The organism is Pseudobutyrivibrio ruminis AD2017 (assembly GCF_000424305.1).
Lineage (GTDB): Bacteria > Bacillota > Clostridia > Lachnospirales > Lachnospiraceae > Pseudobutyrivibrio > Pseudobutyrivibrio ruminis_B.
Genome location: NZ_AUJQ01000008.1, coordinates 115,343 through 173,013 on the forward strand (window position 1 = coordinate 115,343; position 57,671 = coordinate 173,013).

Consider the following 57,671-nt stretch of genomic DNA (forward strand, 5'->3'; position numbering starts at 1 on the left):
GTCCTTGTGTTTTCTGTACTATCATAAATGGATCATAAAACGGAATATCCAATTCATCTAAAATCAACTTCATCTTATCTCTTGTTCTTGGAAAACAACGACTTTCAAGAAACTCAAGATAATCCAAATAAGTAGGCTCATCATTGATGCCAAAAGCCCTATACATAAGATCATCTACATAGTTTTTTACAAATATCTTTTGTTTAGAATCGTCAACGTCTATAAGAGTGCATCGCATATTTTTATACATATACCACATCCTAACCGGCATACTTTTATATGGAACAGTGAGATATCTATCCACAAGTGTAGGCCTGTTCTCCAGTATACGTACAAGAGGTACTATTGGACCTGTTATTTTAGCATTTTTATCACGTTCCCAGCGTTCAATAGTAGACTTTGAAATGTTTACAAGACTGGCAAACTCCACCTGTGTCAGTGATAATTTAGTTCTTAAGCGCTTTAATTCTTCTGATGTAATATAATTGTCCATAATCCAAACCTTCATTTTGAATGTTATTTGTTATTATATTACCATCAAAATGAGTGTTTTGCAATATAATAGGACTTCCCGCCTGGAAGCCCTAGCTGGAAGCCCTATTTCACGTCTAACTATTCTCATCTAATACTGCTTGCATAATATCCATTAACTGAACAACTTTACTGAGTGGTACAGGTGTGTTAACATCTCCATTTGAAATAAATAACTGATTGCCACTAACAGATAGCTCTGTAGCAGCGTCTGATGGTGATATTGTTATCTTAACACCTTCATATTCTTCTAATGTTTTATGACGAAATCTGAATCCAGATTCCATCAGGCTTTTGATTTGGGCATCTCCTAAATTATCCAACATACTTATGTCTAATAACTTAGCATCTGCTGCGGCATTAGCATATGCAACCAAAGCCTTAGAACGTCCTACCTTGCCTTCAGCTAAATCTCCATAAAACTGCCATGGCTCAATATTAAAGTATTGCCCAAGCTTTTCTAAAGAGCTATAGCTTGGGGTTGTGTTCCCATTGACCCAATCGCAAAAGGTAGTATATTTATATCCTAAATCAGTTGCTACCCGTTTACGGGTCTTCTTTTTAACTTCTAGCAAATATTTTATATTCTTTGAAACTCTACTTTTTTCGTCTACTGCTGATATCATAATTATTTAACCGTATTAGCATACTCATCATATAGCTTCTTGCGAAGACTGCTATTTTCCTTTATCATAATGTCCCTTGCCTCTGTGTCGCGGCCATTCTCTATAAGCCAAGAATACAGATTTAGAATGTTTTCTTCACCTTGCTCTATTCCTTGCTCTATTCCTTGCTCTATTCCTATTTCTATTCCTTCTTCTCTTCCCTCTTGTTTCAAATCCATGACAGCTTTACACATATTGTACTCACCTTTCTTACTCCTACGCGGTAGTTTTATAGATGCAAACTCGCTCATTAATTCTGCAGTATCCTTTTTCACATGCATAAATGCAGAGTCCGATTCTACAAGATTCTGCATCTTGGATTTATCGTTCCTTGTGTTAAGTAAAAGAAATAATTCCCTTAACTCTGTTCTGAAAACTGGAAAATCGTCTCTATCAATAATTGAGAACAAATTAATATTGTAGTCATTAATAAAAGGCTTAATTGAATCATCCACATCTACTAGCATTCCCCTCAATGATGTAGGTGCATCCCAAGGACGTGCGCCCCAATACAATGTAATTGTGACTACAGGAATCAACTTATCCTCTCTAGTAAATCCTGATAAATAATCTTCAGCAGAACAATAACCTTCCGATCTGTTATAATCTGATATTTCCTCAACCTGCCTTAAATATGCTAACGCATCATACAGCATATCCCTAACTGGCATTGCATAGTGAATATCTGACTGATTCTCTATGCCAAGTATAGCATAAAAAAGCTTGTCATTCTTCATTATAATAGATTTTTTTATAATATCCCTAAACTTCTGAATTGATTTTGATTTACGATTACCAGCGGGAATGATAGATAACATGGATGTATCTATTTCTTCAAGTGTGGTCCAATCTATTACCTGCTTACCCCCATAGATTATTCCATTAAAAAAATCCGCAAAAATAACGGGATTCCTCATATATTTCTTAGTAGCTATATCCTTACTCGACATTATTAAATCTCTTTCTAATACCTATAATACGTATTTATATTACGGTAAGGCCGTATTTATGTCAAGTGAAAAATTTTTCACAAAGAAAATGGACCTCCAAGTGGAGGTCCAAATCAATTACATCCTTGTAAGTTACTCTTTGAAGTCCCTTTCCAAGAGAGTGCCAAAGGCACTATTTTGAAAATTTAGGGGCCTGCTAGGGGATAGCAAGCCCCCTGATTTCACTAGTATTTAACTAGTCTGCGCGAAACGAATAAATAGTAATTTCAAAAGATTAGTTATCCCTTGAATGATTAACCTAAGATTGAAAGTACACCCTGTGTAGACTGGTTAGCCTGTGCAAGCATTGCCTGACCTGCCTGCTGAAGAATATTATTCTTGCTGTAGTTAACCATTTCGTCAGCCATATCTGTATCACGGATACGAGATTCAGCAGCGTTAGTATTCTCAACTACGTTGTCTACGTTAGCGATTGTATGCTCTAATCTGTTCTGAATAGCACCAAGAGAACCTCTTTGTGCTGATACAGTTGAAATAGCATCTGATATAGCATCGATAGCATATGTAGCAGCCTTACCTGTAGCATCAGCTACGTTAAGTCCCTGGATACCAAGTGAAGCAGAGCTCATATCAGCAATTGTTACACCAATCTTGTTTGTCATATCAGCATCAGAACCAACATGAAGATTAAAATTCAAATCATTCTGAACTTCTGCTGTCTTCTTTGCAAAAGTAAATGTAACCTTTGTATCATTTGCATTTGATGTAAGAGCATTCACATCATTCTTCTGCAATGCATTATTATCATACTTCTGAGTAATAGTACCTACTACTTCATCAGCACCGATTGAAGATGCAGCTCTAAGTTCATTAGCCATCAACTCATAAGCCTTTGCCTGTGTAATAACAGTCTTATTCTTAGAGTCGATACCTTCAACTGTTTTCTTTGCGGCATCTGTCTCTGGTCCATGCTCACCCAAATCATTGAACAATGTAACTGATTTACCATTGTATTCAATTGTAGAACCATTACTTGCGAATTTGTCTAAGTCAGACATTGCTAACTCAGAAGTATCAACATTTGTTGTGCCAGCAATTGTAAATGACTTTCCATCAATCTTAAACACTTCACCATTACCAGGATCAATTGCTTGTCCATTTCCTAATACAATTTTTGCATTAGTCAACATATTTGTTGTTGTATCACCTGATACACCAATTGTGTACTGTGTACCACCAATTGTTACCTGATCGCCCATTGAAAGAGCCTTTACTGTAAATGTAGCTTTTGTTGTGTTCTGAGTTAATGTTCCATCAAGACCTGCATCATGAGCTTTTATGTTGATAGTCTTTTTACCATAATCGCCCTTAAGAAGATATGTCTCGTTGAACTTTGTTGTCTCAGCAACACGATCAATTTCTGTTGTAAGCTGGTTAATTTCGTCCTGGATAGAAGCACGGTCTGACTCACTGTTTGTTCCGTTTGAAGCCTGAACTGCAAGTTCATTCATTCTCTGAAGCATTGAGTGAACTTCTGTTAAAGCACCTTCAGCTGTCTGCACTGCAGATACACCATCCTGTGCGTTTGTAGAAGCCTGATCAAGACCTCTGATCTGCTTACGCATCTTCTCTGAAATTGAAAGTCCTGCTGCATCATCTGCTGCTCTGTTGATTCTGTAACCTGAAGAAAGTTTCTCAGTTGACTTTGCCTGAGCGCCTGATGTGATGTTGAGCATTCTAGAAGCATTGCTTGCTTGCATGTTGTGTTGTACTACCATAAATTCTACCTCCTTGTAGATACTCCCTAGATTCCTTTCCCGGGAGAAGTGCTTTCGCACTCAATTGTTAATAATTACATTTATATCCAACAGCATTCGCGCATATGCTGTAAAGATATCCAATTGATAAAGGTATGCATGAAAAAAGCCTATTGTGAGTACAATAGATAAATAAAAAAGATATAACGAATATTTCGACCCTTAACATCCTTGTCCTGGTAACGAAACCTTTATGAGGTTGTGATGTAACTAAAATCGAGATATAGAAATCCTTTTCATTTATCTCTAAATACTTTATCGGATGATGGTGGGAAAACTTAACCCCTAAATTGAAAAAATTTAAAAAATATTTCTGTAGGTAGTTTTACACCCTCATCAGTCACCTACGGTGACAGCTTCCCCCTCAAGGTGGAAGCCTTTTTCTTTGGCTTTTTTTGCCTTGCAATAGTTATATCGGACGTACCGTTATAAACTTAACCCCTTTTTGAAAATTTTTTCAAAAAATTATTTTAGCTATAAAAAAGGTGCTACAATCAAGCCTTAGCTTAACTGTAACACCTATTATAACATCTAAAATGCATTAAAACCGTTTTTCACAAAAAGGTCATAAACTATTCCTGAAGTGTTTCCATGATAGGTGGGATGAGCTGCTTCTTACGAGAAACAACGCCCTCTAACATGTAGCTATCTGTAGCAACTGGCATGCGGAATGCATCTGCAATAATCTTGCCAGCATCGTTACCTACGAATAATAGCTCTGTGTTTTCGTTTAAGATATCTGTGAGCATTACAAATACAGCATCTAAGCTAGCTGACTCAAGTACTGTATCCATGTATGCCTTAATATCTGCCTTAATTGTATTTAACTGGCTTCTTGAAACTGAGCTAACCTGAGCAACACCAAATTTAATTTCACCACTTGTGAAAATCTTGTAATCCTGGTGGAAAATCTGCTCTGCTGTACGATCCTTGAAATCACTAGCTGCTTCAAACATAGATGTTGCAAGCTCTGTAACATCTACTCCAGCGATACCTGCAAGCTCCTTAGCCAAAGCTTCGTCTGTAGGTGTGCATGTAGGTGATCTAAACATTAATGTATCAGAAAGGATAGCTGAGCAAAGAATACCTGCGATATCCTTAGGGATTTCTACACCGCGCTCCTTGAACATTAATGTAACGATTGTAGCTGTTGAACCTAAAGGCTGGTTTCTGAATAAGATTGGAGAAACTGTCTCTAGTGAACCTAATCTGTGGTGATCGATAATCTCTAATACTTCTGCCTGGTCAATACCATTAACAGCCTGTGACTTTTCGTTGTGGTCAACAAGGATAATTCTCTTCTTTTCCATATTTAAAAGAAGACGTCTTGAAACCATACCAATGTAATGTCTGTTCTCATCTAAGATAGGGAAATCTCTATGTCTAACAGATTTCATTACTTCTCTTACTTCATCAACATAATCGTCAAGCTCGAAGCTGATAAGGTCATCCTTCTGCATGAACTGACGAATAGGCATAGCCTGATGAATAAGTCTAGCAACTGTAAATGTATCGAATTCAGTAGTAATAAGAACTACCTGATTCTTCTCAGCAAGCTCTGCAACTTCCTTTTCAACCTTGCTTGTACCACAAACTACTAAGCAGCTACATCCTGCTTCAATACAGATGAGCTGACGAGCTGTAATGTTACCAACAATAGCAAGGTCATCTCTTTTAATATCATCAATAAGCTCTTCACGGCTGCTTGATGCAATAACTACAGAACCCTTAACAAAATATGCGTGTGGGTTACCTGTAACAAGTCTACCATTAAGTGTTCCAATGATGTTTGAATACTGAGTACGTGAACGAGATAAAATGCTGTTATCATAGATATCCATATATGAATATGCAATATCTCCGTTAACGATAACACCCTCAAGCTTACCAGTCTGTCCTACAACAGGAAGGGTTGCTACGTTCTTATCAAGCATAGTCTCCCATGCCTTCTTAAGTGAGATGTGTCCACTGACACCCTCTAACTGTCTGTATTCAATATCACTAAGCTGAGCACCTACGTCTGTAACTGTCTCTGGCTCTGGAACATTGAAACGATTTAAAACATAACGAGTCTCTTCATTTAATGAACCCGCTTTTTTAGGGACATAATTCTCCCCTGTACTAAGTGCGTTCTTAAGATAAGAATACGCGATTGCTGCACAAATACTATCAGTATCTGGATTTTTGTGACCGATTATATAAACTGACTTCGGCATATTTCCTCCATTTAAAACTTAAAAAATACCTAGAGAAAGAATAAATGAGGCAGCTGACAATCCAACTGATATGACTACAAGTACAATCAGTACTACTGAAAGCTTCTTAAGTGAGCTGTAATGTTCAACAGCCTTAAGAGCCTGCTCTTCGCTGTTGTCATGCTCCTTAAGTAAATCCTGAATCAAACGGTATAAATGAACAGATTCTGAATGAGTCTTCTCTGAGAGCTCGTTCTGAATAGAATCAAGTCCCGCAGAAACATTCTTTAATGTATCCTGAAGGCTTCTGCTATGCTTTTCGTATGATTCCTGATTGCCATTAACCTGGCCCTTGATGTCTACTTCCAGCTGATCCATGTTGTTCTTTACAACCTGCATCATTCTGTCAACCTGAGTCTCTACATCAGCAACAAGAGTGTCTGCCTCTTCCTGCTTCTTAGAAAGTTCCTCCTGCAATTTGACATTGATTGCTTCTTTCTCTTTAACTAATGCTTCAAGTTCAGCTGCCTTATGTTCCTTTTGAACAATGAGCTGCTGCAGCTGAGTTGCCTTCTCACGAAAGGCGTCGATTTGCTCTAAAAGTAAATCCTCCCCCAATTCAGAAGGCTTAGTGTCCTCAAGCTCGCGAAAGTCTGTGGTCTTACCCTCTACATTAGTGTTTTCCATAGCATTATCCTCCAATTTTTCTAAATGATAATTAGAATGTGAATTTATCTGCAAAGTATGCATCCAAATCCGCAATAGCGATACGCTCCTGCTCCATAGAATCACGGTGACGAATTGTTACCATGTGGTCTTCTTCAGAATCGAAGTCGTATGTGATACAGAATGGTGTACCGATTTCGTCCTGACGACGATAACGCTTTCCGATGTTTCCTCTGTCATCGAATTCACAATTGTACTTCTTTGAAAGCTCTGCAAAAATCTTTTCTGCACCCTCATTGAGCTTCTTAGAAAGTGGAAGCACACCAATCTTAACTGGTGCAAGTGCTGGATGGAAGTGAAGAACTGTACGAACATCACTTCTGTTCTCATCACCAATTTCCTCTTCGTCATATGCTGCGCAAAGGAATGCGAGAACTACACGGTCTGCACCAAGTGATGGCTCAATAACATATGGTAAATATTTTTCATTAAGCTCATCATCAAAGTATGTAAGATCCTGACCTGATACATTCTGATGCTGTGTAAGGTCATAATCTGTACGGCTAGCGATACCCCAAAGCTCGCCCCAACCAAATGGGAATAAGAACTCGATATCTGTAGTACCTGTTGAGTAGAATGAAAGCTCCTCTGGATCATGGTCGCGAAGACGCATCTCATCTTCCTTCATGCCAAGGCTAATAAGCCAGTCACGACAGAAGCTTCTCCAGTACTGGAACCACTCATCCTGTGTACCAGGCTTGCAGAAGAACTCAAGCTCCATCTGCTCGAACTCACGAGTACGGAAAGTAAAGTTACCAGGTGTGATTTCGTTACGGAATGACTTACCAATCTGGCCAATACCAAATGGAACCTTCTTACGAGATGTACGCTGTACATTCTTGAAGTTAACGAAAATACCCTGTGCTGTTTCTGGACGAAGATAAACAGTGTTCTTAGCATCCTCTGTAACACCCTGGAATGTTTTGAACATAAGGTTGAACTCACGGATGTCTGTAAAGTTATGCTTGCCGCATGTAGGACATGGAACATTGTTGCTTTCAATGAATTCCTTCATCTCGTCCTTGCTCCAGCCATCAACTGATGACTTAAGCTCGATATTATTCTCAGCTGCAAAATCTTCAATAATCTTATCAGCTCTAAATCTTTCATGGCATTCCTTACAATCCATAAGAGGATCTGAGAATGAACCAAGGTGACCACTGGCAATCCATGTCTGTGGGTTCATAAGGATAGCACAATCAACACCTACGTTGTATGGATTCTCCTGTACGAACTTCTGCCACCAAGCTTTCTTAACGTTGTTCTTAAGCTCTACACCAAGGTTACCGTAGTCCCATGTGTTTGCAAGACCACCATAGATTTCTGAACCAGCATATACAAAACCTCTGGCTTTGGCAAGAGCTATGATTTTGTCCATAGTTTTTTCCATGATATATATTCCCTTCTATTTATTACTATATATTATATAAACCATATCTGTGGCATCAGCATTTCCATCTGCCTGTGAAATGGTAATTGTATCTGAATCAACAAGCTCTACATTAGCATTTGATACATAAGTAATGGTACCAGGTACAGTGACTGTAACATTTTCATTAACTACTGCAACATTAGAATCTGTAAATACTGAATCAGCATTTACTACATCCGCCGCAAGAAGCTGACCATCCGCAACCTCAGAAAACAATGCTGCGAAATCATATCCTGCATCTACTGCTTCTGTATAGGAAGCGTTATATGTTCCATAGGATGTAAAAGCACTGTAGCAATCCGCATCTTTATATGTAGTTTTTACATATGCTTTGCCTGAAGAAACCTTAAGCTTATCAAGTGTAATAGCCTTTTCTCCATAGGTTTCATTGAAGCTTGATATCAAATCATTAGTGTATTTTTTGAATTCTGACTTTGAATATGTGTCTGATTCAAAATCTGTGACCTCTTCAAAGACAACTTTGCCTGTATCTGTAAATGTAAGCTTTGATGTATCGGATGCCTTACCTGAATTTAGAGCTAATCCTATAAGCTTAACAATAATAAATATAAGCAACAATAAAAATGCAAGCACGCAAGCGCCAAAGATAATACGATTGCGCATTACTTCTCTTTGTCTCTTTCTTCTTCTGGCTTCCTGCAATTCTCTGGAAGCTACTCCCTGTCTAGGACGTGCTCCGCCTGCTCTTGAGCGCATACCTGGTGTCCTTGACCTATTGTTTGTCATAAAAATTCCTCGCTCTTATATTTGTGCGACCTATAGTTTAATCTATAAGCGTCCAAAATTCTAGTCAATTCTTCCTCAGTTTTTCCATTCAACACAAAAGTATACAACTTTTCAATGCTCGAGGAAACAATAAATTGCATTGTATAAAGAGTTGATGTGGAAATATCCACTCCAGCTTCCATTTCGGCGCAAGTTTTGCACAGTGTTCCATGAAGCTTAGTGGAGAATGCTGTAAGGCCTTCCTTTTTTCCACAACACATACAACTAAAAACATTTGGGTACTCTCCATCTATAACCCATGTTTTTAAATCGTATATATTTTTAAGAAGTCTATGAGAAAACTTTCCTGATTCCAATGCTTTTAAGCTTTGATATAAAAGAGCAAGCCTAAGCTTTTCATCTCCACCTTCTACTGATAGAAAGCTTGCCACCTCTAAAAAATAAGAACCAAGCACTACCTTATCATAATCCATAACCAAATCTCTAAAATAATTAGAAATATTAGCTTTACTAAGATGATAAGAGTTTCTTCCTTCAAAGGCATCAAATACACCAAAGCAAAATGGTGAACAGGCAGCAACAAGTGGATTGTTAGGACGTCTTGCTCCCTTTGCAAAGGCTGTAACTTTCCCTGCTTCCTTTGTAAGAATAACTAATCTTCTATCAAATTCACCTACATCTGAGGCTGAAAGCACAAGCCCTGTCAAGGTAACTAGTCCCATCTAGCTTAAATCCTCTTTCTTATAACCAAAATTCTTTAGTTCGAAATCGCTGTCTCTCCAATCCTTCTTAACCTTAACAAACAGCTTAAGGTTAACTTTTGCCTCTAAAAGCTTTTCTATTTCATAACGGGAGTTAGTGCCGATTTTCTTAATCATGGCACCACCCTTTCCTATAATAATACCCTTGTGAGAATTCTTTTCACAGATGATTGTTGCTTCGATATCCCACATTGGCTTCTTACCTGGACGTTCCTTCATGCTATCAATAAGGATTGCAATGCCATGTGGTACTTCATCATTAAGAGCATGTAAAGACTTCTCACGGATGATTTCTGCTGTTATCTCTCTAAGAGTCTGATTTGTAACAGTTTCCTCATCATAGAAAGCTGGGCCCTCTGGAAGATAATTGAAAATAGTATCAAGCAAATCATCACAGCCTTCACCATGAAGCGCAGATACTGGAACAACCTCAGCAAAATCACAAAGATCCTTAAAGGCTGAAATAGTTTCTCCTACCTTGGCCCCATCTGCCATATCTATCTTGTTGATAACTAAGATAACAGGAGCATCAACTGTGCCAAGTAATTCAGCTATCTTCTTATCGCCAGCTCCAACCTTTGTGTCTGGTTCGATAAGCCAAAGGATTAAATCCACATCATTGATAGTACCCTTGGCGGCTGTCATCATGTATTCTCCAAGCTTATTCTTGGCCTGATGCATACCAGGTGTATCAAGGAAAACGATTTGGCCCTTGTCGCTATCTGTGTATACAGTCTGTATTCTGTTTCTTGTTGTTTGTGGCTTGTTACTGGTAATAGCAATCTTCTGACCAATGATGTGGTTCATGAGGGTGCTCTTACCTACGTTTGGGCGACCAACTATAGTAACGAAACCTGATTTAAAATTATCACTCATTCCTCTAATTCCTCTACTCCGCCTGTTACGATAACAAGCATTATATTTCTACGCTCGACTATATGTCTCGCTTTAGAAATATAATAGCTTGTTATCTACAGGCTCATATAAACATTACATTAATATAAACTCTCTATATTATTAAATATTTCCTTATTCGCCTCAATTACAGATTCATTACCTACGACGCATACATATCCCTGCTCCATAGCAGCATCCACAGACGCAGCTAGTGCACGTATATCCTCTACTGTAGCATCTAACACTTCGTCTCTGGTGCGCTGTAAATCTTCGTAGGTTATTCCGCTAAGGTAACTGCTAAGGCCTCTCAATCCTCGCTGGGATGGAGTAAGCGGTGTGTCCATGCCACTGATAGTTCCTATGATGTATTTTGTCATATCCCTGTCATCTACATCAAAGTTTCTAAGGTAATCTCCTGTGTGCTCAAATACTTTTAATGTTTCAACAAGATTAGGGTCACGATAAGATACAAATACCATATCACCCTGTCGGCTGGAATTCATGTTACAACCATAGGCACCACCCTGAACTCTAACCTTAATCCAGAAGTAATCGTAGCCTAATATAGTATTTAATAATTTGTATGCGCCATTATATTTAAATCCAGCTTTAACAAAATCTCCAGCCATGGCAACATATTGTATCTGTGATGCATCCTTTAAAGCTTCCTTAACAGGATGAACTTCGAAGCTATCCTCTCCTTCGAACGAAAGCTTCTCCTGTGTAAGAAGTGGCTTGATTTCTTTAACAAGACTTCTTGACTGTTCAAGGACATCAGCCTTTCCAGTGGATGAAATAAGAAGTCTATCCTTGGCAAAAATAATCTTGCACGTATTATTAAGTTTAGATATAACTTCTTCTTTTCTATTATCGAAGTTTTCTTCTAAATCTACTAAGAAGCGATAGAACCTAACTCCGTTAGCACAATCAGATATATTGGCCTTCTTAGAGAAGCCACATCTTGCTCTTGTGGCTGCCACCTGATTGCCTTTTGTATTAAGAACATATTCCATATGAGACTTTTCAGCTGTGATTAATTCTTTAAGTCTCTTGGTATCTGAAAACTTGGTGTTGCAAATCATTTCCATGACCAAATCCTTAGCCTGTTCAGCCTCGTCGTAAATGAACTTAGAACGGACCTCAAAGGTAATCTTGTATTTGTCATGGTCTCCAAATACTTCATGAATTGCAGTATTTGTGCTGATTCCACCAGTGTGAAGATACATTTCGTTAGTAAAGTCAGTGTATGTATATTTTTCTGTATCAAGCAATCCGATGAATCGTTCTAGCAGTGATACATATGGTATTTCTGAAAGTGGTAAATCAGAAATATCAAATACCATATTGAAATAATGTATTCCGTTAGTACGAACCTTATGATGAAGGATTGTTGTTCCGTCCTCCTCATAAACTGCTAAATCTAACGGTCTGGCCTCTCTTGTAAGGTCGAATCTGCTGAGCATAGGAATCTTTGCCAAATCCTCCTTTGAGCTAGGAGTCTGCTGGTATTCCTTTAAGAATGCTGTATGCTCGACAATAGCATTTATCTCCTCTTCAGAAAGAGACGCCTTCTTAGCTGCAAGCTTTTCTTTTAATGCTGCATCATCTGCGGCTGTAAGTCCCTGCTTAGGTCTAAGAGTAACTATTGATTTGTGTTTGTTAGAAATTAGATATTTATCTGCGATTTCATCAAACAAGCCATTATTAACTTTTGATTTAATTACGTCTAATACTTCTACACTGTGTAAATGTAGGAATGGTTGATTTCTATCGTATAACCAGCTGTCAAGAAGCTGAAGACCTATAATCAATCCCTTTGGTGCGCTACCAAAATCCAGCTCTCTTGCTCTAAACTGCTCACCGTTAATAGCTGCAAATAATGTCTTTTTATCGATTCCCTTAGCAACTACATCTTTAAGGGTGTTCTCAATAGTGTTAACGAATTTGTCCTTATCCTCTTCGTTAGCGCCCCTTGCTACAATTGAAAAATACATCTGTCTTTGAGACGATTCGAAAGAACAATCAACATCTTCTGCAATATTAGCATCTATGAGTGCTTTGTAAAGTGGTGCACCTGGTGCAGATACCAATGCGTAATTTAAAATATCAAATGCCCTGTACATGTTAGGATCCAGTACATCGCCTATACATACGTTATAAGAAAGATATGCATTGTTGGCTGTGTCCTGATCTGCGCCGATTGGGTAATCGATTGTTATCTCTACTGGCTTATCGAAGGCTTTCTGCATGTTAATCTCAGAATCTACCTCAAGATAATCGTAGTGGCGAAGATATTTGCTATCTAAATACTCTAAAATCTCATCTATATCCACATCTCCGTATACGTAGATGTAGGAGTTGCTAGGATGATAGTATTTGCTGTGGAATGCAAGGAAATCCTCGTATGTAAGTGTTGGGATTACCTTTGGATCTCCACCTGATTCGATAGCATATGTTGTGTCAGGGAACAACGAATTAAGTATCTGACGGTTAAGCACATCATCAGGAGATGAATATGCCCCCTTCATTTCGTTGTAAACAACACCATTTATAGTTAAATCAGAATCTGGGGTTTCCATTTCATAATGCCAACCCTCCTGCTCAAAAATCTCACGATATTTGTAAATGTTTGGATGGAAAACGGCATCCATATAAACATCGATAAGATTCATGTAATCTGCATCATTAGTGCTTGCAATTGGATATACTGTTTTGTCAGAATATGTTATTGCATTCAAAAATGTGTTAAGGCTGCCCTTTACAAGCTCTACAAAAGGGTCCTTAACAGGATATTTATCAGAGCCGCAAAGAACTGTGTGTTCAACAATATGAGCCACACCAGTGGAATCCTTTGGTGGTGTTCTAAAGCCTATGTAAAACACCTTGTTGTTATCATCATTTGAAATGAAGCAAATACGTGCTTTTGTTTTCTTATGTTCGAATATAAAACCTAGAGAATCAAGTCCTTCAAGCTTCTCTTCTTTAAGTAATTCGTATGACTTATTCAATGTATTGCCTTTCTAGTGTTATTTTTCTTTTATATGTACATCTAGCTGATTAAAGCATATTTCAATGCCTGATTTATCAAATCTAGTCTTTATCTCTTCTAATGTGTTCCATTTTTCCTGCCAGAAATATTCAATGTCGATTGGGAATCTGAGGCCAATCATAACCGCACTGTCTGCAAGCTCTGAAACAAATACCTGTACAGGTGTATCGTTCACTCTGTGGGGACAGTTTTCTGCTATATATTTTAAAATCTCTTTAGCTTTTTTAATGTCGCTGTCATAACTGATACCAACTGTCTCGTTAAACACACGATATTTCTGTGCTGTACAGTTAGTAAGGGATGTTGCTGAAAGTGTACCGTTTGGAATCTGGACCAATCGACCATCTACCATTTTAAGAGTGGTGTAGATGATGTTGATTTTATCAACTGTACCCTCCTGACCTGTGGCATGCTCTATGATGTAATCTCCTACCCTGAATGGGTGCATTAAAAGGATTAATACTCCACCTGCGAAGTTAGATAACGCGCCCTGTAAAGCAAGACCAATAGTAACACCAAGACCTGCAACTGCTGCTGATATAGATGCTGTAGTAACACCAAACAAGCCTAAAATTATAGTTATAAGAATAATATAGCAAAACCATCTGATAACAGATTCAAGGAAGGTTTCAACGCCTGTATCGAAATCATGCCTGTCCATAGCTTTGTGGAACAGCTTAATAATTCCTTTTATTATCTTAGAACCTACGAAAAAAACTATTAATGCCAGAACTACGCTCCAGCCAAAACTCCAAAACTTTGGGATTAGTTTTTCAAGCTGTTGTTGGAAAACACCCTTTTGAATATCATCGACTAATTCTTCTGCTGTAACTGTTTCCATGGTTTCCATACCGACAGTCCTCCCATTTTTACAATCTTAACCATTATAGCACATAATTAATTATGAAAAAAGACGGTGGATTCCCACCGTCTTTAAGGCTTTTTATGCTATTTTACAACTCTGATTTTGATTACTCCGTCAACCTGCTCAATCTCTGAAATAACCTGGTCAGAAAGCTTGCTTCCTAAATCAAGAAGTGTGTATGCGAAATCACCACGGCTCTTGTTGGTCATGTCATCTACGTTTACATTTTCCTTGCTAAGGATAGATGTAAATGCAGCAATCATACCTGCTTTATTTTTGTGAAGGATGGCTACACGGCTTTCAGCTTTGCAAATACCCATATCACAATCTGGGTAATTAACTGAATGAGTAATATTTCCGTTTTCCATGTAATCCATGATTTCCTTAACGGCCATTACTGCACAGTTATCTTCTGCCTCCTCAGTAGATGCACCAAGATGTGGTGTGCAGATAACACCTGGCTTACCTGCAACTGTAGGATTTGCAAAATCTGTAACATAACGACGAATCTTGCCGGAATCAATACCATTTAATACAGCCTGTTCATCTACAAGAAGGTCTCTTGCAAAATTAAGAATTACAACATCCTTCTTCATCATCTGAACAGCTTCTTTATTTATCATTCCCTTTGTTGTATCTGTAAGTGGAACGTGAACTGTAATGAAATCACATTCCTTATAAATATCTTCCACATTTGTAACATGCTTTACATTACGTGAAAGATTCCATGCTGCATTAACTGAGATGTATGGATCGAAGCCAAGTACCTCCATGCCAAGACGTGTAGCATCATTTGCCACCTTAACACCAATTGCACCAAGGCCGATTACGCCCAGTTTTTTGCCCGCAATTTCTGTTCCAGCAAAAGCTTTCTTAGCCTTCTCTGCTGTCTTTCCGATGTTCTCATCATCCTTGTTTTGATTAACCCATTCAATACCACCTACGATGTCACGGCTTGCAAGAAGCATTCCAGCAAAAACTAATTCCTTAACACCGTTTGCGTTGGCACCTGGTGTATTGAATACAACAATTCCCTCCTCTGCACATTTTACAAGAGGAATATTGTTAACGCCTGCGCCTGCTCGGGCAATACACTTAAGATTGCTACCAAACTCCAAATCATGCATTGCTGCTGAACGAACTAGGCATGCATCTGCGTCGCTAATATTTTCAACCTTTTTATAGTCTGTAGAAAAATTTATAAGGCCCTTATCTGAAATCGGATTCAAACAATTGTATGTATACATTAGGCATTCTCCTCCTCAAACTTACGCATAAACTCAACTAACTTTTCTACGCCCTCGATTGGCATTGCATTGTAGATAGATGCACGCATACCACCTACAGTTCTATGGCCTTTAAGATTTACAAAGCCTGCTGCTGTAGCTTCCTTTACAAACTTAGCATCTAGCTCTTCGTTACCTGTAACAAATGGAACGTTCATTAAAGAACGATCTTCCTTTCTAACAGTACCCTTGAAAAGCTTTGATGAATCAAGATAATCATAAAGAATCTTAGCCTTCTTTTCGTTAAGCTCCTTCATTGCTGTAAGGCCGCCATTCTTAAGCAACCATTTAAATACCTTGCCGCAGATGTAAATATCGTAGCATGGTGGTGTGTTATATAAGCTGTCATTATCAGCCTGAGTCTTATACTTAAGCATTGTAGGTGTTCCTGGAAGAACATCATCACGGATTAAATCCTCGCGGATGATTACGATAACCATACCTGCTGGTCCTACGTTCTTCTGTACGCCGCCATAGATGATTCCATATTTTGTAACATCAACTGGTTCTGACAAGAAGCATGAACTAACGTCAGCTACCAAATCTTTGCCCTTTGTATTTGGGAGAGTTTTAAATTTAGTTCCGTAGATTGTGTTATTCTCACAGATATACACATAATCCATATCATCAGTAATTGGTAGGTCGGAACAATCAGGAATGTAGCTGAATGTTTTATCAGCTGAGGATGCAAGCTCTACAGCCTCGCCATACATCTTTGCTTCTGCAAATGCTTTCTTTGCCCACTGTCCAGTGATGATATAACCAGCCTTCTTATTTTTCATAAGATTCATAGGGATTGCAGCAAACTGCTGGCTTGCGCCACCCTGAAGGAATAATACCTTGTAGTTATCAGGGATGTTCATAAGCTTTCTGATATCAGCCTCTGCCTCTTTGATGATTTCATCGAATACCTTGCTTCGGTGACTCATTTCCATTACAGACATTCCACATCCTCTGTAATCAAGCATTTCCTCTGCTGCTTCCTTTAATACCTCTTCAGGTAAAACTGCTGGTCCTGCACTAAAATTGTAAACTCTGCTCATTACTCTTTTCTCCTTTGTCTAAGGTTATTTTTCTTTGAAAAATTCGTTAATAGGTGCTCCCGGTGCTACCATTGGCAATACCATGTCATCTGAATCGATGATACAGTCAATGAGCACTGGGCTCTCGGAGGACAGCGCCTCCTTAAGTGCCGATTTGAATTCTTCCTGAGTTGAAACTCTAATTCCCTTAGCCCCCATAGCCTCTGCAAGCTTAACGTAATCTACGCCATCATTCAAAACTGTTGCAGAATAGCGTTTTTCATAAAAGATGGTCTGCCACTGACGAACCATTCCAAGAACGTGGTTATTGATAACAATTTCCACGATTGGAAGATTTTCTCTAACGGCTGTTGCCACCTCATTCATATTCATTCTAAAGCAACCATCACCAGCAAAATTGATAACCTTCTTTCCTGGGTTACCTGTTGCAGCACCAATAGCAGCACCAAGTCCATAACCCATAGTTCCAAGGCCACCAGATGTAAGAAGCTGATGTGGCTTTTTGAATTTATAATACTGTGCTGCCCACATCTGATTTTGTCCAACCTCTGTGGCAACGATAGCATCTCCCTTAGTCTGACGATATGTTTCCTCTACAACGAACTGACCTGAAAGTCCATTTTCTGGAACTGTAAGTGGATTATCCTTTGAAAGCTTTTTAACATGCTCAACCCACTTATCATGCTTTTGCTGATCAAGCTCCTTGTTGATTCGAGATAAGATCTCTTTAATATCGCCAATAACAGCGTGTTCAGCCAAAATATTCTTGTTAATTTCAGCTGGATCAACATCAAACTGAAGTATCTTTGCATTGCTGGCAAACTTATCTGGATTGCCAAGAACTCTGTCCGAAAATCTTGTTCCGATGGCAATCAACAAATCGCATTCTGAAACGCTAAGATTTGAAGCCTTGCAGCCGTGCATTCCAAGCATTCCTGTGTATCTTTCATCTGTACCATTGAATGCGCCTTTACCCATAAGGGTATCGCAAACAGGTGCATCCACAAGCTCAACGAACTTCTTTAATTCCTTTGAAGCGTTTGCAAGCACTGCACCACCACCAACAAATATCACTGGCTTCTTAGCCTTCTTGATCATATCCTTTGCAGTAGCAAGTGCCTCTGCTGTAATGCTCTTTTTAACTCTGCCAACAGGGATTGGCTTCATTGGCATATATTCGTATTTGTTAGAAGGTGCTGTCACATCCTTTGGCACATCAATAAGAACTGGCCCAGGACGTCCTGACTGGGCAATAGTAAATGCTCTGCGGATTGTCTCAGCCAAATCCTTAATATCCTTTACGATGAAGTTGTGCTTTGTGATAGGCATAGTGATTCCAGTGATATCGATTTCCTGGAATGAATCCTTTCCTAACAAAGGCACTGCAACGTTACAAGTGATTGCAACGATTGGAACAGAATCCATGTGTGCAGTAGCAATACCTGTTACCAGGTTTGTTGCTCCAGGGCCGCTAGTTGCAAGGCAAACGCCTACCTTACCTGTTGAACGTGCATAACCATCTGCAGCATGGGCTGCGCCCTGCTCGTGGCTGGTAAGCACATGATGAATCTCCTGATGTTTATATAGCTCATCATACAGATTAAGGATTGCACCTCCTGGGTAGCCAAAGACTGTATCTACGCCCTGCTCCTTTAAACATTCTATAATTATTTCTGAACCGTTTAATAACATATATAATCTCCTAGTCCTCTATAATTCTGGTGTGCGAAGGATTGCTCCGCGGTTGCCGCTAGTAACCTGTGCCGCGTATCTTCTTAGGTAGCCTGTTGTAACCTTAGGCTCGCGTGGTTGCCATTTTGCTTTGCGGGCAGCTAGCTCTTCGTCACTTACCTTTAGTGTCATGGTGTAGTTAGGAATGTCGATGGCGATAATATCGCCTTCTTCTACAAGGGCGATTGGTCCGCCTACGGCTGCTTCTGGGGAAACATGTCCGATGGAAGCTCCACGGCTGGCTCCTGAGAATCGTCCATCTGTAATAAGGGCAACTGATGAGCCAAGTCCCATACCAGCGATTGCTGATGTAGGGTTAAGCATCTCTCTCATACCAGGGCCACCCTTTGGGCCTTCGTAGCGGATGACTACAACATCTCCTTCTACTATCTTGCCACCCTTGATGGCTGCGATAGCATCTTCCTCTGAGTCAAATACTCTGGCTGGACCTTCGTGTACAAGCATCTCCGGCACTACTGCGCTTCGTTTTACAACGGAGCCGTCTGGTGCAAGATTTCCCTTTAGGACTGCAAGTCCACCAGTCTTTGTATATGGATTGTCCACAGGTCTGATAACCTCTGGATTTCTATTTACTGCATTTTTTATATTTTCTCCAACAGTCTTTCCTGTAACCGTCATACAGTCTGTGTTAAGTAATCCGATGTCTGCAAGCTCCTTCATAACAGCCCATACACCGCCTGCCTCGTTAAGGTCTTCCATGTATGTAGGACCTGCTGGTGCAAGGTGACAAAGGTTTGGAGTCTTTTCAGAAATAGGATTTGCAAATTCGATATCGAAATCAAATCCGATTTCATGAGCGATAGCTGGCAAATGAAGCATTGAGTTTGTGGAGCATCCAAGTGCCATATCTACTGTAAGGGCGTTAAGGATTGCATCCTTTGTCATAATCTGACGTGCTGTGATGCCCTTGTTATACATATCCATAACAGCGTAACCAGCGTGCTTCGCAAGACGGATTCTTTCTGAGTAAACTGCTGGGATTGTACCATTTCCTCTAAGCCCCATTCCAAGTGCCTCTGTAAGGCAGTTCATGGAATTGGCTGTGTACATACCCGAGCAGCTTCCGCAGGTAGGGCAAACATTTTCAACATAATTTTCAACATCCTCTTCTGTCATTGTGCCAGCGGCGTAAGCACCAACTGCCTCAAACATAGAAGAAAGCGAACGCTTCTGACCACCTACATGGCCTGCAAGCATTGGGCCGCCTGATACAAAAACTGTAGGAAGATCCAAGCGAGCTGCTGCCATCAAAAGTCCTGGCACATTTTTATCACAGTTTGGAACCATAACAAGTGCATCAAACTGATGTGCAAGTGCCATACACTCTGTTGAATCTGCAATTAAATCTCTAGTTACAAGGGAATATTTCATTCCGATGTGTCCCATTGCAATACCGTCACATACGGCGATTGCTGGGAAAACTACTGGAACACCGCCTGCTTCGGCTACGCCTAGCTTTACGGCATCCACAATCTTATCAATATTCATATGGCCTGGTACGATTTCGTTGTACGAAGATACGATACCAACCATTGGCTTTTTCATTTCTTCTGGAGTAAATCCCAGTGCATTAAACAAACTTCTCGCTGGCGCCTGCTGCATGCCAGCTCTAGCATTGTCACTTCTCATTTGTTGACTCCTTTCTCTAAGGCTCCCCCTCATCAGTCACCTGCGGTGACAGCTTCCCCCAGAGGGGGAAGCCTTTTTATAATCTTTCTGCAATCAATGTTCCCATATCCACAGTTCCAACTTGCTTCACGTTTGAACCGTCGCGGGGCATGATGTCGATGGTGCGGTAGCCATCCTTAAGCACCTGCTTTACTGCGGCTTCGATGGCATCGGCTTCAGCGTCAAGGTCGAAGCTGTAGCGAAGCATCATGGCTGCGGATAGGATTGTGGCTATCGGATTGGCGATGCCCTTTCCTGCAATGTCAGGAGCGCTGCCGCCTGATGGCTCGTAAAGTCCAAACTTTGTATCATTCAGTGACGCAGATGATAGCATTCCGATGGAACCGGTAACCATGGATGCTTCATCGCTTAAAATATCTCCGAACATGTTCTCTGTAAGGATTACATCGAACTGTCCTGGGTCTTTAACTAACTGCATTGCACAGTTATCTACAAGCATGTGTTCATAGGTAACTTCTGGATAATCTGCTGCTACCTCCTCAACAATCTTTCTCCAAAGACGTGAGCTATCAAGAACATTGGCCTTGTCAACAGATGTAACCTTCTTGCGTCGCTTCATTGCAATATCAAATCCACGCTTTGCAATTCGTCTGATTTCTGTTTCCGAATATGTAAGGGAATCTCTGGCAACAAGCTGACCATTTTCTTCCTTAGTGGAACGCTCTCCAAAATATAGACCACCAGTGAGCTCTCGCATGATCATCATGTCGAAGCCCTCTCCAATAATATCGTCCCTAAGTGGGCACGCTTCTTTTAATTCTTCATATAAATATGCTGGTCTAAGGTTTGCGAAAAGATTGAGGCTCTTTCTAAGCTTAAGTAAGCCTGCCTCTGGGCGCTTATCTGCTGGTAGCTTGTACCAAGGACTGGTAGATGTGTTGCCACCAATGGAACCCATTAAAACTGCGTCGCTTGCTTTGGCCGCAGCGATTGCCTCATCAGTAAGAGGCTCACCTGTTGCGTCAATTGAGCAGCCACCCATAAGAATCTGTGTATAGTTAAACTGATGACCGAACTTAGCGCCGATGGCATCAAGTACCTTAACTGCCTCGGTAACTATCTCTGGTCCGATTCCGTCTCCTTTGATTACGCCAATGTTATAAGTCATGATTATTCCTTCCCTTATATAAAAACCATTTTAAATAGTTTATCGCACTAAAGTGTGAAATTCAAGAAATACCACATCTTTTTAATAACTTTGACAAAATAGCATAAATACTTCTAATATATACATGGAGAGTTTAGTGAACTTTACCACTTTAAAGTGTGACATTTCCCACTATTTTCACAAATCAGGAGACATCAATGAGTTCAAAGGATAAAGTCTTAGAATTATTAGAGAATAACAAAACAGCTTATATCTCAGGGGAAGCTATTGCCTCCCAGCTTGGCCTTTCAAGAAATGCCATTTGGAAAGCCATAAATGAGCTTCGCAAAGCTGGATATAAAATAGAGGCAGTTAACAATAAAGGCTACATGCTTGGAGAAGATAACGATATTATTTCTGCCCAGGGCATTGCTTCTTATTTTTCATCTTCTAGCGATGGAAATGAATTAATACATAAATTTCGTATATACGATACAGTTGATTCAACCAACAAGCTTGCAAAGGAAATGGCTATCGCCGGGGCTGAGCATGGCACTCTTATTGTAGCCAATACTCAAGGCACTGGCAGGGGACGCAAGGATCATAGCTTTTTCTCTCCTAAAGGAGGCATCTATATGAGCATCATATTATCCCCTGAAAAGCTTGATAGTCTTAATCCAGACGATATTACCTTACAGGTTGGAAGCGCTGTTTGCCAATCTATCGAAAAGCTTTGTAGCGTCAAGCCTGTTATCAAGCCTATCAACGACCTATTCGTAGACGGCAAAAAAATCTGCGGTATTCTTACTGAAGCTGGCACGGAATTTGATTCTGGTCTGGTTCAATGGATTGTTGTAGGTATCGGAATTAACTTTGATTCTGATTTGTCTGCATTTCCTAAAGAGCTTCAAGATATTGTAGGCTCCCTGTTTAAGCCAGGGATGGCAAGCGTTTCAAAGAATCAGCTGATTGCTGAAATATATAATAGAATAGTTAAATAAAATCAGGCCACAGCTTCCGCTGCGGCCCTTTTAATTTTTCTGCCAAAATCTTTTATTTAATCAATGTATTTAATAATCCTCTGAGTAGCTGGGCGCCTGTGTTGCCGCCTAGTGTCTGACCAAACTTGCCACCTAGCTGCTTGCCCACCTTCTTGCCTACCTCTCGGCCAACAGTTCCTGCAACGGTAGTTCCTACAGATTTTGCTGCTCGTCTTCTGCGATTGGCTTCCCTTTCTGCTTCCTTTGCAGCTGCTTTTTCAGCGGCGGCCTGTTCCTTTGCGGCAGCCTTTGCAGCTTCAGCATCAGCCTTGGCTTTAGCCTCTGCTTCTGCCTTTTCGACTCCCATTCTAGCTAACAATTCAAAGGCGGATTCAGCATCATAGCCATTAGCATATTTAGAATATAGAAGGCTTGCTTTGATTGCGGCATCTCTTTCTGAATCTGAGATTCCACCCATCTGTGACTGTGGTGGCAAAATATCTACCTGCTCCACCACAGCTGGTGTGCCATCCTCCTGAAGAAAGGATACCACTGCCTCGCCTGTTCCAAGTGCTTCTATTACATCAGCTGTTTTGAAGGCAGGATTCTCACGGAAGGAATCTGCTGCTGCCTTAACAGCCTTCTGGTCTGATGGTGTGTACGCATGAAGGGCATGCTGCACCTTATTTCCAAGCTGTGCCAAAACTCCATCAGGAATATCCCTAGGATTTTGTGTTACAAAATATACACCGATTCCCTTCGAGCGAATCAGCTTAACTACCTGCTCTATCTTTTCCAAAAGTGGCTTTGGAGTATCCTTGAAAAGCAGATGGGCCTCGTCAAAGAAGAATACCATCTTTGGCTTGTCCAAATCTCCCACCTCTGGCATAGTTTCGAAAAGTTCTGAAAGCATCCAAAGCAGGAAGGTGGAATAAAGTGTGCCATTGTTGATAAGGCTTTGGCTGTCTAGTATGTGAATCATGCCTCGCCCCTGTTCGCCTACTGTGAACCAGTCGCGGATATCTATTGCAGGCTCACCAAAGAACTGGTCTCCACCTGCCATTTCAAGTGCCACTACTGCACGCTGGATAACGCCGATGCTTTGCTTGTTAAGAGTGCCGTAGTCAGCCTCGAATTCTTTATTGTTATCAGCCACGTAATTTAGCATGGCCTTTAAATCCTTCGTGTCTATCAGGGCAAGATTGCTTTCGTCGGCAATCTTAAAAATAATTGAAAGGATGCTGCTTTGATTTTCGTTCAAATCAAGTATTCTTGAAAGCAGCAATGGCCCCATTTCTGTGATGGTAGTGCGGATTTGGATACCATTTTTTCCAAAAACATCCCACAGGGTAACTGGATATTTGTGATATTCAAAGCCCTGTGTGGCCAAACCGAATTTTGCGATGCGCTTTTGCATATCCTCGCTGTCCTTGCCAGGATTAATCATACCGGCAATATCGCCCTTAACATCAGCCAGGAAAACTGGTACCCCCATATCTGAAAAGCTCTCTGCCATAACCTTAAGCGTGATGGTCTTTCCTGTTCCTGTGGCGCCAGCAATAAGCCCGTGTCTGTTGGCCATCTTAGGCAAAACATAAACTGGCTCCCCTGTTTTTGTATTCGCTATCCAAAGCTTACCATCTCTAATCATAATCACCCTCCAAAAAATAATCCCCTACTATATTTCTTCAACATAACTAACAAAATCCAGATTGTTCAGCTCATTCATCAGAGACTGATGTGAATGGTTTTCACCATAATCCAGTTCCAACATAAGAGCTGTGTCGCTTCCCGAAAGAGTCTTATCCTTTGTCTTGTTCATGCTGTAGATTGAATAACCAAGTTCGGAAAGCTTTTTCCTCAGCTTCTTTACACCGTTGTTCTCCTCAACTTCTATGTAAAGGCTAACGTATCTGCTGTTTTCTTCAACCTGCTGACTTACGTGAACAAGAACGATATTTGCAATCAATACAAGAGCAAAGCATACTAATCCCACTGACAAATAGCCTGCCCCAAAAGCCATTCCCATGCAGGACGCAACCCAAAGAGATGCGGCTGTTGTAAGACCTTTAATCTGATTTCTTCCAGTTAAAATAATGGTGCCCGCCCCAAGGAAACCAATACCACTTACAACTCCGGCTGGAATGCGGCTAACATCTGCTTCCATGTTAGGAAGTATGGCAAGATATAGGTTAAGAACCGTGGCTACAGCGGAACCAAGACTAACCAACGCAAAGGTACGAATACCAGCACTATGGCGCCTTAATACACGCTCCCATCCTATCAAGCTACCGCACAAGGTAGCCAAAACAAGACGTATTGCCACTGCCCCATCGTTCATTCCCTGCAAATAATCTATTACCGTATTTACCATAAACACCCCCGTAGCATTATGACAATCTTATCTTTTTAGCGAAATCCAATCCGTCCTCTGTTCTTTGAGCTATCAGAAGAGGTCTGTTGCCTTTTATCTGCATAATGTAATCCAGGCATTTTGCTCTGAGCTCTTCATCCATTCCTTCAAATGGCTCGTCCAAAACTATGAAATCAGCAGGAACAAAGAATGCTCTGGTAAGCTCCACCAAACGTCTTTCAACAGATGTCAGCTCACCAACAGGAATCTCCAATCTGTCCTCTGGAAGGAATCGTGAAAGCTCCTCTGCTGCTCTTCCCTTGCTGGCCCATCTGTGTGCCTTTTTAACATTCCAGGTAGCGCTTTTCTTAAGATTAAGCTGACCATCCTGGGAAACGTAGGCGCTGTGAAGTGTAGGATATTTGTAATCTCCCATTCGTGCCACGCTTCCTTCGTCAGGATTTTCTAATCCCATGAAAATCTTTAGAGCGGTGGTTTTGCCTGAACCTTCGTCCCCAACGAAGGCGTAGCATCTGCCATCTTCTATTTCCACCTTTAAGTTATCAAGAACCTTTTTGCCGTTGTATGATTTAGTTATGTCATCTAGTATGATTGTCATTTTGTAAAAACCTTCTATTTCTAATAATTATCTAGCCTCAATATTTTCTACAATAAAATCTGTGCATCGATTAAGCTTTAGATTATCGCTTCCACATTTTGGACAACTTCCTTTAAATTCATGTCTGGTAAATGTAGCACCACAATCCTTGCAAAGCACTGTGGATTCCTTTACCTTAGCATCTACCTTTACCCCGTCAAGTGGTGTCCCCTCGCTCATTACCTGTAAATATTCCTCGATAATCTCTGGTACATAATCACACTGGTCACCAATAAGTAAATGAATCTTCTCCACCTTCTCTACATCATTGGCCTCAGCCTGCTTTTTTACCAAGTTAAAAACATATTCTGTTACTGCTAATTCGTGCATATCTTCCTCGTTGCTAGTTATTTAATATCGCATTTGCGATATCATGTCTCATATATTTATTTTCAAAATCAATCCATTCGGTAGCTTCATAAGCCTTTGCACGGGCCTCTACTAATGTATCGCCAAGTGCTGTAATGCCAAGCACACGTCCTCCGTTTGTGACAATCTCGCCCTTATCGTTAAAGGCAGTGCCAGCATGGAAGCAGAAATAATCCTTGTTGTTGAACTTGTCAAAGCCTGTAATAGGAAATCCCTTCTTGTAAGAAACTGGATAACCATCTGAAGCAAGTACTACGCAAACTGCTGCTTCATCAGAAAACTGAAGGTCGATTTCATCGAGCTTACCATCAATGCAAGCTTCCATTACATCGATTATATCATTTTTTAGTCTAGGTAACACTACCTGAGCTTCCGGATCTCCAAATCTTGCATTATACTCAAGAACCTTTGGGCCATCCTCTGTAAGCATCAGACCAAAGAAGATAACGCCCTTGAACTCTCTTCCCTCAGCCTTCATAGCATCTACTGTAGGCTGGAAAATATTCTTCTGGCAGAATTCCTCTACCTCTTTTGTGAAGAATGGAGATGGCGAGAAGTTGCCCATACCACCTGTGTTAAGGCCAGTATCCCCATCGCCTGCGCGCTTATGATCCTGAGCAGATGACATAATCTTTACTGTGTTTCCATCTACAAATGAAAGTACAGAAACCTCACGGCCTGTCATGAACTCTTCGATAACCATTGTGTTGCCGGCATTTCCAAACTTCTTATCCTGCATGATTTCTGCAACACCTGCTACTGCTTCTTCATGGTTCTCACAGATAAGCACGCCCTTGCCAAGTGCAAGTCCATCAGCCTTCAATACGATTGGATATTTTGCTGTCTCAAGATACTTTAAGGCAGCCTCTGGGTCTGTGAAATTCTCATAGCTCGCTGTTGGGATATTGTATTTCTTCATTAAATCCTTTGAGAATGCTTTTGAACCCTCAAGGATAGCTGCATTCTTTCTAGGGCCAAAGCATCTAAGGCCAGCCTTTTCAAATTCATCAACCACGCCCCCTACAAGTGGGTCATCCATGCCGATGATTGTAAGGTCAATCTCCTTTTCCTTGGCAAAGCTTACCAGCTTATCAAATTCCATTGCCTTAATATCTACGCATTCCGCAAGCTCCGCAATACCTGCATTTCCTGGTGCGCAGTAAATCTTGTCTACTCTCTGGCTTCTTGAAACCGCAAGCGCAATTGCATGCTCACGTCCGCCGCTACCTACTATTAAAACTTTCATGTATTCTCCTCCAATATTTGCTCCTTTACCACTAGATTTCGCTTTTGCTGGTTTCCAGTGGTAATTTGATTAGTTTTCTGAGATGTGGGCTATGCCGTCGACCACGGATACTTTGCCAGAGGCGATGAGGTCGATGGCTTTAGGCATGATAATCCACTCGGCCTGCTCCATTACGCGGCGTTGGAGGATTTCAGGGGTATCGCCTTCTAAAACCTCGACGGCCTTCTGCAAGATGATTGGGCCAGTGTCGGTGCCTTCATCCACGAAGTGGCATGTGGCGCCGGTGACTTTTACACCACGTTCCAGCACTCCCTCATGAACCTTAAGTCCATAGTAGCCTGTGCCACAGAAGCTTGGAATAAGGGATGGATGGATATTGATGATTTTGTTTCTATATTTACGAATCATCTCTGGTGGGATAACCACTAAAAATCCTGCCAGTACAACCAAGTCCACATTATAGGAATCAAGCTTCTCCAAAAATGCCTTGTTGAATTCATCGCGGGATGCATAATCCTTTGGGCTGATGCACACGCCTTCGATTCCGGCTTTTGCTGCACGCTCTAGGGCGTAGGCATTTTTATTATTTGAGATTACAACTGCAATCTCAGTATTGTGAATCTCACCTGATTCAATTTTATCAATAATTGCCTGGAGGTTTGTGCCACCACCAGACACGCAAACTGCAATCTTCATCTATTCTCCTAACTACGGTGCCTTCTTACGCTCACAATCATTATATTTCTCCGGTCATCTAACATGATTCCCTTGAGAAATATAATAGATTGTTAGCTAGAAGTCACCTCACTTATGATTAAACGTTATACGAGGTCTACGCCCTTTTCACCGTCGACGATTTTACCAACTACGTATGGTGTGTCGCCTGCAGAACGCATAGCTTCCATTGTCTTATCAACATCTGCTGGGTCAACTGCAACAATCATGCCAAGACCCATGTTGTAGGTGTTGTACATCATCTGCTCTGATACGTTACCCTTAGCAGCCATAAGCTTGAAGATTGCAGGAACTTCGTAAGAATTCTTCTCTACAACGGCGCGCTTTCCTTCTGGAAGCATACGTGGAATATTCTCATAGAAGCCACCGCCTGTAATGTGTGAGCAAGCCTTTACGCGAACGCCTGCGTCCTTCACAGCCTTGAGAGCCTTAACGTAAATACGTGTTGGAGCGATAAGTGCTTCGCCAAGTGTGCAACCTAATTCATCATAATATGTGTCAAGACTTTCCTTTGTCATATCGAAAATCTTTCTTACAAGAGAGAAACCATTTGAATGAACACCAGTAGATGCCATACCGATAAGTACATCACCATCCTTAAGATTCTCGCCTGTGATGATATCCTTCTTATCTACGATACCTACTGCAAAGCCTGCAAGGTCGTACTCTTCCTCTGGCATAAGACCTGGGTGTTCTGCTGTCTCGCCACCTACAAGGGCACAGCCTGACTGCTTACAGCCCTCTGCAACACCGCTAACGATTGTAGCAATCTTCTCAGGAATATTCTTACCGCATGCAATATAATCTAGGAAGAACAGAGGCTCACCGCCTGCGCATGCAACGTCATTTACGCACATTGCAACTGCATCGATACCGATTGTATCGTGCTTATCCATAAGAAATGCAAGCTTAACCTTTGTACCGCAGCCGTCTGTACCAGACAAAAGAACTGGCTCGTCCATGTTCTTAATAGCACTCAAATCGAATGCACCTGAAAAACCGCCAAGACCTCCAAGTACCTCTGGGCGCATTGTGCCCTTCACAAACTTCTTCATGAGTTCCACTGACTCATATCCTGCCTCAATATCCACTCCTGAACTCTTGTAATCCATGTTTCTCTCCTTTTTACATTACTTATATTCCGCTGACACATCCTAGTTTTTCATGCTCCCGGAGGCCACCTCCCATTGTGGTCAAGGGAACCTCCCCTAAAGGGGCACCCCTCCTTAACCACATGGGGCCCTCCTCCTCGCGCTCGCCTACGTTTACGAGTGTCAGCTCATTAAAAATTTATAAATAAAAGGAAACCCTTTTTTTAAGAGTTTCCTTCTACGTATCTAAGATAAGAAGGCCTGGTAGCCTTCGCTTTGTAATTTTGCGTCCTTTGATTCTACAGACTCCTTCTGCTCTACGATGAAATCGTGGAGTTTGCCTGCTAGGGTTGAATCTGTCATGGCAAGCATTTTAACTGCAAGGATGCCTGCGTTTGCGCCTCCGTTGATTGCTACTGTAGCTACAGGAACTCCTGTTGGCATCTGAACGATTGAATAGAGGGAATCCACTCCACCTAAATCGCTAGTCTTCATAGGGATGCCGATAACTGGGCCTTCGAAGATGGCTGCGCACATGCCTGGAAGATGTGCTGCTTTGCCTGCACCTGCGATGATGCACTGCACACCACGGTCCTTTGCAGTCTTTGCGTACTCCACAAAGATGTCTGGTTCGCGGTGAGCTGAGATTATACGCATCTCGTAATCCACTCCAAACTTCTCGAGAATCTCCACAGCCTTCGCCATTACAGGCATGTCGCTGTCGCTTCCCATTACAATACTTACTTTTGCCATAACATATCCTCCTAGTCTATATCCCGCCCAGGGACGTAGTCTTTCAAAGCTCCCGCAAGCCATCTCCCATACTGCGCTAGGCAACCTCCCGCTTCGCGGTTCCTTCCTAGCTTGCATGGGGCCCTCTTGCTCGCGCCGTCCACGTCTACGACCTGGGCTATTTACAGTTTGTCTATACGCTTAAGCCTTTCAGGCGACCATTACACATCCTTGGTAAGCGCGAGTAGGGAGGCACCATACCGAGCGAGGGAGGACCTACGCCGGCGGGAGGACCCTCGCGAAAGTATGGAGGGTGCCCTACGGGAGCTTTGATAGTCTTGGCTATGGTCGCCCTAACAGGCGGACTACATCTCGTCGAGAACCTTATTCAGCTCCTCGGTGCCAGGGATTACGAAGCGGCCCTGGCGAATGACATCGAGAGTGCGTCCATCCGCTGTGTGGACTGTGATGTCACCTAGCTCGTAATAAGGTATTGTTATATCTGTGTGGCAATTGAAATATGCCTTTGAAATATCTTCATTTCTAAGGAGTGAGCAAGAATTGTCGCGGGCGATGCATTCCTTGCCGTCTGGGTTGTACATTGGTACATCCTCTGCGTGGGAATAGCAGGTATCACCTACTGCGAAGTGAGGGCCTGTCTTTTCAGCGATAAGGATTGGAAGCTTGTCGGCAATGCCGTACTTCTGTCCCATGACAAATGCTCTTGTGTTTGTTCCGATAGCGAACTCTCCCATTGGAAGGGTGTCATGCTTGAACAATACGTTATCATAAATGTATTTCTTGTTTTCTTCTTCTGAATCAAAATTGCTACATGTATATGAAACAATCTTGCCTTCCTCAAACTTAAGCTCAAGGTTACGGTAACCAAGCTCGTTAAGGTAAACCTGTGTAACGTGAAGCACACCGTTTGTGCCTTCAAGCTCAGGAGATGTGAACACCTCACCAACAGGGATGTTTACATCAGCTACGCAGTTTTCGAAGTTAGTCTGTTTTGCTGGATTATCAAGATGATGAAGCTTTACAGTGATGTCTGTGTGATTGTCGCCACGTCCTGTGATGTGAACAGTTTCACCCTGATCAAGTACATCAATGATGTGCTGCTGGATGTTCTTGTAAAGCTCGTAATCCATTGTATTTACTGCAACTGTTTCGTTGAAGATTTCGTTAAAGTCCTTGCCGATTTCTGGTATCGGATATGCGATAATTGTGAAGCTGCGCTCCTCGCCATGGATGTATTCGTTTGTAATCTGTCCATTCTGGCTGGCAAAATAAACGTTAAGCTCGTTCTGCTTATCGCTGTATTTTGCATTTGCATCGTGGTTAACTGGCTCGAATGGCTTTTCACCAAAGGTTTCAATAACAGCTGGGCCACCAAATACTGCTGCAAGCTCCTTGTTCTTTTCGAAAGTATTCTTAAGAACCTCAAGCATTCTGTCTGCCATACCCTTGTCCCAGTAATATGCTCTGTCATCCTTGTGGTCGTATTCGCACTGCTTGTTTGGAACTGATGAATAAAGGTTACGTGAAGTAGTTCCACCAAATCTAACTGTAGACGCAAGGCCAGCCTCGTCGAAAAGACGGATAGCTTCGCGAGTCATAAGCTCGAAACCAACTGGTGCATGAACACCAACAGTATCCTTAATAGTGATATCCTTGCCTGTAACCTCAAAGCCCTTGATGTATCCTTCTACATAGGTGCGTGCCATGGCAACAACATCCTCGTGAGGAAGGCTACGTAAATGAGCTGCAATCTTTCTTTCGTTTGGTCCGATGTACATACCATATTTGTACATGTATCTGTCATTAGACAAATCATCCTTCATGATGATGTTTCTATAATAATCGTAGTCTGCATCAATCATGCTGATAATGCTCTCAGACATAAATAGCTGAGAGTAATCATGCTTTGCAGAATACATAGCATCAAGGATGCTTTCCTTGCGATATTTGTCCTCTTCCTCCATCTGGCACTCGCCATAAATCTGAAGGAATAATTCTGCGTAGATAGTAAACTTATCAAGACGACCTGCGAAGGCTGCCTCGATGATGTTTGTCATCTCGTAGAAAATAGCTGAAAGTGGGCCACCTAATTCCTGACCAAGCTCTGCCACTGCGTATGTAGGACAAAGGAAGCTATTTGGGTAAGTATCCTCACCATAAATAGCAAATACTGCATCATTGTCATTTTCACATTCTGTGATAGTACGGTCTGCAAGTGTACCATCAGCTGCCTTATTCATAATAGGAAGAACTGTCATGAAAAAGTGTGCTACCTGATTGAAATAAGCCTGAAGCTTTTCAGGTAAATCATGGTCTTCCTTTATAGTAGAGATGCGCTCTGTTACAAGCTCAAAGCGCTCTACGATATCATCTGTTTTTTGATAAAATGTTTTGCTCATAATTAACCTCTTACAAGGCCAACAACAAGTGTGGCCATCCAAACTATCATAACAACGCTGCTGATAACCAGACAGGTTGCTCTGTATTTTAACTCTGTTTTCGTTTTCATCTGACCGATGTTGTAAATCAGCGCACAAAGTGCTACTAAAAAGCCTATTGTACCAAGACCTCCTAACCACTTTGGTGTCTCACCTGAAAGGCAAACAGAACCAACCATAATGGCAACATATAAAACTAATGTGCCCAGTGAAACGCCTGCTGCATACATAGCCTCAACTGGAAGTGCCTTCAGCTGATTTCCATAAGAGCTGCGTCTATGAAAACGTCCTCTACCTATACTCATTATTTAACTCCGTATTCCTCATAATATGCATCAATACGTGACTTCATTTCGTCGTCGATAACGACACGTCCCTGACACTGTCTGTTCCAAAGATGTTCTACTACCTCGTCCATTGAAACGATGGCAGCTGTCTTAAAGCCGTATGTTTCAGCTACTTCATCAAGTGCTGTCTTGCTTCTGTCCCCTGAAAGGCCGAACTCCTGACGATTAAGAGAAACCATAAGACCAACGATTGTAACATCACCCTGAGCGCGAACGATTGGAACTGTTTCTTCCATACTCTTACCAGATGTTGTAACATCCTCAATCATAACTACTCTGTCGCCATCTTTAATCTTGTAACCTAAGATGCCGCCCTTATCAGCGCCGTGGTCCTTTTCTTCCTTACGATTGCTGCAGTACTTAACTTCCTTGCCATACAATCTGTAGAATGCCTCAGCTGTGATAACTGCAAGTGGAATACCCTTGTAAGCTGGTCCAAAGAGGACATCGAAATCCTCTCCATAAGCATCGTGAATAGCCTTTGCATAATACTCGCCAAGGCGCATAAGCTGGCTACCTGTAACATATGCTCCTGCATTCATAAAAAAAGGAGACTTACGCCCTGACTTCAATGTAAAATCACCGAACTTTAGGACGTCTGCCTCCACCATAAACTCTATAAATTCTGACTTGTAGCTTTCCATAAACGATTCTCCTTCGTTACAAACAGATTAATTTTCAAAACCTTTCCGATTGTAACATAAGAAGGAATGCTTTTCAATGCTAAAGCGATACATTACTCATCAAAAAGCTATCTTCCAGCTGACAGCTTTCTGTTAGCACTGTCTAACTCTATTTACTTTTTCGAATACAACCATGCCGCCACTGCCGAAACGCAAGGCACTGTGCCGATGATTCCGATGGAACCTGCGATAGCCCTAATCATTTCAATAGCAACAAAATCTGTATTTACCAACTGGATGAATGAAACACCATAGGAATATATAAGCACCATCATGTTAAGTGCCCCACCAACATAAGCAAGCACCAGTGTGTTTGCCATGGTTCCCATTGCATCGCGGCCGATGTTCATTCCTGCTGCAAAAAGCTCCTTAAAGCCAAGCTTAGAATTAGCCTCGTGAACCTCTCCTATTGCAGATGATATGGACATGGCAATATCCATTACTGCACCGATGGCTGCTATAAGGATGCTACTTATAAACAATCCTCTAAGCTGAATTGGATAGCTTGATTTAACAAGAAGAAGTGCCTCTGCCTCATCCATCTGGAATGTGGTGACGCCGCCTAGGTGTGCTGCCAAGGCTCCAAGAGATGCTGCAATAAGTACCCCAGCAAGACTTCCAAGTGCTGCTGCAATAGTCTTCTTTTGAATACCTCCGATTAGCAAATAGCACACTGCCGATGTAACAAACACGATTGCTATGGTAAGTGGTATTGGCGCTACTCCCTTAAGTGTAAGAGGAAGAAGTACAAACACAATCACAAGCACTGTATACACAAGACCTAAAAACGCCTTCAAGCCCTGCTTGCCACCAAGAGCAATAAGCACTATCGCAAATACGATAACAAGACCAATCATAAGTGGTACTCTGTCGTAATTATAAATGCTTACTGTATACTCATGGTTTCCTGTAGTATCGATTCGTACGCTTACCCTGTCACCCTTTGACACGTCCACATTGTAAAGTGCACTGTAGTAATTGGTAACGTGGCACACATCACCCTTGTAGCGACCTGTCAATAGCTCTACCTCAAGGTCAGTTTCTCCTTTTTTAACATTTTCTGTTTCTTCGTCAACTGCCGTATTATCCTCTAAAACAGAAAGAACTCTAGCGGTTTCGAATTCAACGCCAGAGTCCTCTGTAATAGTGTATGTAGGCTTGTCAGCATTAGCGTAAATAATTACGCCAATGCTTAAACCTACAAATAATACGACTGATACAATTTTAATAATCAGTTCGTTTTTCATTTCTTACTTTCTAAGCAACTTTGCTAGTAGTCCAAGCTTTCCTGCAATTGCTGCCCCAACTCCTGCAATGATTATAACAGATGCTGCTGCAACTGGCACTACTGGAAATGCTGTTTTATCCTTACCTGCTTCTGGAACCTGATCTTCATCGATAGTTTCAGATGGCTGTGAATCTACAGTAGCTTCTTCATCATCTGCTGGTTCTTCTGTCTCATCCTCTACTACTTCTTCTGTAGTAGCATCATCAACATTATCATTACCAAGGATTGCATCTCTTACTGTTCTGAATCTGTTAACTGCATTTCTTACTACACGGCCAACTGGTGTGTTAGCGATTGGAGCGATTACTGCGTCAACTGCCTTATCAATAACCTTATTAATGCTTCTAACTACAGCTGCTGCAGGGTTGCTGCCGTGACCACCATTTCCACCGTTACCACCTGGAGCAACTGATGGAGCTGCCTTGATAAGCTTAATGTCATCGCAGTTTCTTACTCTGAATACTGGTACTGAAACATCAGAATCTCCTTCTGGATGCTTGTAAAGAACACCTGCTGCAGAAACTGTAGCGCCAACCTTTACAAAATCAGTAAGAGTGTTCTTACCAGTTGTAGCTGATTTGATATAACCATCGATAAAGATAGCTGCCTCAACGCCTGTATCATCCATGAGCCAGAACTCTTCGATAGCACCGTCAGCACCGATTGCAACTCTTGTTACCTTACCTTCTGTTTCAAGTAATGAACCACCAAGGTTATCGTAATCCATTGCAGTCTTTGTATCTACCTTCTTAGGTGCCCAGATATATGGGTCATCCTTAAGAATCTTGTATGAAATAACCTTTAATTCCTTATCTCCCTGATACTGTGATACATAACCAACGATACGCATCTTTGTACCGATTGCAAGACCTGGTGTTGCATATGGGAAGATATCAATACCAGCTGTCTCATCCTGAAGATAAATTGTATCGAAGAATGTTGTGTTTTCGTTGTCTGTACCAGATGTTACATAGCCTTCTACAGCAAACACATCATTCATCTCACCAGCTCTTGCTTCAGCGATTGTTGATACTGGAAGCTCAACCTGTGAACCATCTAAAATGTTGTTTACGATTGTGTGGTTTACATAAGGAAGAGAATCGTTGTTGTCCATCTCTGCCTTTACTTCGAAGTCTGAAAGGAATACACCACCGGCTACGATAATCTGTCCGCCTGCTTTTGTCTTCTGACGAGCGAGGAATGTAACGTTGCCTTCGTTGTCATTTTTCTTTCCCTTTACTCCGTTTTCAAGAGCGCCTTCGATTGCTTTACCATTGTCATCCTTGCAATCTACAGAATATGTTGTGTCATATCCCTTTACAAGCCATTCTGCTGCATCTACAACATCGTTTGCTTTTGCATTTGAAATATCAACTGAGCAGCCTGAGTACTGGCTGTACTTCTGGCCTTCTCTAAAGCCTGCAAGAAGCTCTGAATCAAGATTTACATTTGTAGGATACATTCTGTAAACCTGACCACCATTGTTCTTGTCATCGCAAACCTCATCAGAACCCATGCGGATTGTAGCACCGATTGCTGAAAGAAGCTTGTTCTGTTCTGTACCTGTCTGACCCTCTGCTGTATCTGAGTAATCAGCCAAACCGCAAACTGCAACTGAACCACCGTTTGCAACGTAGTTCTTAACAGTATCGATAAACTCATCTTCGAAATGGCTTACCTTGTAATCACCTGCATTAGCTGTTCCTGTCTTCTTAGCTGGTGCTGAAACAACAAGAAGCTTAGCATTCTTAAGTGTATCAGCTGTAATCTTATCCTTTACAACTGTTGCACGAATATTCTTTGCTGCGCAAAGCTTAATAAACGCATTTACGTTTCCACCGTAGTAACCTGTTACATAATCATTTCCATGTGTACCATCGATAATGATATCTGCAATCATAGATGGAAGTGCGTAGCTTACCTGAAGCTTATCTGTGTAAACCTTTGGCACACCGTTAAGTGTTGCTCTAACTGTAATTTCATAAGTTACCTGACCTGCTTCATTGTAAACAAAATCAGTCTTGAATGTTGCTGTGTCATTTGCAGGAACTGAAGCAACCCCAGCTTCCTCGCCTGTAAGTGATGCAACCTGTGTTTCTTTACCATCAACATCCTTAAGTACAACGTCGATGAAGTCAATATCAAGAGCGCTTGTCTCGTTGTTGTATAAATCAACATTTACGTCAAGGCTTTCTCCCTTAACTGGAAGAACTGTGTTTGTGTATGTCTTGTTGATACCACAAGCTTCAACCTCACCTACCCATACAGGAGCTGTAACTGCGATATCGCCGTCATCCTCTGTAATCTTTAAGTAGTAGTATGAGTAATTTGAAGGTACCTCAAATTTAACAGTTGTATCATTTGTTGATACGTTCTGCATTGCGATTGACTGACCACCGTTTACGATGACTTCAACTCTGCCAATCTTTGAATCTGTAGGATCCTTGATATCTGCCTTAAGCTCAACTGTATCACCTACTGCATCCTTCTCAAGGATTGTACCCATGATGTAATTATCAAGTGTGTAATAAATTGAAAGATCGTTATCCTCTGTTGCGTAGATACGATAGTTTCTCATTGCATCATAGATAGCATTTTCGTTGTTAACATCAGCAAGCATTACTGTACGTGCTGTGTTGGCATCGCCCCACTTACCCTTGTGGTTATCCTGGTTGTTTGTAGGAGCTACGTGCCATCCCTTATCAAGCGCACGTGTGTAATACTCGTATGATGGGAAGTAACCTGAAGAACCGATTGTTCCTTCACCATTACCAACCTCAATCATTGTGATAAGGTTATCGTTCTCTTCTGAGTAATATGCGAAATCACTGAAATCACCGAAGGTTGTACCTGGGTGGTTGAACTGGCTGATTGAATCAGGAACAGTTCTAAGTGCTGCATAGTAGTTCTGAAGAGCTGTTGAATATGTTGAGAACTCTGTCTGTGTACGGCTCTGGAAACCTGGTGTGTTGAATGTATTCATATGACCAAGTCCGTTTGACCATGTCATTTCGTAACCGTAAGCACATGTGAATTTGTCTGTTGAATACTTCTTTACAAGATTGTGAGCGTATGTCCACTCGTCATCTGCTGATTTATCAACATTCTCAGTAATCTTTGATTCCTTCTCGTTATCAATTGAGTTACTGTGGTCTGTAATAACGATGTAATCTAAGTTATCTACTTTTGTTGCATGCTTTAAGGCATCCTCAAGTGAACCAGCACCATCGGAAATGTTTGTATGAGCATGAACCTGTCCGAAGTAGATGTTGTATTTGTCATTAAGTCTCTTTGTAAACTTAATTGTCGATACTGCGCTATCCTTGTAGCCTTCTTTTGTAGCCTTTACCTGAAGCTGGCATGGAAGAGACTCAAGCTCAAATGAACCTGTGTATGTGATCCAGTCATCATGCTCTTCTTCATTTTCCTCTTTAGCTTCTTCCTCTGAAGTCGCAGTAGTCTTTGCATCAGCTGCTGCAATCTCTTCTGCAGTCATGTATCTGTAGAGGATTGTTGCATCTTCTGTCTTTGTCTTAAGTGATACCTTCTGGTTTTCGATAACGGCACCACCGTTTGGTGCAGCCTTTACTGACTGAACCTGAGCCTGAGTATACATGTAGCTAACTGTGATACTCTTTTCCATACCCTCTTTTGTAGCGTATGCCTGAATTGTTGCAGGAAGCTCAGTGATTGTAAGCTTTTCGTTTTCATCATACTTAGCAAATTCGCCACCGTTTACTGAATAGTAAATGTCAGCGCCTTCTGTAAGTGATGAAAGATCAATCTTCTGTCCAATAGCAACTTCTGAGCTACCTGGATTTGCAACTACAAATCTTGCTCTAGTAGGGTCAACAACTGGGGTTCCTGATAATACAACACTATCCATACGGATAACGCCGCCCTTAGATGGCTCCTTATCACCCTTAGCATTTAAATTGCCTGGAACAAATCTGATATAAAGCTTCTCAGCATTTGCTGCTGCATTTGGAACATTAAATTTGAAATCTATATAATATGTAGGAGCATAAGATGTCTTTGCAATACCGTCTGCAATATCGCCAGAACCATTTACCTCATACTGCTCCATGATTTCTTTGCCTTTTTCATCCTGCTTACCAGATTTCTTGTATGCAGAATATTTGTATGAGTATGTACCTGTCTTAAAGTTTTTGAAGTTCTCGCCATCTGTTGAGTACTGTAACTGGAATGAACCAGCTGCTGTATTTGAGGCTCTCATTCTAAAACCAAGTTCAAGGTTGCCATATCCTGATGTTGAAAGTGCAAGCTGCATATAATCAGTATTAGCATTTGCAACACCAGTTGATCCCATATAATAGCTTGTTGAGCCTGTTGTTGTGCTCTTTGCAGATGTCCATGGCTGTGTCTCTACGCCGCCAACAACTGAAGTAAACTTAGCTGTTTTATCAAGCATATCGTTTGTAGTGTATTTATCACCATAGATTCCTGTAGAGCATTCTTCAAACTCGTTGTAATGAGCATTACCTGCCCACTGTGCAACAAAAAGTCTTTCGTCCTCGTACTCAAGCTTAACTGTCTTTTCCCCTTCTGCTAAAGCGAAGAAGTTAAATACGTAAGCTGGATCTTCCTTGAAGCCATAAGCCTTGAAATCACCACCGTAGTATTCGAAAGCCTGAACGCTAGAGCCAACCTTTACAGATGTGCTCTTAAGATAGAAGTTACCGGCATTCTTGTCATCTGCTGATGCAAGAGTCCATGTGCTTTCATCTGTTGCTTTATCTGCAAGAATAAGATTGATTGTTGTCTTTTTCTTGCCGTCCTTTTCTGTTTCTACCTTTTCGATTGTAAGATACTTACCATCTTCTGTTTTGAAAAGATAGTTTCCGTTTTCGTCGATTGAAACTGTAAGGACAACAGCCTCTGTACCCTTGATATCGATTGTGGCATCTTCAGCTGGCTTAAGGTCAATTCCCTGAAGACCACCCTTTTCAGCAACTGATGTCATAACCTTGCCTGAGCCTGGATGATATGCAACTACCTGGTCGCCATCATAAAGCTCTCTTGTAAGAAGCTTTCCTACAGTGTTTTTAGGATCTGGTGTAGGCTCTTCCTTAACATGAAGCTCAGGAACTGTGTATGCATTAAGCTTGAATGCATCGATTTTATCTGTTCCTGCAATATAGCTGTATGTTGTAAATGTTTTGTAGAACTCGATGTACTGTGGCTTATCGATGTTCTTCTTTGCATCATGATAGATAGCCTTTGTGTTCTTAATCAATAAGCTTCCATCTTCCTGTGTCTCTACTGACCATGTGCTGTAATCTGTCTTTTCAGTTGTAAAAGAAAGAGCACTGCCTGTAGCTGCAGTTGTTAGATAATGCTTTGTTAATACATTTCCAACAAAAATATTTGATGTGATGTAATACTCACCATCTGCATCAGCCTTCTCTAATGAAAGCTTTGCGATAGGTGCTTCAGCCTCTGCGTATGTAAGGTGCTTATTATCATCAAGCTCTGCCTTGATAGCTTCAAGCTTTGTATTGCCCTTCTTATCAGCAGCTGTAGCTGTTGTTGATAAGATGTTTGCATCATTAAATGCAAGAACAAATTCTTGATTTGCATCAAGCTTTGTTACATCTGTAATCTTGCTTCCTGCTGCAAGTGTGTAAGTAAAGGAAACGATTTCACTCTTCTTATCATCCTTTGTAGCATAAGCGTAGATTGTAGTGTCCTTTGTGATTACAACTTCTTCCTTATATGGAGAATAGTTATCCTCGCTACCGTTTACGTTGTAATAAATCTTTGCATCTTCATCAGCGCATGTAAGTGCTACCTTAGCGCCGAATTCAACTTCACTTTTAGTCTCAATAGAAGCTGTAGGTGCTGCAACCTTTGCATCGCCTGCGTTTTTGGTTGTAAGCTTGTAGAAAGCTGTAGACTGGTTAGCAATATTCTTAGGGAAATCTCCAGTCTTTGTTAAACCATAGCCTCTGAAATCCTGCTTGTTGTATACCCCTAAATAACGAGTAGTTCCTTTAGAGTCCTCAGCTGATAGATATCCATTATCAGCTAATTCCCATCTGGCGCCTACTTCATTCTTTGGCATACCATTAACTCTGATACCATTGTTTGTCGCTGTAGTGTAGAGATAGTTAGAACCAGAAGCAAATGTGTAGTATGTCTTTGTTACTGTCTCTTCCTTCTTCTCGTCCTCTTCTTCTTTCTCTTCTTCTAAAGCATCTTCTTTTAATTCCTCTGAAGCTTCCTTCTTATCTAAAGAAGGCTCTTCTGTTGCTTCTTCCACAACAGTCTTTGAAGAATCCTCTTCAACTACTAAAGTTTCTTCAGATGATTTTTCTGAAGTTACTTCTTCAGTTTTGTCCTCTGAATCAGAAAGATTCTTTTCTACTAAAGAATCCTCTTCAACTTCAGCATTGTTTTCTGCATTAGCAACAACAGTTTCTTCTACTGTTTTCTTGCTAACGTTCCAAGCATAATCGCTGTCTTTACCATCAGAAATGGTAAGCTCGCTACCGCTAACTGTTGCAGATACCGCAACAGGTGCAGCTTTAGTTGATGATACGCTTGGCATTACATAGGTTTCGCCATCTGATGTTGTGACTGCAATGGCAATAGAGTCATTAGAAGTGATTTCGTTTAGACTTACTTTAGTCCATACATGATTGGATTCTTCTGCAAGTGATACAAATGACATATCAGAATATGCAGTAGTTGCAACCATGAAAAAAGCCAGAACCAAAGAAAGCCCTCTTCGAGCCAATTTTTTCATTCCTATACTCTCCTCCTTAATTATTTTTGACAAAACGCGTCAAAAAAAGCGACCCCACCTAATCATCCCTATATAGCCCCAAATGATCGGTATGTAAATCGCCTTCCCTAAATCGTTATGTCATGTAATGGTAGAGTATCATTTCTAAATAGTCTTTTCAATATAAAATTCACACTCTAATCACATTTTCATCACATTGTACAAAAAATTAAAAATCTTCTGTGCTTTTTACTAATTGATACTATTATTCTAAAGTCTTCCCCTTATACTGTTATCTGTGAATCTGTGTTATTATATTCTCATGAGAAAAAAAGAATTAGCACTTATAGTAATTGAAAGATTAAAAAAAGAATATCCTTACAGTGATTGCACATTAGATTATGACGATGCATGGAAACTGCTGGTAAGTGTCAGGCTCGCAGCCCAGTGTACCGATGCCAGGGTTAATGAAATCGTTCCACATCTATATGAAAAATTTCCAACAATATCAGCCATTGCAGACGCTGATGTAAATGAAGTGGAAGAAATCGTGCGCCCATGCGGCCTGGGCAAATCAAAAGCCAGAGATATCGTGGCATGCATGAAGATGCTCAGGGATGTCTATGATTGTAAGGTTCCTGATACCATGGAGGAATTACTAGCTCTTCCTGGAGTTGGTCGCAAATCCGCTAACCTTATTTTAGGTGACGTTTTTGGCAAGCCTGCCATCGTAACTGACACCCATGCCATCAGACTTTCCAACAGAATTGGCCTTGTAGACAATATAAAAGAGCCATCCAAGGTTGAGATGGCTCTTCGAAAAATAATACCGCCTGAGGAAGGCAACAACCTTTGCCACAGATTGGTTGACCACGGTCGTGCCGTTTGTACTGCCCGCACCGCACCTTACTGTGACAAATGCTGCCTTTCAGATGTATGTAAGAGAAATGGAGTTTAGTTATTAAGCTTTCTTGCGATATACAACTACGCCTGCTATCGCAGCTGCTAAAGCAATGATAATTACTACTACTGCAATTGGGTTGACACCATTTGATTCAACCGCTGTTTCTTCTACAGCCTCAGGAGTCTCTTCCTCTGCAATTGTCTTTTCTGTAGTTTCTGTAGCTTCTGTTGTATCTGCAGGTTCCTCTACTTCTTCTGATTCTGTAGTATCCTCTACTACTTCCTCATCCTCTGTAGTTTTCTCAGTAGTATCCTGCTTAGCTGTCTTAGTAGTCTTTGTGCTCTTCTTTGTAGTAGTACTTGCAACCTTTCCTGTTGTTGGAACTGCTGCATCTGCTATTACCTGTGTCTGAGCAACAGCTGCTGGTGCAACTGTCTGTGAACTACTGCTGCTTGAGCTGGAATTGGATGCAGATGGCTGTGTAGATGGTGCGCTAGGTGTTGAAGGCTGTGATGGAGTGCTTGGCTGTGATGGCTGACTTGGCTCAGCTGGTTTATCAGGGGTTTCTGGAGTTGCAGGTTCTTCATCCTGCTTTAACTCTTCAGCTGATGGTCTGTTTGTTGTAAACAATGCTGTTGCAACAACATCCTTTCCATCTGCCAATCCATCGTTTACTCTAACAACAATTCCATTATTGAAAATGTCATGCTCTGCTGCACTTACCTGCATAGGAGCAAATGCTGATTTGATTGATTCAAATAATGATGTAACAATGTTTTCAATTTCTTCTACAACAGGCACATCTTCAATCTCAGTCTGAACTTCATCAGCATCAGTTGTCTTATCAGCAGACTCTTCAATATTCTCATCTGTTGTTTTCTCCTCAGCTTCCTCAGTTTCTTCTGTTAAATCCTCTTCAGTTAATTCTTCTTCAGTTAATTCTTCTTCTGTTAATTCTTCTTCAGAATCTTCAACTAACTCTTCTTCAACATAAAGCATGTCATTTGGAACATTTACTGAATACCAGCCGTTACCAATGTGAGCCATCTTCTTACCAGGATATTCGCCAAGCAAATCCTGCTGCTTTTCATCTACCGCATATGCGAATGTATCACCTGGGAATTCTGTGTTATCAAGCTTAACATATACCCTTGTCTGGCCTTCTACTTCTGGCTCTTCCTCATCGATTGCCTTATTAACTACCTCAGGATTTTCTGGTTCTTCTGGTTCTTCTGGTTCTTCTGGCTCATCCTTATCTTCCTTCAAGGTGCTTTCGTAGATATTCTTTATCTCGCTACCTGTAAGAGCAGTATCGTATATACGAACATCATCAAACATTGCATTTCTAACATCTTCATCTGTCCAAATATCTCCTGCGCCTACCATTACATGGTTAGCATTTTGGATTGCTGCACCTTGTCCAGAGAAGCAATTTGAAATATCTTTTTTATCGTATACTATCTCATTTCCATTCAGATATACCTTAATTCCATTTGGAGCTACTGTGTAAGTTACAAGCTGCCATTTGTTTGTAAGGTCACTGTAAGATAAGCCTGGAACTGCATCTGAATAATCATTTGCATTAATTCTTCCAATCAGGTTTGCTCCAATTCTAGTCATTGGATATGTTCCTGTAGATGCTCCATCTGCCAGCCAATCTGCTTCAAACAATGCACTGTGTTCCCATGTAGATGAATCAATATTTACCCACATACTTACAGTGTATCCAGCTTTATCCACATTGGAAAATACATCGCTTGGTAGTGATAAATAGTTTACCTGCTTGTTGCCAGCTTCATTTTCAAGCTTAAGCACCTGTCCTCTTTCTTCATCAGTAACCACCTTAGCATCACCCTTAAGTGTTGCAGCGCTATCTTTTGTAGATGCTGATGTAGCACTGACAGCATCTCCATCAACACTATCAAAATCGTAGCCTACGATTACCTTTGGAGCATCGTATACAAGCACCTTAAATGAAGCATCTGTGCTGTAACTATTTACTGTAACTTTGCCTGTAAGAGTAACCTCTGTATCTGATGAAGGAGTGCCTACCTTACCATCAGCTGAAAGTACAGCCTGATTATCTGATGACCATTCAATCTTAGCCTTGCCAAGTTCAGTAGGAAGCTGAATATTCTCACGTGTAGATTCAGGAATAATATCCTTAAGCTGCTCAATCACCTTGCCTGCAGCTGTTTCATCTGTTTCCTCGTATTTGCTTCCCCAGATTGCAAGGTTGTTATTTCCATTTGCAGTAAATGTCATGGTCTTTTCACCATTGTCATTTGTCTGCTCGAAGAATACGCCCTTGTAGGTTGCGTTATCTGCGTTGATTGTTACGTATGTGTAATCACGGTCTGTTGCATCTGCCATTGACCATGTACCTGTTACATCACCTGTAACTGTACCGTCTGCATTCAGCTCAACAGACTGAGTAGAAATCATGCTACCGTCCTTTTCTGCATTGCCATGATTTACATACTCGTATGTACCAACAACATCATCCATTGTGTACTTTTGAATCTGCTCATTTCTGTTTTCGTAAACAGCTGTTACAAGCCAGTCATCCTCATTTAAGAACTGCTGATGTACTCTTACCTCATGTCCCTCTCCTCTTGAAGAATCTAAGAATCTCTGATGATAGATGAGATAATATTTTCCATCATCTGTAATGAGTGCTGAATTGTGACCTGCTGCACGATAACCTGGCTGTCCGTAGAACTGATAGTTACCAATCAGCTTTGTACCATACTGATAGCAGTTCTTTCCACTGCCTGCTGCATTCTTTCCAGATGCATCCTCGTATGGTCCCATTGGATTCTTAGAACGGAATAATCTCATGTTATATCCGCCTGTTGTTGTAAGGCCACCATAGGTTTCATACATGTAATAGTAACCTGTGTTTTTGTCATATTCGATGTATGGACCTTCACCTGACTGATGATTTCCACCAGCGATGTGTGTTCCAAAATATCTATCAACAAAATTTCCACTTGTCTCATCTACGCCATCCTTACCAGGGTAGATTGCCTCACCAGTCTTCTGATCAATTTCAAGAATGAAAAGACCACCTGACCATGAGCCGTAAACCATGTAAAGGTGCTCGCCTGTTGCATCATAGAAAAGTGTTGGGTCAATTGCGTTTGGAGCGTAATTATTATTCCAGCTACCATTTTCATTGAAGCACTTCCATGTGCTTACATCACCATCAATCTTTCCTTCTTCAATAAGCTTGTTGAATGGAAGGTAGTCATTTGTGTATGTAGTATCTCTAGTGCTGTTACCGTCATAATTAACCTTGCCAGTGTTGGTAAATCCAGAATATACTACTGTTCCGCCGTATGTGTAACCACCATCTGCTCTGTCACTTACCATATAGCCGATGCATGAACGACGCCATGTTGATGATGCACTATAGTAGAGCATGTATGCACCCTTGTGACCATCTGCCCACACATAGTTTGGATTGTAGATTACATCTGGAGCCCATACTGCGTAGCCTCCCTTGCAATCTCCGTCGTCATAGCCTGCCCACTTGAAGGACTCGGCTAAATTCTTCTTTACGTCTCCGTAGATAGGGTTGTTTGCTACACTTTGGTAATCTGTAGAAACCTGTGTCCAGTTCACTAAATCTGATGATTTAGCTGTTGCAATGTGAGACCCAAAAACATAGTACTCATCATTGTACTCAAAAATCGATGGATCATGAACCATTACTCTGCTAATACTTTCTGCGGCTTGTGCATCAAGTGTTCCAAGGCTTGAAATTGGAAGTGCAGGAACGGCCATTAATGTTGCCAAAGACAATGCTAAGGCTTTTTTTGAAATTTTCTTCATTTGTTCCCCCTTTGAAACTCCTTTCTCTTATGTTTAGAGAATCCTAAATTACTTTAGAATCTTCACTCTTCATTAAAGATTTATACATCATTTATAATAGTCTTTCAATACATGTTGTGGATTTTAACGAATTTAAATTAGATTTTTGTAAAATAGTTTAGTATTTTCTGTTAGATTTTTGTCTATATTTCCATATTGATTTGTGAAAATAGATAATAATGAATGCAAAAAGTCCTATGCAAGTATTACCTGCATAGGACTATAGGTTTAGATATTTATTATTTTATTCGTAGCGCAATGCATCGATTGGGTTAAGCTTAGCAGCCTTATTAGCTGGGTAGTATCCGAAGAAGATACCAATTGCCATAGAAAATCCTACCGCAATAATGATACTCTGAATAGATACTGCAGCTTCATATCCCATCAGCTTAACAGCTACTGTACCAAGAACAATTCCAAGTACGATTCCTATAATTCCACCTATCAGACAGATTACAACTGATTCAGTAATAAACTGTAATCGGATGGAACCATTTGTAGCACCAAGTGCTTTTCTTGTACCGATTTCCTTTGTACGTTCTGTAATGGATACCAGCATGATATTCATAACGCCAATACCACCTACCACAAGTGATATACCTGCAATAACTGACAGTGCCAGCTGAATAGCACCAATCATAGTGTTCATCTGATTCATCATGGATGTCATTGAAACAACCATTACCTCGTAGGCATCATTTCTTGAGTAGTAATTGATGTTAAAGTAATCTCGTACCTTTGTAGCAAACTCATCATTATTCGTATTTACGGATGTTACCAATGTGAAATAGTAATCACCCTTATTCTGATTATGATTAGCTACCCTCGCTGTTTCGTAAGGAATGATAAGCTCTGTTGTAGGATTGTCGGAAACACCGAATGAGAATTGTTCCTGCACATATTCGTACACACCTACAATGTAGTAGCTGTAATATATTCCTCCAACGTTAACCTCTATCTCTTGGCCTAAGGCCTTGTTGGCATCGCCATCATAGATTCGCTCCACCAGCTTATCTGTGACGATACAAACCTTTTTAGCCTGTTCATAATCACGATTCAAAAATCCTCGACCAGCAAGAATCTTTTTATCCTTAAATTCGAAGTTGTCTTTGTTGTAACCGATTATTTGAACGTTGGCACTTTTGCTTCCTTCTGTAACCTTGCCCTTATCGCCAACATTTTCAAATTTAAGGACATATTTAATATCATCTGGAAACTCTGCCTTAAAGGCTTCAAGCATATCCTCTGTAATCAAATCATTGTCTGTCATTTCACGGACATAGCCTGAACCGTAATTCTCACCTGAATCAGATGTTTTGTTATCGCGGGATTTTTGCATGACACCCATCTCAAGGTTGTTTGCTCCCAAATCCTGCATGGTACTGTTGACGATTGACGTAATGGAATTACCAACTGTCATAATGGCAATAACCGATGCGATACCGATAATGATACCAAGCATGGTAAGCAAGGAACGCATTATGTTAGCCTTCAGACCTGCCAAAGCAACCAGGACGTTTTCTGTAAATAACATTTACTCCACCTCCTTTGTTGCCTTATTCCAATTACCAGCTGCTTCACCGATGATGTTACCATCCTTCAGGGTGATGATTCGCTCTGTCTCCTGAGAAAGCTCTGGAGAGTGGGTAATCAGGACGATTGTCTTGCCTTGCTCCTCGTGAAGCCTATGGAAAATATCCATAATCATTCTACCAGTTGCAGAATCAAGAGCACCTGTAGGCTCATCAGCCAGAATGATTGCAGGGTCGTTAGCCATAGCTCTTGCAATAGCAACACGCTGCTTCTGACCACCCGAAAGCTCGTCTGGATTGTGATGCATTCTATCAGTCATATCTACTTCCTCAAGAAGCATCTTTGCACGTTCCATACGCTCCGCTCTTCCCATTCCTGCATACATCATAGGAAGCTCAACATTCTTAAGAGCGTTAGTTCTTGCTATCAAATTATATGTCTGAAATACGAAGCCAATCTTTTTATTTCGCAAAGCCGATAGCTCGTGGTCCTTCGCTTTTTCAATATCGATTCCATCCAGGGTGTACTCTCCTGCTGTAGGTCTGTCCAAGGCGCCGATAATATTCATCAATGTGGATTTACCGGAACCAGACTGACCGACAATGGAAACAAACTCGCCTTTTTTAACTGTGAAGTTCAATCCATGCAAAACTTCAAATTCGTTTGGCGTACCAATAAAAAAGCTTTTATGAATATTGCGAAGGTCAAGCATAATATTATCTTCCAATTTCATATCCTCCGCTATTCTTCTGTTGAAATCTCCATGTAATCCATAATATCTGTACTTGGAGCATCCTCTACAATTGCCTCTACTGTCATGCCTTCCTTAAGGCCTTCGCCCTTGATTTCTACATAGTAGTCACTCTCAAGACCCTTAGTAACATAGATATTTTTCTTAGTTCCATCCTTCTTGATTACAGCTACAAAATCTTTTCCGTTTTCATCCTGCTGCACACAATCATAAGGAACTGCAAGAACATTATCCACAGAATCAAGGATAACGCTTGCCTTTGCTGTCATTCCAACACGAAGTCTATCATCAGTTTCATCTAACTTGATTTTAATTTTGTATGTAGCGGCACCAGATGCTGTACTTGTTGTTGGAACTGCTGCCTGAGGTTCTGCACCTGCTACAGATGCTTCTGAAGCTACAGAAACAAATGTTACCTGTCCTTTGAATTCCTCATCACCAGTTGCTTCAAACTTAATGTTTGCTGGTAAGTCCTTTTGGATATTTGCTACATCATACTCATTTACTGTAGCTGTTACTACAAACTCGCTTGTATCTGCTATCGTAAATACGGTATTACCCTGAGTGTAGTTGTTACCCTCTTCTACGTTCATTGTAATAATGTAACCAGAAATAGGAGCTGATACATGGGTCTTTTCCATGCTCTCATATACATCTTCTTTTGCATCTACCTGTGTGTATGATTGAGCATAGTTTTGCTTGAGCTGAGCAATTTCAATCTGATTCTGATATGTTTGAATCTGAAGATTAATTGTATCGACCTCATCTCTTGTCGCTTCATACTTTTCGATGGTTACAGATTCTGCTCTGCCTGCAGCAATTGCAGATTGCTCATCCCATCTTTTCTTAACATCATCTGTACGATACTTTTCATATTCATTAAAAGCATCCTTCAAATCATCATAGATATATTTGTTATCCTCGAGATACTTTTGCTTCTTTTCTATCTGATCCTGAGCATCTTTAATCTTCTGCTGTAAGTCAGCAATATCTATTTCTGATTGCTTGTTTTCTATATTATGCTGGGCATTAAGCTCTGCAATCTTTCTATTGTAATCATCCCCATCGAATTCAACTACAATATCTCCTGCATTTACATAATCGCCTTCTTTATAGTTAACCTTAGAAACCTTAACACCAGTGATTCCACCGCCACCAATTGTAGATGTAACTGTTGCTTTGTTATTAGCATTAAGTGTTCCAGTTACTGCAACTGACTGCTGCAAATCCATTCTTTTGATTTCTGATGTAGCAGGCTGGTTAGCAGCTTCTTCCATTGCCTTCTGAGCAGCCTTTGCATTATGCCAAACCAGGCCAACGATTACTGCAATAATAGCTAAAACAATAATCAGCTTGAGGTGCTTTTTAAAGAAACCACCAATCTTTTTTAGAACCTTCACTTTTCATCCTCCTTGATACGCGCAAAACGTTTTTATTCACATTTGCTAATCAGTGTATATTTAATACAAATCAAAGTAAATAGATGTCATAAATATTTTATATAATTTTTAGAATTACTTACATATCTTTAAACTGATAATTTGTTATCCATAACCCACGCAGTGATTACGTACATAATAACTGTAAATCCAATGTAGTAAATGAGGTTATATACCATTCTGCCAGTTGTGAATCCAATCATATCTGCTGAAGTAAAGCAGTCCATTACGAAATTATGAAGCTTCTCGATAAAACCTGTAATAACTAAATACATTATGAAGCTGATGATACCACTGCCCTTTTTACCATTAAGCACGCTGGCAGAAATAGTAACAGCAAAAAATCCTGTCACAATATTGAATATCCAAACGGCAATCATATCGAAACTAATCATAATAAATCTGTATGTATCTATTGAATAGTGTTCACCTAATATTTCATTTATAAAAGCAATCGCCTGTTCTATCTCTCCACTATATGCTGTAAGAATTGTAATATCGATGAGGGCTAATACCATATAAAATACACCAGTGAGCAAAATAGATCCGGCATTTTCAATAAGCTTTGCACCAAGAATCGTGTAACTATTGTGTGGTGTCATAAATAGCATATAGCTTTGCTTTGTTGTTATGTCCTTGTGTAATCTAAATATTCCATAGACACCTATGATAAAAAGTGCGCCAAATGTTGTAAGCATTAAAAATCCTATACCAGTACCGAGCATATCTTCATTCTTAGAAAATGTGCCTGCCAAAAACAACACTTCAAATATGGCTGTAAATACTAAAATGATTGCTTTTATCATCCAAGTTTTTCTGAACTCGTATTTAATAAGATTTCCCATTACTGAATTCCTCCCATATCTACATCTGAAAATACCTGACGGTATTTATCTGCAAGCGAAATATTATCTTCTGTTCTAAGGGCTTCAACGTCATAAATTCCTGCAAACTTTGAATTCTTAATGAAGATTGCCTTATCAACAACTGATTCTAATTCCTCTACCAAATGACTGGAAATCAAAAGAGTTTTTCCTTCATCTGCTGACATAAGAATCATGTTCATGACAGAATCTCTTGCTAATAAATCAATACCGTTAAGTGGTTCATCAAGCATATATACCTTGGCATCTCTTGCCATTGTAGCTGCCACCTTAAGCTTTGCCATCATGCCTGATGAAAGTGATTTAACCTTCAGCTTCTTCTCCAAATCCATCTTCTCAATTAGATAATCATATTTGTCCATCGAGAAATCCTTAAAGAAATCTGCGTAATATTTTCCAACATCACCAACTGTCATCCAATCGTAAAAATATGGCTCAGTTGACATGTATGCTATATCGTTTTTGGTTTCGATTGAAATTGGCTGGCCCATATATCTAATCTGGCCAGAGGTAGGCTTTATAAGGCCTGCTGCCATTTTCATCCATGTGGTTTTACCACTTCCGTTTGGTCCAAGCATTGCATATATATGCCCTGGCTCAAGCTGCATAGTGATTCCATCCACAGCTGTTTTGCCAACAAATTTTTTGGTTACTTCAATACTTTCTAGCATAGTTATTCCTCCCTTTGCTTTAGAAGCTCGATTGCTTCATCAATAGATATCCCTAATTCGCTAATCGATTTTAAAAATACATCTAAGGCTTCCTCTGCCATTTCTTTTTTCAACATCGCAATAACTCCTTCATCCTCTGTTACAAATGTGCCCATGCCTCGTTTGGTATAGCACACCCCTTCACGCTCCAGCTCCTGATACACCCTGGCGGCGGTATTGGGATTGATTGTATATGTTACTGCCAGCTCTCGACTGGATGGTAGCTTTTGCCCGCATTTTATCCGCTCGTTAATGATGTCTGTTTTGATAGAATCAATAACTTGCAGATAAATAGGTATTTTTGAATCGTATTGCATATCCACACTCCTCCTATTCGTTTGTACTAGTGTACTATCTGTATAGTACACTATGACATTAGGTTCGTCAATATTTTTTTACACATTTTTTTATAAAGAAGTATTATAATTAAACTCAGGTTTAGCGAAGCTCGCTGATTATGCTTAGTTGGCTGGGTGGGCAAAATCGATACTTTTAATGAATTGGGAGATATCAAATGTATAAACTTTTAAAAGAAATTCCTATTACAGATATTGGAAATGTAAAAATTGGCCAGGTAGAAAATGCTTATGCTGGCACAGGTGTTACTGTTATTATCGCACCTGACAGTGCACCATGTGGTTTAGATATTAGAGGTGGCGGTCCTGCCAGTAGAGAATCAGGTCTTATGGACCCACTTGCTGCCGCAGAGGTAATTCACGCTGTTGTTTTAGGTGGAGGTTCAGCATTTGGTTTGGATGCAGCTGGTGGTGTTATGAAATATTTAGCTGAAAATGGCATAGGTTTTCCTGTTGGAGATGTGGTTGTTCCACTTGTTTGCCAATCAGATATTTTTGATTTAGGCTATGGCAGAAATGATGTATACCCTGATAAGGAAATGGGTTACGAGGCTGCTTCTTTAGCTTTTGAAGGCGATGCTGGTAATTTCGAATCAGGCTCCTTTGGTGCTGGCTGCGGCGCCACAGTTGGAAAGCTTCTTGGCCCTGATAGATGTACAAAATCTGGCATCGCAAGCTTTGCTGTAGCTTTAGGTGAATTAAAGGTGGGCGCCATCGTCTGTACTAACGCTGTTGGTGATGTTTATGATTATGTAGACAACAAACGTATCGCTGGCGTGTTATCTGCTGACGGTTCTACCCTTAACGATGTTTCCTGCGAAGACCTTATGTACGACATGGTGGCAAATCCACCTACAGGCGTTACCACTAACACTACTATCGGTATCGTATTTACGAATGCAAAGTTCAACAAGACTCAGCTCTGCAAGCTTGCCGGCATGACACATGACGCTTACGCCCGCTGCATCCGCCCAGTCCACACATCCATGGACGGTGACAGCATCTACGCCATGTCCTTAGGTTCAGTGGAAGCTTCTTTGGATGTTGTTGGCACATTGGCAAACCAGGTAATGTGCGAAGCTATCAAGCGAAGTGTTTCAGTGTAATTTATGTGATTCATGTGATTCAGGGGTTAAATTGTAGGCTTGGGTGCTACAGTTTAACCCCTTTTTTATGGCCAGCTTCAATTTCATTTATAAATAGTCATTTATTATTGCTGTTATAGCTTTCACACTTAACCCATCCGCCCCCGTTTCAAAGGTGTAAAGCAAATTCTTCCCATACTCATACCCAAGCTCTCTATATTTCTCAATCTTTCTTATTGCTGCTGTGGCATACTCTGGCTTGTCCATCATCCCAAAATGCTCGTAGAAATACGTCTTTCTAGTAGCCAGGTTGAGCAAAGCAAAATCCGGATGCAGCCCCTTTATATTTAACTCACAGCTCGGCTCATACACATATGGCACCTTCTCCTTCGCCAGCTTATCCGCAATTATCTTCTCCGACTTAGACCTAACATGCTCCCCATTATCCGTATAATACGGCGTCTCCACCGGATACCTCTCCTTAAACGCATTTCCCTCCTCCCCCGCGAAGGCCCCCTTCCAGTCATATATATATCTAGCATCGTCTTTGTATTTGCTGTCTACTAAAGCTTTTCTTGTGTCCGACAAACTGTTAAATAACGCTTTCCCGTCATACGCAGGATAGCTCTGTATCGCAATTTCTAAGGCTGCAATTTGTTCATCTAGCATTTTCAATATTTGAAAATCAAAATCTCTTTGGGCTAATCTTCTAGCTATGCCTATATCTTCTTTCTTTATAAAGTTTCGCTGAACTTTTCCTCTTCCCCCGCCTTCCAGCATCTTGCACTTATAAAATTGCATGTACTTTCCTTTGTTCTTCTTAACTTCTAAGAAATAGCCATCATCATTTGGGTACAGCTTCTCCAATAATGCCTTTTCATGTTTAAGTTTTGCCAACTCCTTGTTCATAATGTCTTTAAAATCAATCAATCTTTTGCCTCCTTAATCAACAAATCTCTGCATTACCACTAGTAGCGCACTAATACGCATCCGCTAGTGGTACAAATTTCGACTTTTACCACTAGCACAATCAGATATAGCATTTACTAGTGGTACACTTTCCTAGCTTTACCACTAGCGATTAACTAATAACCGTTTACTAGTGGTAATGCTCCTGTTTTTTACCACTACCAACTACGTAAATAGCATTTGCTAGTGGTAATCACCAAATTCCTTACCTCTACCGCCTCCCCAAATAGCCCGAGCTAGTGGTAAAGGCCCTACGCAGGTTCAAGTCCTGTCACCCGCATACAGAAAAATGTCAGCTCCTTTCCCTATAAATATTCCTCTGTTCCCCTGCCATCGCTAAAAAAGCGTAGCAAAATAAACCTTATCAGCTTAGTTGCACTCTAAGTGATACGGTACGTCCAACTTACCATGAAAAATGCTATCGAATTGATAGCTATAAGAATGTTTAGCCTAACTAGAAAAGTGTAGGCAAATTATAAAAAGATTTCCCCGGTCTTTTATAACTATAAACAAAAAAACTCACATACGTAACGTATGTGAGTAATGCGGGTGACAGGACTTGAACCTGCACGGTCGCCCACTAGAACCTAAATCTAGCGCGTCTGCCAATTCCGCCACACCCGCGTAAAATCAAGGTTTCGATTAAAAAATCTACCGCCTCGAGTCGGCTCATCGACCTCAAATAATATATCATAATCCCCATTTAAAAGCAACAAAAAACTGCCAAAAACTTGGCAGTTTTTCTATTAATTATTTATGCTGACTCGCACCTTTAAGTCGAGCCATAGCGCGGGCCATATTAGCAATTGACATCTGGTGTTCGATATAGCTTTGCTTCTGCTGTAATGCATCCTGAGCACGCTCTAAAGCTTCCTGAGCTCTGAACGTATCGATGTCTTCTGGCTTCTCGCAAGAATATGCAAGAATCTTGACACCGCCGTCAGGATATACTGAAAGCAAGCCATCCGAAATGATTGCATGCTGCCAGGTCCCATCTTCAAGCTTGAAGCGAATCTCACCGATGTCTACCACACCAGTCATCTTTTCGTGATGATTCATGATAGCTATTTCACCATCATCTGCTGGGTAGATAAGCATTTCGCTTGGTCCATCGTAAAAGACTCCGTCGCAAGCTACTATTTTAAGATTAAATAATGATGCCATAAGCTACTCCTTTGAAAGCTGTGCAGCTTTCGCCTTAACATCTTCGATTGTTCCAACGTTGAAGAATGCAGCTTCTGGATATTCATCCATTTCACCATCAAGGATTGCCTTGAAGCCCTTAACTGTTTCTGCAACTGGAACGAACTGTCCCTTTACACCTGTGAAGTTCTCAGCAACTGAGAATGGCTGTGAAAGGAAACGCTGAACCTTACGTGCACGATAAACTGTAATTTTATCTTCGTCAGAAAGCTCTTCCATACCAAGGATTGCAATGATATCCTGGAGCTCTTTGTACTTCTGTAAGATTTCCTGTACTCCACGAGCTACTGCATAGTGCTCATCGCCTACAACGTCTGGCTCAAGGATACGTGATGTAGATTCAAGTGGATCAACGGCTGGATAAATACCCTGCTCTACAATCTTTCTTGAAAGAACTGTTGTTGCATCCAAGTGTGAGAATGTTGTAGCTGGTGCTGGGTCAGTTAAGTCATCAGCAGGTACGTATACGGCCTGAACTGATGTGATTGAACCGCTCTTTGTAGAAGCGATACGCTCCTGCAACTCACCTAAATCATTAGCAAGTGTTGGCTGGTAACCAACGGCTGATGGCATACGACCTAAAAGAGCCGAAACCTCTGAACCAGCCTGTACGAAACGGAAGATATTATCAATGAAAAGAAGAACATCCTGATGCTTAACATCACGGAAGTATTCTGCCATTGTAAGTCCTGTTTCAGCTACACGCATACGTGCTCCAGGTGGCTCGTTCATCTGACCGAAGACTAGGGCTGTCTTATCAAGAACTCCTGATTCGCCCATTTCTGTCCAAAGGTCATTACCTTCACGGGAACGCTCTCCAACACCTGTAAATATTGAATAACCACCGCTTTCTGTTGCGATGTTGTGGATAAGCTCCTGAATAAGAACTGTCTTACCTACACCGGCACCACCGAATAGACCGACCTTACCACCTTTAGCGTAAGGAGCAAGAAGATCGATAACCTTGATACCTGTTTCGAGCATTTCTACTACAGGGCTCTGATCCTCGAATGTAGGTGGCTCACGATGAATACACCAGTGCTCACCCTCGTCAAGTTTTTCACCATTATCAAGAGTGTCACCAAGTACGTTGAAGAGTCTGCCTAGAGTCTGCTCACCAACAGGAACGGAAATACCCTGTCCTGTTGCAACAACCTCCATATCACGGCAAAGGCCTTCAGATGGAGCAAGCATGATACATCTAACAACATTGAAACCAATGTGCTGACTGACCTCCATAACACGCTTTTCGTCACCAACCATTACGTACAATGCATCTCTGATTGCAGGTAAATCATTGCTTCTGAATTCCACATCGACTACAGGTCCGGAAACCTGTACGATTTTTCCTTTTAATTGTGACATATAGTTTCACCTCTCATTTCCAAGCAACGGTGCTCGAAAATAATTATTTGTTCTGTAATTTCTTTTTTTCTTTCTTTTTCTTAAGTGCCTTGGCACCACCGATTACCTCGGTAATTTCCTGTGTAATCTGGGCCTGACGCACTCTGTTGTATTCTATAGATAGATCATGAAGAATTGCCTCCGCATTATCAGTTGCAGATTGCATCGCCATCATTCTGGCGTTTTCCTCACTGGCTGAACATTCTACTAAAGCTCCATAGCAGAAGGCTGTAAAATGATTTTGTACAAGCTTCTCTAAGACAACTGAAACAGAAGGATAAAATGGAATGAAAGTATCTCCTTGTGATATAGCTTCCATTTCGTAGCTGTTGATGGAGTGAACGTGTTTTATACCTTCCTTCATCTCTCGAGATGCTTTACTTACGCCCTCGGAATCAGCTGCGATTTCTTCCGCCTGTTCCTTGATGAACTTGTGTGTCTTAAGTGGAAGTAGACGCTCTACACATACCTCCTCAGTGATTGAGTTAAGCATCTTTGTGTAGACCACATCTATCCTGTCAAGCTCACCCTTGTTGTACAAATCAATCATGTATGCTGCCATTACTCTAGCACGGTGCATAGATGGATTGTTTGATGAAAATCTGAAATTCTCGTCAACATTGTATCCACCGTTCATGAAGAATGAACGTCCAACCTCACCAACAACAAACAGTGTACATTCATCTCCCTCAGCTATACCTTTTACACGATCAACCGCAAGCTTAATGGCATTGTGATTGTAGGCACCTGCCATTCCTTTATCGCCTGTGAAGACGATGATTCCATGCTTTTTCACGGTCTCATGATCATCTTCTACTCGGTTATCAAAATAGATATGTCTGATATCTGGAAAATGAGCCAGGCATTCTGCTAGTCCAATCTGAGTACCCTTGAAAAATGGCTCAGTCTCTTCTAGCTTCTTTCTTGCCTTTCTCAGCTTCATTGAAGACATCATGTACATGGCTCTAGTAATCTTCATGGTATCCTGAATACTATTTATTCTATTTTGGATTTCCTTTGTACTAGCCATAGATTACTCCTGATTCTTCTTAAATTCAGTAGCAGCATCAATGATTGCAGCCTTTGTACCATCTGACAAATCCTTTGTAGATTCCAGCTGGCTGATGATATCTGAGTGCTCTGTCTTGAAGTAATTCAGCATATCTGTTCTGAACTTTCTGATATCCGAAAGTGCTACATCACTGAAGACGTGTGCATTAGCAGATACCAAAATGATTACCTGCTCTGCCATTGAGAATGGACGTGAAAGTGGCTGCTTCAAAAGCTCCATAAGAGCACGTCCATGAGCAAGCTGCTTCTTAGTTGCATCATCAAGATCTGATGAGAACTGAGTGAACACTTCCATTTCACGATAC

Annotated in this window: 45 protein-coding genes and 1 tRNA gene (2 of these 46 running past the window's edge); 3 read left to right on the plus strand and 43 right to left on the minus strand. The window is 40.9% G+C overall.

The genetic code is table 11. The features are described 5' to 3' along the window. The 17 genes from G611_RS0107180 to leuB form a co-directional block, all read right to left on the minus strand. Nucleotides 1–493, minus strand: the 5' portion of a protein-coding gene (locus G611_RS0107180; RefSeq protein ID WP_028243042.1) for a helix-turn-helix domain-containing protein. It extends 41 nt beyond the left edge of the window; only the first 493 of its 534 coding nucleotides appear in the window; it begins with the start codon at nt 491–493; its stop codon lies off the left edge, out of view. Nucleotides 494–608: 115 nt separating this feature from the next. Next, entirely contained in the window at nt 609–1,157 is a 549-nt protein-coding gene (locus tag G611_RS15320; RefSeq protein WP_051195148.1) for a helix-turn-helix domain-containing protein, read from the minus strand. 2 nt (nt 1,158–1,159) lie between these two features. Continuing rightward, nucleotides 1,160–2,146 (minus strand): hypothetical protein, encoded by a 987-nt coding sequence (locus G611_RS14260; protein WP_051195149.1) that lies wholly within the window; start codon nt 2,144–2,146, stop codon nt 1,160–1,162. 293 nt (nt 2,147–2,439) lie between these two features. Next, nucleotides 2,440–3,924 (minus strand): flagellin, encoded by a 1,485-nt coding sequence (locus G611_RS0107195; protein ID WP_028243043.1) that lies wholly within the window; start codon nt 3,922–3,924, stop codon nt 2,440–2,442. Between the two features lie 611 nt (nt 3,925–4,535). Beyond that, entirely contained in the window at nt 4,536–6,179 is a 1,644-nt protein-coding gene (locus G611_RS0107200; protein WP_028243044.1) for a putative manganese-dependent inorganic diphosphatase, read from the minus strand. Nucleotides 6,180–6,197: 18 nt separating this feature from the next. After that, entirely contained in the window at nt 6,198–6,845 is a 648-nt protein-coding gene (locus G611_RS0107205) for a hypothetical protein (protein WP_028243045.1), read from the minus strand. 31 nt (nt 6,846–6,876) lie between these two features. Continuing rightward, nucleotides 6,877–8,274, minus strand: coding sequence for a glycine--tRNA ligase (locus G611_RS0107210; RefSeq protein WP_028243046.1), 1,398 nt, complete (start codon nt 8,272–8,274; stop codon nt 6,877–6,879). A 15-nt stretch (nt 8,275–8,289) separates the two neighbouring features. After that, nucleotides 8,290–9,063, minus strand: coding sequence for a hypothetical protein (locus tag G611_RS0107215; RefSeq protein ID WP_028243047.1), 774 nt, complete (start codon nt 9,061–9,063; stop codon nt 8,290–8,292). Then, a complete protein-coding gene (recO, locus tag G611_RS0107220) occupies nt 9,060–9,785 on the minus strand; it encodes a DNA repair protein RecO (protein ID WP_028243048.1) in 726 nt (241 codons plus the stop codon). Before recO ends, G611_RS0107215 begins: the two co-directional genes overlap by 4 nt. Continuing rightward, nucleotides 9,786–10,700 carry a GTPase Era gene (gene era / locus G611_RS0107225; protein WP_028243049.1) on the minus strand — a complete coding sequence of 305 codons (915 nt, stop codon included), beginning with the start codon at nt 10,698–10,700 and terminating at the stop codon, nt 9,786–9,788. A 119-nt stretch (nt 10,701–10,819) separates the two neighbouring features. Next, nucleotides 10,820–13,729 carry an insulinase family protein gene (locus tag G611_RS0107230; protein WP_028243050.1) on the minus strand — a complete coding sequence of 970 codons (2,910 nt, stop codon included), beginning with the start codon at nt 13,727–13,729 and terminating at the stop codon, nt 10,820–10,822. Between the two features lie 18 nt (nt 13,730–13,747). Further along, a complete protein-coding gene (locus G611_RS0107235; protein WP_155942266.1) occupies nt 13,748–14,620 on the minus strand; it encodes a mechanosensitive ion channel family protein in 873 nt (290 codons plus the stop codon). 98 nt (nt 14,621–14,718) lie between these two features. After that, nucleotides 14,719–15,882, minus strand: a complete 1,164-nt coding sequence (locus tag G611_RS0107240) for a phosphoglycerate dehydrogenase (protein WP_028243052.1) — start codon at nt 15,880–15,882, stop codon at nt 14,719–14,721. After that, nucleotides 15,882–16,964 carry a 3-phosphoserine/phosphohydroxythreonine transaminase gene (gene serC, locus G611_RS0107245; protein WP_028243053.1) on the minus strand — a complete coding sequence of 361 codons (1,083 nt, stop codon included), beginning with the start codon at nt 16,962–16,964 and terminating at the stop codon, nt 15,882–15,884. The genes G611_RS0107240 and serC overlap by 1 nt, the downstream gene beginning before the upstream one ends. A 24-nt stretch (nt 16,965–16,988) precedes the next feature. Continuing rightward, complete coding sequence (ilvB, locus tag G611_RS0107250) at nt 16,989–18,656, minus strand: biosynthetic-type acetolactate synthase large subunit (protein ID WP_028243054.1); 1,668 nt, start codon at nt 18,654–18,656, stop codon at nt 16,989–16,991. 18 nt (nt 18,657–18,674) lie between these two features. Then, the gene (ilvD, locus tag G611_RS0107255) at nt 18,675–20,345 is read right to left on the minus strand and encodes a dihydroxy-acid dehydratase (RefSeq protein ID WP_028243055.1); all 1,671 of its coding nucleotides are present in this window, start codon (nt 20,343–20,345) and stop codon (nt 18,675–18,677) included. 76 nt (nt 20,346–20,421) lie between these two features. Further along, the gene (gene leuB, locus G611_RS0107260) at nt 20,422–21,513 is read right to left on the minus strand and encodes a 3-isopropylmalate dehydrogenase (protein WP_028243056.1); all 1,092 of its coding nucleotides are present in this window, start codon (nt 21,511–21,513) and stop codon (nt 20,422–20,424) included. Nucleotides 21,514–21,710: 197 nt separating this feature from the next. On the opposite strand from leuB, the gene G611_RS14265 reads away from it, so the two are divergent. Continuing rightward, the gene (locus G611_RS14265; protein ID WP_036948560.1) at nt 21,711–22,493 is read left to right on the plus strand and encodes a biotin--[acetyl-CoA-carboxylase] ligase; all 783 of its coding nucleotides are present in this window, start codon (nt 21,711–21,713) and stop codon (nt 22,491–22,493) included. A gap of 52 nt (nt 22,494–22,545) precedes the next feature. On the opposite strand, the gene G611_RS0107270 is transcribed toward G611_RS14265, so the two are convergent. From G611_RS0107270 to G611_RS15325, 13 genes are all read right to left on the minus strand, one after another. Next, entirely contained in the window at nt 22,546–24,123 is a 1,578-nt protein-coding gene (locus tag G611_RS0107270) for a helicase HerA-like domain-containing protein (RefSeq protein WP_028243057.1), read from the minus strand. A gap of 27 nt (nt 24,124–24,150) precedes the next feature. Continuing rightward, on the minus strand, nt 24,151–24,846 hold the full coding sequence (locus G611_RS0107275; protein ID WP_028243058.1) for an MgtC/SapB family protein: 696 nt from the start codon (nt 24,844–24,846) through the stop codon (nt 24,151–24,153). A gap of 16 nt (nt 24,847–24,862) precedes the next feature. Continuing rightward, complete coding sequence (locus tag G611_RS0107280; protein WP_028243059.1) at nt 24,863–25,444, minus strand: ABC transporter ATP-binding protein; 582 nt, start codon at nt 25,442–25,444, stop codon at nt 24,863–24,865. Nucleotides 25,445–25,471: 27 nt separating this feature from the next. Beyond that, nucleotides 25,472–25,813 carry a hydrogenase maturation nickel metallochaperone HypA gene (locus G611_RS0107285; RefSeq protein WP_028243060.1) on the minus strand — a complete coding sequence of 114 codons (342 nt, stop codon included), beginning with the start codon at nt 25,811–25,813 and terminating at the stop codon, nt 25,472–25,474. Between the two features lie 13 nt (nt 25,814–25,826). Then, nucleotides 25,827–27,098: a phosphoribosylamine--glycine ligase gene (purD, locus tag G611_RS0107290; protein WP_028243061.1), complete on the minus strand. Its 1,272-nt coding sequence runs from the start codon at nt 27,096–27,098 to the stop codon at nt 25,827–25,829. A gap of 69 nt (nt 27,099–27,167) precedes the next feature. After that, nucleotides 27,168–27,794, minus strand: coding sequence for a phosphoribosylglycinamide formyltransferase (gene purN / locus G611_RS0107295; RefSeq protein ID WP_028243062.1), 627 nt, complete (start codon nt 27,792–27,794; stop codon nt 27,168–27,170). A 125-nt stretch (nt 27,795–27,919) separates the two neighbouring features. After that, nucleotides 27,920–28,945: a phosphoribosylformylglycinamidine cyclo-ligase gene (purM, locus tag G611_RS0107300; RefSeq protein ID WP_028243063.1), complete on the minus strand. Its 1,026-nt coding sequence runs from the start codon at nt 28,943–28,945 to the stop codon at nt 27,920–27,922. A gap of 225 nt (nt 28,946–29,170) precedes the next feature. Further along, on the minus strand, nt 29,171–29,677 hold the full coding sequence (gene purE / locus G611_RS0107310; protein WP_028243064.1) for a 5-(carboxyamino)imidazole ribonucleotide mutase: 507 nt from the start codon (nt 29,675–29,677) through the stop codon (nt 29,171–29,173). Nucleotides 29,678–30,021: 344 nt separating this feature from the next. Beyond that, the gene (locus G611_RS0107315) at nt 30,022–32,076 is read right to left on the minus strand and encodes an aminopeptidase (RefSeq protein ID WP_028243065.1); all 2,055 of its coding nucleotides are present in this window, start codon (nt 32,074–32,076) and stop codon (nt 30,022–30,024) included. A gap of 2 nt (nt 32,077–32,078) precedes the next feature. Continuing rightward, a complete protein-coding gene (locus G611_RS0107320) occupies nt 32,079–32,420 on the minus strand; it encodes a hypothetical protein (protein ID WP_028243066.1) in 342 nt (113 codons plus the stop codon). Further along, the gene (pyrE, locus tag G611_RS0107325) at nt 32,420–33,106 is read right to left on the minus strand and encodes an orotate phosphoribosyltransferase (protein WP_028243067.1); all 687 of its coding nucleotides are present in this window, start codon (nt 33,104–33,106) and stop codon (nt 32,420–32,422) included. The genes G611_RS0107320 and pyrE overlap by 1 nt, the downstream gene beginning before the upstream one ends. A 152-nt stretch (nt 33,107–33,258) precedes the next feature. Next, on the minus strand, nt 33,259–34,392 hold the full coding sequence (locus G611_RS0107330; RefSeq protein ID WP_028243068.1) for a YibE/F family protein: 1,134 nt from the start codon (nt 34,390–34,392) through the stop codon (nt 33,259–33,261). A 3-nt stretch (nt 34,393–34,395) separates the two neighbouring features. Further along, nucleotides 34,396–41,202, minus strand: coding sequence for a CehA/McbA family metallohydrolase (locus tag G611_RS15325; protein ID WP_051195150.1), 6,807 nt, complete (start codon nt 41,200–41,202; stop codon nt 34,396–34,398). Nucleotides 41,203–41,503: 301 nt separating this feature from the next. Here G611_RS15325 and G611_RS0107340 point away from each other — a divergent pair, with 301 nt between their 5' ends. Then, on the plus strand, nt 41,504–42,139 hold the full coding sequence (locus G611_RS0107340; RefSeq protein WP_028243069.1) for an endonuclease III domain-containing protein: 636 nt from the start codon (nt 41,504–41,506) through the stop codon (nt 42,137–42,139). Nucleotides 42,140–42,142: 3 nt separating this feature from the next. On the opposite strand, the gene G611_RS14275 is transcribed toward G611_RS0107340, so the two are convergent. From G611_RS14275 to G611_RS0107375, 7 genes are all read right to left on the minus strand, one after another. After that, on the minus strand, nt 42,143–45,922 hold the full coding sequence (locus tag G611_RS14275; RefSeq protein ID WP_051195151.1) for a lipocalin-like domain-containing protein: 3,780 nt from the start codon (nt 45,920–45,922) through the stop codon (nt 42,143–42,145). Between the two features lie 283 nt (nt 45,923–46,205). Further along, entirely contained in the window at nt 46,206–47,495 is a 1,290-nt protein-coding gene (locus tag G611_RS0107350) for an ABC transporter permease (protein ID WP_028243070.1), read from the minus strand. Then, the gene (locus G611_RS0107355; protein WP_036948565.1) at nt 47,496–48,227 is read right to left on the minus strand and encodes an ABC transporter ATP-binding protein; all 732 of its coding nucleotides are present in this window, start codon (nt 48,225–48,227) and stop codon (nt 47,496–47,498) included. It lies immediately after the preceding gene. A gap of 8 nt (nt 48,228–48,235) precedes the next feature. Continuing rightward, entirely contained in the window at nt 48,236–49,645 is a 1,410-nt protein-coding gene (locus G611_RS0107360; protein WP_028243072.1) for an efflux RND transporter periplasmic adaptor subunit, read from the minus strand. 128 nt (nt 49,646–49,773) lie between these two features. Beyond that, nucleotides 49,774–50,529, minus strand: a complete 756-nt coding sequence (locus G611_RS0107365; RefSeq protein ID WP_028243073.1) for a hypothetical protein — start codon at nt 50,527–50,529, stop codon at nt 49,774–49,776. Then, the gene (locus G611_RS0107370; RefSeq protein WP_028243074.1) at nt 50,529–51,239 is read right to left on the minus strand and encodes an ABC transporter ATP-binding protein; all 711 of its coding nucleotides are present in this window, start codon (nt 51,237–51,239) and stop codon (nt 50,529–50,531) included. Before G611_RS0107370 ends, G611_RS0107365 begins: the two co-directional genes overlap by 1 nt. Before the next feature lie 2 nt (nt 51,240–51,241). Continuing rightward, entirely contained in the window at nt 51,242–51,595 is a 354-nt protein-coding gene (locus G611_RS0107375; RefSeq protein ID WP_028243075.1) for a GntR family transcriptional regulator, read from the minus strand. A gap of 197 nt (nt 51,596–51,792) precedes the next feature. On the opposite strand from G611_RS0107375, the gene G611_RS14280 reads away from it, so the two are divergent. Beyond that, nucleotides 51,793–52,740, plus strand: a complete 948-nt coding sequence (locus G611_RS14280; RefSeq protein ID WP_036948570.1) for a P1 family peptidase — start codon at nt 51,793–51,795, stop codon at nt 52,738–52,740. 87 nt (nt 52,741–52,827) lie between these two features. On the opposite strand, the gene G611_RS15330 is transcribed toward G611_RS14280, so the two are convergent. From G611_RS15330 to atpA, 6 genes are all read right to left on the minus strand, one after another. After that, the gene (locus G611_RS15330; RefSeq protein ID WP_051195152.1) at nt 52,828–53,649 is read right to left on the minus strand and encodes a hypothetical protein; all 822 of its coding nucleotides are present in this window, start codon (nt 53,647–53,649) and stop codon (nt 52,828–52,830) included. A 583-nt stretch (nt 53,650–54,232) separates the two neighbouring features. Further along, nucleotides 54,233–54,312: transfer RNA gene (locus tag G611_RS0107390), tRNA-Leu, on the minus strand. A gap of 126 nt (nt 54,313–54,438) precedes the next feature. Continuing rightward, entirely contained in the window at nt 54,439–54,852 is a 414-nt protein-coding gene (gene atpC / locus G611_RS0107395; RefSeq protein ID WP_028243076.1) for an ATP synthase F1 subunit epsilon, read from the minus strand. A gap of 3 nt (nt 54,853–54,855) precedes the next feature. Beyond that, nucleotides 54,856–56,256 carry a F0F1 ATP synthase subunit beta gene (gene atpD, locus G611_RS0107400; protein WP_028243077.1) on the minus strand — a complete coding sequence of 467 codons (1,401 nt, stop codon included), beginning with the start codon at nt 56,254–56,256 and terminating at the stop codon, nt 54,856–54,858. A gap of 43 nt (nt 56,257–56,299) precedes the next feature. Then, complete coding sequence (atpG, locus tag G611_RS0107405) at nt 56,300–57,325, minus strand: ATP synthase F1 subunit gamma (protein WP_028243078.1); 1,026 nt, start codon at nt 57,323–57,325, stop codon at nt 56,300–56,302. Nucleotides 57,326–57,328: 3 nt separating this feature from the next. Beyond that, on the minus strand, nt 57,329–57,671 hold the 3' portion of the coding sequence (atpA, locus tag G611_RS0107410; RefSeq protein ID WP_028243079.1) for a F0F1 ATP synthase subunit alpha. Its footprint extends 1,673 nt past the window's final position; only the last 343 of its 2,016 coding nucleotides appear in the window; its start codon lies off the right edge, out of view — the gene reads right to left on this strand; the stop codon is at nt 57,329–57,331.

What these genes read in the sequence shown, in the direction of transcription:
- G611_RS15320 (WP_051195148.1), bottom strand. Translation starts at nt 1,157, where the DNA reads ATGATATCAGCAGTAGACGAAAAAAGTAGAGTTTCAAAGAATATAAAA.
- G611_RS14260 (WP_051195149.1), bottom strand. Translation starts at nt 2,146, where the DNA reads ATGTCGAGTAAGGATATAGCTACTAAGAAATATATGAGGAATCCCGTT.
- G611_RS0107195 (WP_028243043.1), bottom strand. Translation starts at nt 3,924, where the DNA reads ATGGTAGTACAACACAACATGCAAGCAAGCAATGCTTCTAGAATGCTC.
- G611_RS0107200 (WP_028243044.1), bottom strand. Translation starts at nt 6,179, where the DNA reads ATGCCGAAGTCAGTTTATATAATCGGTCACAAAAATCCAGATACTGAT.
- G611_RS0107205 (WP_028243045.1), bottom strand. Translation starts at nt 6,845, where the DNA reads ATGGAAAACACTAATGTAGAGGGTAAGACCACAGACTTTCGCGAGCTT.
- G611_RS0107210 (WP_028243046.1), bottom strand. Translation starts at nt 8,274, where the DNA reads ATGGAAAAAACTATGGACAAAATCATAGCTCTTGCCAAAGCCAGAGGT.
- G611_RS0107215 (WP_028243047.1), bottom strand. Translation starts at nt 9,063, where the DNA reads ATGACAAACAATAGGTCAAGGACACCAGGTATGCGCTCAAGAGCAGGC.
- recO (WP_028243048.1), bottom strand. Translation starts at nt 9,785, where the DNA reads ATGGGACTAGTTACCTTGACAGGGCTTGTGCTTTCAGCCTCAGATGTA.
- era (WP_028243049.1), bottom strand. Translation starts at nt 10,700, where the DNA reads ATGAGTGATAATTTTAAATCAGGTTTCGTTACTATAGTTGGTCGCCCA.
- G611_RS0107235 (WP_155942266.1), bottom strand. Translation starts at nt 14,620, where the DNA reads ATGGAAACCATGGAAACAGTTACAGCAGAAGAATTAGTCGATGATATT.
- G611_RS0107240 (WP_028243052.1), bottom strand. Translation starts at nt 15,882, where the DNA reads ATGTATACATACAATTGTTTGAATCCGATTTCAGATAAGGGCCTTATA.
- serC (WP_028243053.1), bottom strand. Translation starts at nt 16,964, where the DNA reads ATGAGCAGAGTTTACAATTTTAGTGCAGGACCAGCAGTTTTACCTGAA.
- ilvB (WP_028243054.1), bottom strand. Translation starts at nt 18,656, where the DNA reads ATGTTATTAAACGGTTCAGAAATAATTATAGAATGTTTAAAGGAGCAG.
- ilvD (WP_028243055.1), bottom strand. Translation starts at nt 20,345, where the DNA reads ATGAGAAGTGACAATGCTAGAGCTGGCATGCAGCAGGCGCCAGCGAGA.
- leuB (WP_028243056.1), bottom strand. Translation starts at nt 21,513, where the DNA reads ATGACTTATAACATTGGCGTAATCAAAGGAGACGGAATCGGACCAGAG.
- G611_RS14265 (WP_036948560.1), top strand. Translation starts at nt 21,711, where the DNA reads ATGAGTTCAAAGGATAAAGTCTTAGAATTATTAGAGAATAACAAAACA.
- G611_RS0107270 (WP_028243057.1), bottom strand. Translation starts at nt 24,123, where the DNA reads ATGATTAGAGATGGTAAGCTTTGGATAGCGAATACAAAAACAGGGGAG.
- G611_RS0107275 (WP_028243058.1), bottom strand. Translation starts at nt 24,846, where the DNA reads ATGGTAAATACGGTAATAGATTATTTGCAGGGAATGAACGATGGGGCA.
- G611_RS0107280 (WP_028243059.1), bottom strand. Translation starts at nt 25,444, where the DNA reads ATGACAATCATACTAGATGACATAACTAAATCATACAACGGCAAAAAG.
- G611_RS0107285 (WP_028243060.1), bottom strand. Translation starts at nt 25,813, where the DNA reads ATGCACGAATTAGCAGTAACAGAATATGTTTTTAACTTGGTAAAAAAG.
- purD (WP_028243061.1), bottom strand. Translation starts at nt 27,098, where the DNA reads ATGAAAGTTTTAATAGTAGGTAGCGGCGGACGTGAGCATGCAATTGCG.
- purN (WP_028243062.1), bottom strand. Translation starts at nt 27,794, where the DNA reads ATGAAGATTGCAGTTTGCGTGTCTGGTGGTGGCACAAACCTCCAGGCA.
- purM (WP_028243063.1), bottom strand. Translation starts at nt 28,945, where the DNA reads ATGGATTACAAGAGTTCAGGAGTGGATATTGAGGCAGGATATGAGTCA.
- purE (WP_028243064.1), bottom strand. Translation starts at nt 29,677, where the DNA reads ATGGCAAAAGTAAGTATTGTAATGGGAAGCGACAGCGACATGCCTGTA.
- G611_RS0107315 (WP_028243065.1), bottom strand. Translation starts at nt 32,076, where the DNA reads ATGAGCAAAACATTTTATCAAAAAACAGATGATATCGTAGAGCGCTTT.
- G611_RS0107320 (WP_028243066.1), bottom strand. Translation starts at nt 32,420, where the DNA reads ATGAGTATAGGTAGAGGACGTTTTCATAGACGCAGCTCTTATGGAAAT.
- pyrE (WP_028243067.1), bottom strand. Translation starts at nt 33,106, where the DNA reads ATGGAAAGCTACAAGTCAGAATTTATAGAGTTTATGGTGGAGGCAGAC.
- G611_RS0107330 (WP_028243068.1), bottom strand. Translation starts at nt 34,392, where the DNA reads ATGAAAAACGAACTGATTATTAAAATTGTATCAGTCGTATTATTTGTA.
- G611_RS15325 (WP_051195150.1), bottom strand. Translation starts at nt 41,202, where the DNA reads ATGAAAAAATTGGCTCGAAGAGGGCTTTCTTTGGTTCTGGCTTTTTTC.
- G611_RS0107340 (WP_028243069.1), top strand. Translation starts at nt 41,504, where the DNA reads ATGAGAAAAAAAGAATTAGCACTTATAGTAATTGAAAGATTAAAAAAA.
- G611_RS14275 (WP_051195151.1), bottom strand. Translation starts at nt 45,922, where the DNA reads ATGAAGAAAATTTCAAAAAAAGCCTTAGCATTGTCTTTGGCAACATTA.
- G611_RS0107350 (WP_028243070.1), bottom strand. Translation starts at nt 47,495, where the DNA reads ATGTTATTTACAGAAAACGTCCTGGTTGCTTTGGCAGGTCTGAAGGCT.
- G611_RS0107355 (WP_036948565.1), bottom strand. Translation starts at nt 48,227, where the DNA reads ATGAAATTGGAAGATAATATTATGCTTGACCTTCGCAATATTCATAAA.
- G611_RS0107365 (WP_028243073.1), bottom strand. Translation starts at nt 50,529, where the DNA reads ATGGGAAATCTTATTAAATACGAGTTCAGAAAAACTTGGATGATAAAA.
- G611_RS0107370 (WP_028243074.1), bottom strand. Translation starts at nt 51,239, where the DNA reads ATGCTAGAAAGTATTGAAGTAACCAAAAAATTTGTTGGCAAAACAGCT.
- G611_RS0107375 (WP_028243075.1), bottom strand. Translation starts at nt 51,595, where the DNA reads ATGCAATACGATTCAAAAATACCTATTTATCTGCAAGTTATTGATTCT.
- G611_RS14280 (WP_036948570.1), top strand. Translation starts at nt 51,793, where the DNA reads ATGTATAAACTTTTAAAAGAAATTCCTATTACAGATATTGGAAATGTA.
- atpC (WP_028243076.1), bottom strand. Translation starts at nt 54,852, where the DNA reads ATGGCATCATTATTTAATCTTAAAATAGTAGCTTGCGACGGAGTCTTT.
- atpD (WP_028243077.1), bottom strand. Translation starts at nt 56,256, where the DNA reads ATGTCACAATTAAAAGGAAAAATCGTACAGGTTTCCGGACCTGTAGTC.
- atpG (WP_028243078.1), bottom strand. Translation starts at nt 57,325, where the DNA reads ATGGCTAGTACAAAGGAAATCCAAAATAGAATAAATAGTATTCAGGAT.